Source organism: Micromonospora sp. NPDC023966, assembly GCF_040639095.1.
In the GTDB taxonomy this organism is placed as follows: domain Bacteria; phylum Actinomycetota; class Actinomycetes; order Mycobacteriales; family Micromonosporaceae; genus Micromonospora.
In genome coordinates, this window is sequence record NZ_JBEZZJ010000035.1 from 1 (window position 1) to 56,382 (window position 56,382).

The following is a 56,382-nucleotide window of genomic DNA, read 5'->3' on the forward strand; positions in this document are numbered from 1 at the left end:
TTCTCGGGGCTGCGCCCCGCCCCCGGCGGGGGGGGGGCCCCGGGCCGGGGGGGCGCCCCCCCCCCCCACCGGCGAGGAGTCAGGGGGTGGGGGTGCCGGTGTAGGCGGCGGTGACCCGCTTGCCGGCGGCGCGGGCCTCGTCCGCGGGGGTGCCGGCGGCGATGCTCGCCTCGGTCCAGCGGTCGCTGGCCTCCGTCATGAAGCGGCGGCCCTCGTCGGAGCCCACCCAGGCGGCGGCCTGGTCCGGGCTGACCCCGGCGCCGTCCGCCGCGAAGTGGGAGGCCAGGCCGAGCAGTGCCGAGTCCCAGCCGACGCCGACCGCGCCCGGGCCGTACTCGGCCCACCGCTCGTCTTCGACGTGCGCGACGTGCTCCAGCTCGAACCGGGTACGCCCGGCGCCGGCCTCGGTGAGCCGCACCTCGATCCAGCTCACCTCGCCGCCGAACTCCCAGGTCGCGGCGAAGCTGTGCGGCGGGTCGCAGCGTTCGACCGTGCCCCCGGCGTTGCCCTCCAGCTGGTAGCGCCCGCCGAGCTTCAGCTCGCCGGAGATCGGCAGGAACCAGCGGGGGATCCGCTCGGCGCTGGTGCAGGCGTCCCAGACGTCCTCCACCGGCGCGTCGTAGGTCTGGCTGACGGTCATCACCCGCGCCTCGCCGGCGGGGAGCGTACGGCTGCCCAGCCGGCGCTCGACGGCGCTGATCTGCCCGGTCACGTCGATCATCAGGTGGTCCTCTCCTCGGATTCGCCCTCGCGCAGCCGCCGTTCCCGCCGGCCCCGGGCCAGTTCGGTGGCGAGCGCCGCCAGCGGCGGCGTCCAGAACCGGCGGAAGCCCGCCAGCCACTCGTCCATCTCGCGCAGCGGTCCTGGGTCCACCGCGTAGAGGCGGCGGGTGCCCTGGGCGCGCACGGTCGCGAAGCCGTGCTCCCGCAGCACCTTGAGGTGCTGCGACACGGCCGGCTGGCTGATGCCGAACTCCCGTTGCACGGTCGCGCTGAGCGCGCCGGCCGGCTGCTCACCCTCGGCGAGCAGCTCCAGGATCCGGCGACGGACCGGGTCCCCGAGAACGTCGAAGGCGTGCACGCCATCTTTCTATCAGACCCGACTTATATAAGCGAGATCTGAAACAAAGAAGATCTTGGAGAGTTCCCGTTCGAGAGGAACGGAAACTCTCCAAGATCCGCAAAGTGTCCTCAGCCGCCGAGGCGGGCGGCGACGGTGCTGCGCAGTTCCGGCAGCCGGTCGTGCAGCAGGCCGGGGCACTGGGTGTTGTTGAAGTCCTTGTGCCCGTAGATCTCCGTCGGCGGGATGCCGTACTGCTGGCAGGTAAAGGAGCAGAAAACCACCAGGCTGTTCCAGAGCGCCGCCGGGGGCTGCACGTCGAGATAGATGCCGTCGTTCTCGATGCCGATGGCCTGGCTGTTCTGCCCGACGCAGTGCGCGCCCTGCACCATGGTCTGCCCGTGCAGCAGCCCGTACAGGCTGCCGTGCCGGCCCTCGGTGAGATAGCCGCCGCGGCTGTTGGTGAAGTGCTGCCCGGAGTCGAGCCAGCCGTTGGTGTCCATGTGCAGGTTCTGAATGTCCCGCGAGTTCCGATAGGCCTGCGCGAGGCTGTAGTCGGTGGTGTTCGGGAACGCGGTGTGGTGAATGATGATCTTGTTGGGCCGGCTCTGCACCACGCTCACCGCCGACGAGGGCGGGCGGGCGCCCCAGGTCGCGCAGTTGGCGATGGTCGGCTGGTCGATCCGGGTGGCGACGGCCCGGGCGTCGCGGCCGGCGCCGAACTGGGTCAGCGCCGTGGCACCGGCGGCGGCGCCGAGCAGGACCGCGCCGCGCAGCACGGCCCGCCGGGGAACGGGGACGGACATGAGGGCCTCCTCGTCAGGGACGGACGCCGCCGGTGGCGGGGCGGCTGGTCCGGGGTCGGCCGGAGGCCGACCCGCCACCGGCGCCGGTCAGCAGGGTCCGTTGCAGGCCAGCACCTTGAGCCGGTCCAGGGTGCCGTTCCAGACGTTCTGGTCACCCGGGAAGACGCCCGAGGAGGCCCACTGCCAGAAGGAGTACGTCGGCCAGCCGGCCGGCAGGGTGCCGACGCTGCTGGAGTAGCGCGCAATCCACAGCGGGTTGTTCGCGGCGAACTGCGACGTGTTGCCGGTGCAGGTAGTCCACCAGTCGGTGGTGGTGTAGATGGTGGCCCACCGGCCGGTGCGCGCGTAGTACTGGTTGACGAACGAGGCGATCCAGCTGCGCATCGAGGCCTGGCTCAACCCGTAGCAGGTGGCGCCGTACGGGTTGTACTCGATGTCGAGCGCGCCGGGCAGGGTCCTGCCGTCCTTGGACCAGCCGCCGCCGTGGTCGACGAAGTAGTTGGCCTGGGTGGCGCCGCTCGTGGTGTCCGGCCGGGCGAAGTGGTACGACCCGCGGATCATCCCGACGTTGTAGGAGCCGTTGTACTGCTGGGCGAAGTACGGGTTGGTGTAGTACGTGCCCTCGGTCGCCTTCACGTACGCGAACCGGGCGCCGTTGCTCCAGGCGGCGGACCAGTTCACGTTGCCCTGGTGGCTGGAGACGTCCATGCCGGGCAGGCCGGCCGGCGCGGCGCTGGCGGGTGTCGCGCCGACGATGGCCGAGGCGGCCAGGGTGACGGTGGCGAGCAGGGCCGTGGCGGCCGTACGCAGCGCCGATCGCAGGGGACGGTTCATCTTTCCTCCCTGGGGGTTGGGGGAGTTTGACGAAAGGAACTGTCAGTATTAGGTCACAGGGCGGAGAAACTTTTCAATAGATGTATCTAAGATTTTCTCTGCCCGGCGGGGCGCCGGGAACTTTTCCGGCCGGCGTGTCGACACCGGCGTCCGCCGTTCGTATGAAGGGTGGAGGGGCGGCACCGGGCCGCTCCGGCGGGTGAGGAGAAGCGCGTGAGGCAGTACCTGATCAGCCTGTACCAGCCGGCCGGCGCCGACCGGCCGGACCCGGAGTTCCTGGCCGGGGTGATGCGCGAGGTCGAGGCCATCGGCCGGGACCTCCGGGAGGCCGGCTGCTGGGTGTTCGGCAACGGCCTGCACGCCCCGGAGACCGCCACCGTGCTGCGCCCGAAGGGCGACGAGGTGCTCGTGACGGACGGCCCCTACGTCGAGGGCAAGGAGTATCTGGGCGGGTTCACCATCATCACCGCACCCGACCTCGACGCGGCGCTCGACTGGGGCCGCCGGTACGCCCTGGCCACCACCCTGCCGGTGGAGGTGCGCCCGTTCCAGGGCGACGGATGACCGCGCCCAGCGACGTCGAACGGGCCTTCCGCGCGGAGTACGGCCGGGCGGTCGCCGTGCTGGTCCGCGTGCTCGGCGACATCGACCTCGCCGAGGAGGCGGTCCAGGAGGCGTTCGCCGCCGCGGTCGACCGGTGGGCCGTCGACGGCCCGCCGCCCAGCCCGGCCGGCTGGATCATCACCACCGCCCGGAACCGGGCGATCGACCGGCTGCGCCGCGAGGCGTCCCGCGCCGACCGGCACGCCCAGGCCGCCCTGCTGTACGCCCCCGAGCCGCCCGCCGAGGAGGGGCCCGTGCGCGACGACCGGCTCCGCCTCATCTTCACCTGCTGCCATCCGGCGCTCGCCGCGCCGGCCCGGGTCGCGCTGACCCTGCGCCTGCTCGGCGGCCTGAGCACCGCCGAGATCGCCCGGGCCTTCCTGGTGCCCGAGCCGACCATGGCGCAGCGCCTGGTCCGGGCCAAGGCGAAGATCCGGGACGCGGGCATCCCGTACCGGGTGCCCCGGGACGCCGACCTGCCGGATCGGCTGCGCGCCGTGCTGGCCGTGGTCTACCTGATCTTCACCGCGGGACACACCGCACCCGCGGGGGAGCGGCTGGTCCGCGACGAGCTGTGTGCCGAGGCGGTGCGGCTGGGCCGGCTGCTGGCCGAGCTGATGCCGGACGAGCCGGAGGTGCTCGGGCTGCTCGCGCTCATGCTGCTCACCGACGCGCGGCGGAGCGCCCGGACCGGGCCGGACGGCGCGCTGGTGCCGCTGGGCGCCCAGGACCGCGGCCGGTGGGACCGGGAGCTGATCGCCGAGGGGCAGGCCCTTATGCGGCGCTGCCTGCGGCGGAACCGGCCCGGTCCGTACCAGATCCAGGCCGCGATCAACGCGGTGCACAGCGACGCGGCGACCGCCGCGGACACCGACTGGCGGCAGGTCCTCGCCCTCTACGACCAGCTCCTGGCGCACGCCCCCGGGCCGGTGGCGGCGCTGAACCGGGCCGTCGCGCTGGCCGAGGTGGCCGGCCCGGCCGCCGCGCTCGCCGAGGTGGACCGGCTGGACCTGGCCGGCTACCACGTCCTGCACGCGGTCCGCGCCGATCTGCTGCGCCGCCTCGACCGGCCCGCCGATGCGGTGGCCGCGTACGACGCGGCGATCGCGCACACCGACAACGCCGCCGAACGGGAGTTCCTCCGCCGCTCCCGCGACCTGATGGGGAGCGACACGTGAACGCACCGGAGATCCTGGTCGACGGGCTCGCCTTCGGCGAGTCGCCCCGCTGGCACGACGGCCGGCTCTGGCTGGCCGACTGGGGCGCCGGGGAGGTGCTGACCGTCGACGCCGCGGGACGGACCGAGGTGGTCGCCCGGGTCGACGGGCTGCCGATCTGCTTCGACTGGCTGCCGGACGGGCGGCTGCTGGTGGTCGCCGGCAGCGCCGGGCGGCTGCTGCGCCGGGAGCCCGACGGCGCGCTGCGCATCCACGCCGACCTGGCGGCGCTCGTCCCGCACCCGTGGAACGAGGTGGTCACCGACGCCCGGGGCAACACCTACGTCAACACCATCGGCTTCGACTTCCCCGCCGGGGACTACGGGCCGGGGGCGGTGGCCCTGGTGACGCCGGACGGCGGCGCCCGGCTGGTCGCCGACGAGCTGGCCTTCCCCAACGGCATGGTGCTCACCCCGGACGGGCGCACCCTGATCGTCGCCGAGTCGTACGCCGGCCGGCTCACCGCGTACGACGTGGCCGCCGACGGGGCGCTCGGCGGCCGGCGGGTCTGGGCGGCGGTGCCGGACTCCGCGCCGGACGGCATCTGCCTCGACGCGGACGGCGCCGTCTGGTACGGCGACGTGCCGAACCGGTGCGCCGTCCGGGTCGCCGAGGGCGGGCGGGTGTTCGACCGGGTCGACCTGGACCGGGGCTGCTTCGCCTGCGCGCTCGGCGGTCCGGACGGGCGCACCCTCCACCTCGTCACCACACAGTGGAGCCAGGCGGCGCTCTCCGGCGGGCCGCGCACCGGCCAGGTGCGGGCCCTGCGGGCACCTGCCCCGGCTGCCGGCTGAGCAGGGCGGACGCCGCGCGGCGGGGGCTACTCCGCGCGGGCGCCGGAATCGTGATCGCGTCGATATCGACGGGGCCCGCGGGAGGCATTGACGAAACCTCGGCGAAAAGTACACTCCCGGTGTAATAAGTTCCCCGCTTCGCCCGAGCCGCACCGCGCACCCCCGACGCCGCGTCCTCTCCCGAGGTGAAGATGAGCCCACCCCCCACCCCCGTGGACGGCATCGACCTGGCGCTGCACGGCGTCGGCGTCCGGTTTGGCGGGCTGGTCGCCCTCGACGACGTCTCGCTGCGGGTCCCGCCGGGCCGGATCGTCGGCGTGATCGGCCCCAACGGTGCCGGGAAGACCACCCTGTTCAACGTGGTCTGCGGCTTCGTCCCGCCGACCAGCGGATCGCTCACTTTGGACGGTCGGCCGTTCCGGCCCCGCCCGCACCGGCTGACCCGGCTCGGCATCGCCCGGACGCTCCAGGGCGTCGGCCTGTTCCCGGGGCTCACCGTGCTGGAGAACGTGGTGGCCGGCGCCAGCCACGCGGCCCGGGCCGGCTTCGCGGCCGCCCTGTTCGGCCTGCCGCGCAGCGACCGCGACGAGCGGCGGCTGCGCCGGGAGGCCCTCGACCTCCTCGCCGAGCTGGGTGTCGCGGCGCACGCCGGCGCGGCCCCGCTGACCCTGCCGTACGCGGTGCGCAAGCGGGTCGCCCTGGCCCGCGCCCTGATCGCCCGGCCCCGGCTGCTCCTGCTCGACGAGCCGGCCGGCGGGCTGAGCGCCGACGATGTCGACGAGCTGGGCGAGCTGGTCCGCACGCTGCCCGAGCGGGCCGGCGGGGCCTGCTCGGTGATGCTCGTCGAGCACCACATGGACCTGGTCATGTCCGTCTGCCAGGAGCTGGTGGTGCTCGACTTCGGCCGGGTCATCGCGGCCGGCACCCCGGACCAGGTCCGCGACGATCCGCTGGTCACCGAGGCCTACCTCGGCGCCGACGTGCCGGCCGAGGCGGCGGGGGCCGGATCGTGAGCGCGGTGCTGGAGGTCGAGGCGGTCAGCGCCGGCTACGGGCCGGTGCCGGTGCTGCGGGACGTGACGTTCGAGGTGCCCGCCGGGACCATCGCCGCCGTGCTCGGCGCCAACGGGGCCGGCAAGACCACGCTGCTGCGTACCCTGTCCGGCCTGCTCCGGCCCACCGGCGGCCGGATCCGCTTCGACGGCGACGACCTGCGCGGCGTCCGCGTCGAACGGCTGGTCCGGCGCGGCCTGGCGCACGTGCCCGAGGGGCGGGGCGTGGTGGCCGAGCTGACCGTGGAGGAGAACCTGCGCCTCGGCGGGCTCTGGCGGAGCGACCGGGCCGACGCCCGCCGGGCGCAGGACGAGGTGTACGACCTGTTCCCGGCCCTGGCCCGCCGCCGGCGGCACGCCGGGCACCAGCTCTCCGGCGGCGAGCGGCAGATGCTCGCCCTCGGCCGGGCGCTGATCGCCCGCCCCCGGCTGCTGCTGCTCGACGAGCCCTCGCTCGGCCTGGCCCCCAAGGTGACCGCGCAGATCATGGCGCTGCTGCGCCGGCTCTGCGACGAGCGGGGGCTGACCGTCCTGCTGGTCGAGCAGAACGTGCGCAGCGCCCTCTCGGTCGCCGACCAGGGCGTGGTGATGTCGCTGGGCCGGGTGGTGACCGCCGCGCCCGCGGGCCGGCTGCGCGACGACGACCAGCTCCGGCACGCGTACCTCGGGTTCTGACGGCCCGGCGAGCAGGAAGGATCCGCGATTGGACCGGTTCTTGTTCCTCACCTTCGGCGGGCTGTCCACGGGCGCGGTCTACGCCGCGTTCGCCCTGGCCCTGGTGCTCATCTGGCGGGCCGCCCGGCTGGTCAACTTCGCCCAGGGCGCGATGGCCGTGGCCACCGCGTACGTCGGCTACGCGGTGGCCTCCGCGACCGGCTCCTATTGGCTGGGCCTGGGCGCCGCCGTGCTGGCCGGCCTGCTGCTGGGCGCGCTGGTGGAACGGGTGCTGATGCGCTTCGTCGGGCACGCCAACCCGCTCAACGAGGTGATCGTCGCGCTGGGCCTGGTGCTGCTCATCCAGGCGGTGCTCGGCATGGTCTTCGGCAACGGCTACCGGCCGGCCGCGGCCCCGTTCGACACCGACGCGCTCACCCTCGGCGGGGTCGCCGCGCTCTCCCCGTACGACCTGTGGGTGCTCGGCGCGGTGCTGGTGGTCGTGGTGCTGCTGGCGCTGCTGTTCACCCGCACGCCGATCGGCCTGCGGATGCGGGCCGCCGCGTTCGCCCCCGAGGTGTCCCGGCTGCTCGGCGTCGACGTCAGCCGGATGCTCACCCTCGGCTGGGCGCTGGCCGCCGCGGTCGGCGCGCTCGCCGGGATGCTGGTCGTCCCCACCGGGCTGGGGCTGCACCCGCACGCCATGGACCTGGTCTTCGTGGTCGCGTTCACCGCCGCCGTGGTCGGCGGCCTGGACAGCCCGGCCGGTGCGGTGGTCGGCGGCCTGCTGGTCGGCCTGATCCTCTCGTACGTCACCGGCTACCTGGGCCCGGACACCACCCCGCTGGCCGTCCTGGTGCTGCTGCTGGCCGTCCTCCTGGTCCGCCCCGGCGGGCTCTTCTCCAGCGCGAGAGCGAGGCACGTGTGACCGCCACCCGCCCCTCCGCCCGGTCCGGGGTGGACCGGCCCGCCGGGCCGTCCGCGCTGCGGCGGCTGCTGCCCGGCGCGCCCGCCACCGCCGGCCCGCGCGGGTCCACCCTGCTGCGCCACCTGGCCGGCGCGGTGCTCGCCGGCACCCTGGTCGTGCTGCTCACCAATCAGCTCGCGCCGTACCAGAACCTCCAGGTGGCCCGGGTCTGCGCGTTCCTCTGCGTCACCGCCGGCTACACCGTGCTGGTCGGGCTCAACGGCCAGCTCTCCCTCGGGCACGGCGCGCTGATGGCCACCGGCGCCTACACCGTGGCCCTGATGCAGCAGGCGTTCGAGGAGCGGGGGGTGCAGGGGCGGTGGATCCTGCCGCTGTCGCTGCTGGCCGCCGTCGCGGTGACCGCGCTGGCCGGGCTGGTCATCGGGCTCGCGGCGGCCCGGCTGCGCGGGCCGTACCTGGCCGGCGTGACCCTGGCGGTGGCGACGCTGGTGCCGGCCATCAGCACGATCTTCACCGAGGTGTTCAACGGCGAGCAGGGGCTGCGCTTCCCGGCGGAGACCCCGCCGGCGTTCCTCGGCGCGTACTTCCAGCCGGAACGGTGGCTGGCCTGGATCGCGCTGCTCGCCGCGCTGCTGACCGTGCTGCTCCTGGCCAACCTGGTGCGCAGCCGGTTCGGCCGGTCGCTGCGCGCCGTGCGGGACGACGAGGTGGCCGCCCGGCTCGCCGGCATCCACGTCGCCCGCACCCAGGTGCTCGCCTTCGTGGTCAGCGCCGGCTGCGCCGGCCTCGGCGGCGGCGTGTACGCGGTGCTCACCGCGACCGTCGCGCCGGGCAAGTTCCCCCTCGAGCTGTCGCTGTTCCTGCTCATGGCGATCGTGATCGGCGGGCTGGGCAGCCTCGCCGGCGCGGTCTGGGGCGCGGTGCTGCTGGTCGCGCTCCAGGACCTGCCGAGCCTGCTCACCGAGACCTTCAGCCTGCCGTCCGGCCTGGCCCAGCGGCTGGAGGGCAACCTCGCGCTGGCCGTGTTCGGCCTGATCCTCATCGTCGTCATGCTCGTCGCCCCGGGCGGCCTGCACGGCGCCTTCCGTACCCTCGCCGCCCGGCTGCGGGCCCGCCGCCGCGCGCCGGAGCACTGAGCCACCCCGGTTCCACCCACCCGTTCGCACCGCCGCACCGGAATGGAGAACCATGCGTCCCACCACCCGCCGCATACTCGCGGCCGCCACCGGCCTCGCCCTGCTGGCCGCCGTGCCGGCCTGCGCCGACGACCAGAAGCAGGCCGCCGAGAACGTCCCCGGTGTCACCGACACCGAGATCGTCATCGGCACCCACCAGCCGCTCACCGGTCCCGCCGCGCCCGGCTACTCGAAGATCTCCGCCGCCACCAAGGCGTACTTCGAGCACGTCAACAGCAAGGGCGGGGTGAACGGCCGGAAGATCGTCTACAAGGTCATGGACGACGGCTACAACCCCGCCAACACCGAGAACGTGGTCCGCAAGCTGGTGCTCGACGACAAGGTCTTCGCGCTCCTCGGCGGGCTGGGCACCCCCACCCACACCAACGTGCTGGAGTTCGTCAAGACGCAGAAGGTGCCCGACCTCTTCGTCTCCTCGGGCAGCCGGAACTGGAACCAGCCCGACAAATACCCGACCACCTTCGGCTGGCAGCCCGACTACACCGTCGAGGGCAAGATCCTCGCCACCTGGGTCAAGCAGCAGTTCCCCGGCGCCAAGGTCTGCCACTTCGGGCAGAACGACGACTTCGGCCGCGACTCGCTGGCCGGGGTGGAGAAGATCCTCGGCCCGGTGGCGGCGAAGCAGACCTACACCACCACCAACCAGCAGGTCGGGCCGGCGATCGGGGCGCTCAAGGCGGCCGGCTGCCAGGTGGTCATCTCGGCGAGCATCCCGGGCTTCACGGCACTGGCCATGGGGCAGGCCGCCGGGCAGGGGTTCCGGGCGCAGTGGGTGGTGTCCAACGTGGGCGCCGACTACACCACGCTCTCCACCCAGCTCGGCGACAAGAAGGTGATCCTCGAGGGCATGGTCGCCGACAACTACCTGCCGATGGTGGGCGACACGGCCAACCCCTGGATCCAGGAGTTCACCAAGATCCACCAGCAGTACAACTCGGCCAACCCGATCGACGGCAACGCGATCTACGGCTACTCGATGGCCTACACCTTCGTGCAGGCGCTGCTCGCCGCCGGCAAGGACCCGACCCGGGAGAAGCTGGTCGAGGCCGTGCGCAAGGGCGGCTTCCGGGGGCCCGGGCTCACCCCGTTCCGCTACAGCGACGACGTGCACGCCGGCTACAGCGGGGTGCGGCTGAACAAGGTCCAGAACGGCGCCCAGGCGTACTTCGGCCCGACGTACACCACCGACGACGCCGACGCCGCGGTCACCGAGTTCACCGAGCCGCCGACCACGCCGCCGGCGAACGCCATCCCGACCACCTGACCACCGCCCGCGGGCCGGGCGGCCGTCACCGCAGTGACGGCCGCCCGGTGGCGCGCACGTAGAGTGCAGCATTCCGGCGCGACGCCACCGGGGCGGGCGGGTCGCGTCGGCCAGGAGCCACGCACAGGGGGCAGTCGCATGATCGAGGTGGACGCCGAGGTGCCGGCGCGGGTGGACGGCCGATCGGCGCGGGCCGAGCGGACCCGCGCGGCCATCGTCGAGGCGCACCTGGCGCTCATCGACGAGGGCGACCTGCGGCCCACCGGGGAGCGGATCGCCGAGCGCGCCGGGGTGTCCCTGCGCACCCTGTGGACCAACTTCAAGGACATGGAGACCCTGTTCGCGGCGACCGGGCAGCGGGTCGACGAGCGGCTGGACGCGCTCTGGCGGCCGATCCCGCCGGAGCTGCCGCTCACCCGGCGGATCGCGGAGTTCTGCGACCAGCGGGCCCGGATGCTGGAGGTGCTGGCGCCCTCGGCGCGCGCCTCGGCGCTGCGGGAACCGTTCTCGCCGCAGCTGCGGCGCAACCGCGAGGCGGCCATCGCCCGGGTCCGCCACGAGATCGAGCTGGTCTTCGAGCCGGAGCTGGCGCACGCGGGGGAGGGGCGCGAGCAGTTGCTGGACGCGCTGACCGTCGCCTGCACCTGGGCGGCCTGGGCGATGATGCGCGACGCCATGGACCTCGACGTGGCGGCGGCCCGGGCCACCCTGGCCCGCACCATCGGCGCGCTGCTCGTCGACGCCATCGCCGCCGGCCTGCGCTGAGCCCCCGGGTCGGCCTTCTCAGTCGTCGCGCAGCCGGCGCAGAATCCGGGTCAGCTCGGCCCGGTCCGCCGGATCCAGGGCGCCGAAGAAGCGTTCCGCCTCGGCCGCCCGGGCCACCCGGATGGCCTTGCCGACCCGGCCGCCCTCCTCCGTCGGCGCGACCAGGGTGGCCCGCCGGTCGACCGGGTCGGGCCGCCGCTCGACCAGCCCGCGTTCCTCCAGCCCGTCGACCACCTCGGTGGCGGAGCGAGGCGCGATGCCCAGGTGCTCGGCCAGCGCGCTGAGCCGGACCGCGCCGTGCCGCATGAGCACGGCGAGCGCCCGGGCCTGCCCCGGGTTGATCTCCCAGGGTTCGAGGGTGCGCTTGGACTGGTGGCGCAGCCGCCGGGCGACCGCCCAGAACGTCTCGGCCAGGGTCTCCTCGTCGCTGCCGGTCACCGGAATACGGTAGCAGCACATCTTGTTGTTCCCTCATGATGAGGTAACCTCAGCAATGTCCCCGACGAGAGAGAGCACCCCCTTGGACGGATTCCGTGACGGCCGCGGCGGCGGCCGAACCAGCGTGACCCCCGCCGAGAAGACGCAGGCCCGCCAGGTGTCCCTGCGCCGGATCGGCGGCCTCTTCACCGCCCACCGCGGCCCGCTCGCCGCCGTGGTGGCGATCATCATGGCGTCGTCCGTGATCGCGATGGCGTCGCCGTTCCTGCTGCGTACCGTGATCGACCGGGCCCTCCCGGAGCGCGACCTGACCCTGCTGGCCTGGCTGGTCGCGGGCATGGTCGCGGTGGCCGCGGTGACCGCCGTGCTCGGCGTGGCGCAGGCCTGGATCTCCACCCGCGTGGGGCAGGAGGTCATGCACCGGCTGCGCACCGACGTCTTCACCCACCTCCAGCGCCAGTCGATCGGCTTCTTCGTCCGCACCCGCACCGGTGAGGTCCAGTCGCGGATCACCAACGACATCGGCGGCATGCAGGCCGTGGTCACCTCCACGGCCACCTCGATCGCCGCCAACCTCACCACCGTGGTCGCCACCGTGATCGCCATGGTCGCGCTGAGCTGGCGGCTCACCCTCGTCTCGGTGGTCGTGCTGCCGCCCGCCATCTGGCTGACCCGGCGCGTGGCCCGGCTGCGCCGCGAGATCACCGCCCGCCGCCAGCGCGAACTGGCCGACCTCAACGTCACCATCGAGGAGGGCCTGTCGATCAGCGGGGTGCAGCTGGCCAAGACCCTCGGGGCGGCCGCGACCCTGGTCGACCGGTTCACCGCCTCCTCGGCCCGCCTGGTCGACCTGGAGCTCCGCTCGGAGCTGGCCGGCCGCTGGCGGATGGCCTCGATGACGGTGATCTTCGCGGCCATCCCGGCCGTCATCTACCTCGGAGCCGGCCTGCCCGGCACCGCCGGCACGCTCACCATCGGCACCCTGGTCGCCTTCACCGCCCTCCAGGGCAACCTGTTCCGGCCGCTCATGGCCCTGCTCAACGTCGGCGTCTCGCTGACCGCCTCGATGGCGCTGTTCGCCCGGATCTTCGAATACCTGGACCTGCCCGTCGAGGTGGCCGACCCGGCGCGGCCGGTGACCCTCGACCCCGCCCGGGTCCGCGGCCACCTGCGCTTCTCCGACGTCACCTTCAGCTACCCGGGCAGCGACACCGCCGCGGTGGCCGGCGTGAGCCTGGACGTCCCGGCCGGCACCAGCCTGGCCCTCGTGGGCGAGACCGGCTCCGGCAAGAGCACTCTCGCCGCGCTGATCAGCCGGCTCCACGACCCCGACGCCGGCCGGATCACCATCGACGGCGTCGACCTGCGCGACCTGCGCCTGGCCGACCTGGCCGCCGTCGTGGGCGTGGTCAGTCAGGAGACCTACCTGCTGCACGCCACCGTGCGGGACAACCTCCGGTACGCCCGCCCGGACGCCACCGACGCCGAGATCGAGGCCGCCGCCCGCGCCGCGCAGATCCACGACCTGATCGCCGCGCTCCCCGACGGGTACGACACCGTGGTCGGCTCCCGCGGCCACCGGTTCTCCGGCGGCGAGAAACAGCGCCTGGCCATCGCCCGCACGCTGCTACGCGACCCGCGGATCCTGGTGCTCGACGAGGCGACCAGCGCGCTGGACACCGAGACCGAGCGAGCGGTGCAGCGGGCCTTCGACGAGCTGGCCCGGGGCCGCACCGTGATCACCATCGCGCACCGCCTCTCCACCGTCCGCGACGCAGACCAGATCGCCGTGCTCGACCACGGCCGTATCGTCGAGTCCGGCACCCACGACACCCTGCTGGACCGTCGCGGCCGCTACGCCGCCCTGGCCGCCTGACCCACCGTCGAGAAACCTGATCTGCAAGACGTGATTTCCATGTCCACGATGGCTAGAGTGGCGCGATGCAGGACGGAGTGCAGGCCCAGGTGCCGGTGCTGTACGTCGCCGACGCCGACGCCGCAGGGCGGTTCTACGCGCACTTCGGCTACACGGAGCAGCGCTTCGGGAGCGACGGCGACTCCCGCTGGTCCTACCTCCGGTGCGGGGAGCTGACGCTGCTGCTGGCCGCGGTGAAGCCGCGCCTGGTCACCGTCGAACTGCCGCTGCTCCTCTACCTCTACGTCGGTGACCTCGCCGCGACGACCGACCGCCTCATCGCCGCCGGGTACGCCGTCGAGCGGGTCGGCCACCCCGAGCACGCCCCCGGTGGCGAGTGCCGGGTGACCGACCCCGACGGCAACACCGTGCTGTACGGGCAGCGCCGCGGCGTGCCCGCGCAGGCCCGGGCCGCCCGCACCGGCGCCGAGGCCCGGTTCTCCCTGATTCGCGAGGCCGCCGAGGCGGTCGGCCGACGCGGCGGCGCCCCCGCCCGCTGCCAGATCGGCAGCCCGCGGGGCGAGCCCTGTCCGGAACCGGCCGAGGTGAAGCTCGCCGACTCGTGGGGCGACACGGTCTGGGGCTGCCTGGCCCACACCGACGAGGCCCTGCTCAACGCCCGGGGCGCGTTCCTGGCCACCGACGACGCGATGGGGCTGGCCGCTTTCCTGGCCGCCCGTCACCCCCAGCCGGACGCCACCGCGCAGAGCTGAGCCGCCTGGCTGCGCTGCAGCAATATCCGATCGGCGCTGCTGTTTCCGGACTCCGGGCCCAGCCGCATCGGTGGCGGAGTTGGTCGCGGGCGAGGTCGGGACCAGATCCCTCAGCGGAGGACGACACACCACCGCTGAAGTCTTCGGTCGTACGGGAGCCCCGTCCGTGGCGCCCGGTGTAGGAAACCTTTGTTCAGGCATTCAAGCCTGTAGCTATTTACCTTGCCGGAGGTCGCCAACAGCATCGATCCACATCGCTGATCGTGAAAAGGGGGATCGATGTCCGTATCGTTCGCCGCCGCCCGGTGGCGCGTCCTCGCGCTGCTCACGGTTGCCGTCGTCGTCGGCGCGCTGGTCGGGGTGCAACCCGCGCAGGCCGCGCGGCCGGGCTTCCGGATGCCGTTCCTGTGCGGCCAGACGTGGCAAGGCAACAACTGGAACGGGCACAGCCCGGCCCACTCCATCGACTGGAACCACTACGACGCGAACGGCAACCCCGACGATTTCGGCCGTCGGGTAGTCGCCAGCGCCGGCGGCACCGTGCTGGAGTCGTACTACTCGACCACCACCGGATACGGCCACACCATCGTCATCGGGCACGGCGACGGCTGGCGCACCCGGTACGCTCACCTCAGCGAGCGCCTGGTCGCCGAGGGCGACACCGTGAACCAGGGCACCGTCATCGGCAAGGTCGGCGCCTCGTCGGCGAAGTACGACCTCAGCCCGCACCTGCACTACGAGCAGATCCACGACGGCAGCGTCGTCGTCTCGGTCGTCCAGGGCGTCACCTGGTCCGACTACCTCAAGCGCAACCAGACCAGCACCAACAACTGCTGACCCGCCGGCTCAGGCGTCGGGCGGCCCTGGGGCGTCCGCATCGCCCGGTGCCGGCGTGGTCTCGCCCGGCTGTGCCGGCGCCGGCCGCTGCCCGGGCGCGGGACGTGGCGGACGCGGGACGGGCGGCGGCGGGAAGGGTTCGAGCGGGGTGAACTGCTCAACCGGTGAGTCCGGCCGGGGGCCCCGCCGGCGCGGCTCGGGCGGACGCCGCCGCGCGCCGCCCGCACCGGTGTCCCGCGGGTGATCGGCACGAGGCGGATTCGCCGCGCCGCCCGCGCCGGTGTCCCGCGGGTGCTCGGCACGAGGCGGATCCGGCGGGCCGGATGCCGGCGCGGCGCCCGCGTCCTGCCCCGCCGCCGGGCGGCGTCCGGGCTGTTCCTCGGCGTACTCGGCGCGCCGGCGGTCGAGGTCACGCCGCCACTCCAAGGCGATGCGCTCGTCCCAGTACGGCTGGAGCAGCTTGCGGACCGCTTCGTCCAGGTGCACGGACACGTCCGGCTCGCAGGTGAACGTGTACCCGCCGCGGTCGTAGTCCCAGGGGAGGGCGTCGGCGCCGGTCATCGCCTCGTCCAGCGCGAGGGCGAACGCCCGGGGGTGATCCGGCGGGATCTCCGCGGCGCACCGGACCGCGATGCGCCGCAGCCGCTGCATCGCCTGGGGCTGGAGCTGGTCGACGTACCAGCCGAAGAGTTCCGGCCGCGCGTCGTCGGAGGACCAGGTGAAGCTGGCGCGGACGACGAAGTGGTAGACGTGTCCCTGCGCCGGCACCCGCAGGGTTGGCGCCACCCGCCGGTCGACGAGCGTCACGGGCGAGGAGTCCGCCTCCGACCAGCGCAGCTGGTGCAGCACGGGCCGGACCGCCGTCCACAACCACTTCGCCCCGCGCCGCATGGCCGCCCAGAGATTCCGCGAGTGGGCGAGCCACCACTCCCAGCGATCTCGCGCCGGCTCCGGGCGATCCGGGAACCGCCCGTTCGCCGGGGTTTCGCCGGCCGCCGGGCGGGTGTCGTCCGTCTCGCGGTCGTGGTCGCCGGGCGTCCCGGTCATCGCACCCCTCTCCGGTCGAGCAGCCGCGCGTCGTCCGGCCGTACGGGTGCGCGGCCGGTGCGGTCGGGTGAGGGGTAGACGGAGAGCCCGTCGGCGCTTCCGTCGTCCCACGCTAACAAGTCGCCACGGCGGTGGACGGCAGCCGCGCGGGCGGCGGGATCGGGGTCGAGGATCGCGCCTCCGACCTGGCGGCACCGGGGCGCGGGTCGAGTGGGCCTAGGATCTCCGTCATGCAGGAAGGCCGGTGGACGACGATCACTCCGTCGCAGTTCACGCACGAGCGGGAGGCGCTCGCACACGTCCAGGCGTTGCTGCCGGACAGCGAGCCCTACCGGGCGTGGTCGAACTTTACCTTCACCGCCCAGACCGGCCACCCCTACGAGGTCGACCTGCTGGTAGCGGGACCGGGCGGCCTCTACCTGATCGAGATCAAGAGCCTGACCGGTCGGCTGATCTCCAGCGGCTCCAACTGGATCCTGCACAACCCCGGCGGTACGCGGACCTTCGACAACCCGCTGCACCTCGCCGACGCCAAGGCCAAGAAGCTGAAGTCCCTGCTCCAGGTCGCCGCCAACCAGCGCAAGGGACCGCCGGTCAAGATCCCGTTCGTCCAGGCTGCCGTGTTCCTGTCCAAGCCGGGCCTGAGGATCGAGCTTTCCGACCACCACCTGCACGGCATCCACGGTCCCGAGCCGGCACCCGGGCATCAACCCGGCAAGCTGCCCACCATCACGTCACTGCTGACGCGGCCGCCGCAGGACGAGAAGCACCGGGTCACCAAGGAGTTGTCCTCGGCCCTGCCCAACCTGCTCGAGGCTGTCGGCATCGCGCGTAGCCGCAAGCAATACGAGGTCGGGTCATGGCAGCTGGAGCCCCGACCTTTCGACCTGGGCCCCACCTGGCAGGACCACCACGCCCGCCACCGCGACCTGGAACGGGAACGCCGCCGCATCCGCATCTACCTCGTGGAGCGGAACGCCGTGCAGGCCGAGCGGGCGAGCATCGAGCGGGCGGCCAAGCGGGAGATGACGGTCCTGCACGGCGTCAACCACCCGGGCATCGTGCGGGTCGATTCGATGGAGTCGCACGAGGCCGGGCCGGCGTTGATCTTCCGCCACGATCCCCGGTCGATGCGGCTGGACCACTACATCGCCCAGTACGGCGACAAGCTGGAACCGCTCAGCCGACTGGCGATGATCCGCCAGCTCGCGGAGGCGGTCGCGTACGCACACGGCCGCCGGCTGCACCACCGCGCTCTCTCCGCCCGCAGCGTCCTGGTCACCCCGGGGCCGAAGCGCCGTGGCGGCAGCGAAGAGGAGGCGTGGCTGGTCCCGCAACTGCAGCTCAGCGACTGGCAGACCGCCACCCGCGCCGCCGACTCGGCGGGACGTGCTGCTCGGCGCCGACCCGCCGGTCGCGCTGACCAGCCGTGCGGCCAACCGGCTGACCGGTCTGCGCGAGGAGTTCGCCTCGGTGGTTCATCCCGGCGGCACGTTGGTGGTCCGGGACGGTGACGGCGACGTGCGGTGGTGGACCTTTGCCGGCTTCCGCGCCAACGCCACGTTGATCTCCACCCTCAGCGAGTTGGCCGACCCGACCCAGCGCTACGACGACGCCTCAATCCGGCTGCGCCCTGACCTGGACCGCGAGATGGTGGGCAGAGCGGTGGCGGACGCCGCCGGCCGGATCTGCCAGCCGGACGTCAACGAGAAGGCACTGGAAGGACTGAAGTTCAGCGCCGCCCTGCCGCACCATCTGGCAGCTGCCACCTTGGCCACGCGACTGGCCGACGTGCCCGCGTCGCAGGCGGTGCTCGCCGAGCCGGTGCGCACGGCCTATCTGGCTTAGTGCAGCACGGGAGCGAGCGTCCAATGGGCCGACCCCACGACCTGAATCCGCGAGCGTGAGATGACGCTTCAGTTGGGCGGGGGAGTCTGGGACAAACCGGTCGCGAGGGCGACGACCAGCATCATCAGGATCGCTTCGCTGCCGAGCAGCAGCAGAACATCCCTCCCGCTCGCATCGACGCCCGGGCGGACCACCCGCCGCCGCTGAAGTGCGCCGAGGGCGATGAGCCCGGCCAGACCGGCCGACTTGAGCAGGACGAGCGCGCCGTAGCCGTTCGTCAGCAACTGATCGAACGAGTGGAGTTCCTGCAGAGCGGCGAGCATCCCGGAAACCGCCAGCACGACGACGCACGCCAGGGCAAGCGTGGAGTACCTCGGCAACACCGCCGCCCAGGCGGCACGATTCCGCAGCGCGAGCCAACCCAGAGCAAGCAACCCGCCCACCCACAATGACGCCGCGACGACGTGAGCGACGAGAGCGGCCTGAGCGACCAGCGGCGAGTCCGCCGTCAAGGTGTGACCCGTGAGCGGACCGGGGACTAGCGCGACGAGGGCGGACGGTAGGGCCAGTCGCGGCGACCATTTCGCCGTCACGGCCGCCACGCAAGCGAGCGCCGCCTCGGCGAGCAACGCGCGAACCTGCACCGAATCGAGCAGTCCTCGCAGGTCACCTGCCATCGCGCGGAAGCGAACGGCGAGGAGGAAGACGCTCAGCAGGCAGAGGGCGGCCCAGAGCAGCGCGCCCAGGACGTTGATGCGACGTGCCGGCGCCCGCACGGGCGTGGTCGGCGCATGCCGCGGGGAGATGCCATTGAGCAGCCCGAAGCCCACGGTTACCAGCGCGGTGATGGTGACGGGGTACGGCACCATGACCAGCGCCCAATCCACCACCGGACCGGCGCTGTCGAGACCGATCGGTGAGGGTTGGGGGGCCCCGCCACCGAGTAGCAGGGCCAGGGCGAGAGCGAACAGTCCCGCCGTCGCGCTCCCCGCGAGGAGACCGACGGGCGGACGGGCGGTCCTGGTGTCAGCCGAGGAAACCATTGCGCACCAAACGCTTGACGTCGAGCAGCGCGACACCGAGGGCGGCGACCAGACCGATCACGAGTACGACGGTGGCGAGAGGCGGGTGGCTCTGCTCGGCGTCTCGACCGGCCGCCGGTGTCACGACGTCGGTTGCGGGGATGACAGGGCTGGGGGACAGCGTGAACCGCACGGTACCGGCAAGGCGCTGTCCCTTACTCGACCTGGCCTGGTAGCTCATGGTGTACGTGCCGGCCGCTGGACCGACCGTTGCATCCAGGGGGCAGAGGAGAGTCGCGTCGACGATGGAGATGTCGTCTGTGCAGACCTCTACGCCATTGGGTCCGGTGACCCTGACCTCGGCGGGTTGCGCGATCACCTCGTTGAAGTTCAGCACTGCGACCTCGGGGAGCCGTCCCACTTCGCTGCCGTTGTCCGGCAAGGAGGACGCCAGGTTGGCGTTCGCCGCGTCTCCGCCGATCGGGGGCTCGTTCGTCCCGGTTCCGACACCGGGAGCGAGGGTGAACCTCACCGTTCCGGACAGGGGATGGCCGTCGGTGGAGGTCACCTGGTAGCTGATGGTGTACCTGCCAGCCGGCGCCTCCCCGGTCGTCGCGAGAGGGCGGGACAGGCTCGCCTTGCGCAGGCTGACCTTCCCGGTCGACCGGATCGACCCGTCGGGTCCGGTGACGGTGAGGGCGACGGGCTGCGCCACCGCCTCGCTGAAGGTCAGCTTCACGGCCTCGGGCAGGTGTTCCAGTTTGGCGTTCATGTGTGGTGACGATGAGACGAGCCTGGTGTGTGCCGCCGCCTCGCCCGCGCCGACGAGTTGTAGGGCGATGGCGCTCACGAGAATCGCCAACACGAGTGACCCAACCTGCCGTGATCGCTGGGCGGTCCTCATGGGTCGCATGCTAGGGGAGATCCTTGGGCGCCGGAAGACGTCAGCTCATGTCGAGTCCTCGATGTGCTGACGGCGTTTGCGCCGCTCAGCGGCCACGTGATTGCCGCTCACGGACGACGTTCGACCGTTCGAGGAAGAACTACTACCGCTTACCGACCGTTCCCTGCCGCTGAACGATGACGTCGTTGACCTTCGATTCCTGCACGACGAGTGTCAATTGTCACACGTTCCCGCAGACGGGAAGGGAGTCCCAGCCAATGGCCCACGATGTCCAGACCCCCGCCGGAGACGAACGACAGCAGCATTCGGAGGAAGCCGGCCCGGGAGGCAGGTCGGTCCACGTCAGTCGGCGAGCAGTCCTCGTCGGTGCCGGTGGGGTCGCTGCTTCTCTGGCCGTAGGCCCTGCACTCGCCCGCCAACTCGGCGTCGACGAGGCAGAAGCGGCCGCCACTGGCAGATCCGGCACGCTGACGCTCAGCGAAGGATCGATGATCCAGCTGACTGTGTCACCAGACGGCAACACCATCATGATGAACCTGCTCGGCATGCTCTGGACGCTGCCGGCCGAAGGCGGTGTCGCAACCAAGGTCACCGGCCTGGACACCGACCCGGCCTACCCGAGCTGGTCACCCGCCGGCGACAGCATCACCTTCCAGTCCTACATCGGTGGCACGTACCACATCTGGACCATGAAGCCCGACGGATCTCAGCTGCGCCAGCTGACGTCGGGAGGCTGGGACGACCGAGAACCCGTCTACTCGCCAGATGGCCGGCAGATCGCCTTCTCGTCCGACCGTGGTGGTGGCCAGTACAACATCTGGGTTCTCGACGTCGCCAGCGGCACCGTACGCCAACTGACCAACGCCGCCACCGGCGCCTCGAACTACTTCCCGACCTGGTCCCCGGACGGTTCGGAGATCGCGTACGTCGAGAGTGCGTCGGGGAGCCAGCTGATCAAAGCGATGGCCTCGTCGGGGCAGGGCGTCCCCCGCGTCCTCCAGGCGCACACCTCGGGCACGATCTACTGCCCGACCTGGTCACCGGACGGCGCATCCATTGCGTACGTCCTGCAAGGAGGGCCGCCGCCCAACGAGCACCACCCGGACAAGCCGTCACTGCCGAGTCTCCTGGTGAACGGCACACCGGTCACCGACAAGGAGGACGTGTTCACTTTCCGGCCGCAGTGGCTGGGGAACACCACGCTGCTGTACGCGGCGGACGGTAAGCTCCGCAAGCGCGACCTCACCAACAGAGGGCTGCACGAGGTCCCCTTCACCGCGGCGGTGAGCTTTAACCGTCCCGCCTACCAGAAGCGGCAGTACAACTTCGAGGACTCAACCCAGCAGGCGGTGAAGGGCATCGCCAACCCGGTCCTCTCGCCTGACGGAACCACCGTGGCGTTCGTCGCGCTGAACCAGTTGTGGACCATGCAGCTCGGCCGCAAGCCCGTCAAGGTGACCGACGACGTCTACTACAAGGCGACGCCGTTCTGGTCGCCCGACGGGAGGTACCTCGCCTACTCATCCGACAAGAACGGACCGGAAGCGATCTACATCCGGGACATGAGCACCGGTCAGGAGCGCAAGCTGACCCGTCCGTTCAGCGGCTCGCAGGTGCGCGGCGCGTGGTCGCCCGACGGCAGCAAGATCTCGTTCCTGTCGGCGACGACGGGTTCGGGAAACGCCTCCACCTACGTGGCCGAGGTCGCCACCGGTGAGATCCGGGAGGTCCTCACGCCACTGTTCGAGCCGGGGCGGCCGACGTGGGGTCCGGACAGCAAGGTGCTGGCGCTCGCCTCCTGGGAGGCGTACTCCAACCGGTATCGGGAGGGGCAGAACCTCATCCTGACGGTGGACGTCACCACCGGCGCCAAGCAGACCCACAACCCCTACCCGTGGAACTCCATCAGCAATCGCAAGGGCGACGACGGTCCGGCCTGGTCCCCCGACGGCAAGCTCATGGCGTACGTGCTCGACGGCGTGCTGTGGGTTCTGCCCGTCGACTCCCGTGGCCGCCCGACGGGCGAGCAGCGGCAGGTGACAGAGGAGAACGCGGACGCCGTGAGCTGGTCCGGGGACTCGCGCACGCTGCTGTACCTGTCGGACGGCAGGCTACGCAAGGTGCCGGTAGCCGGCGGCGAACCGACGACGGTCCCGGTGGACCTGACGTGGAAGCGGGACCTGCCCACGGGCGTCCAGGTCGTCCAGGCGGGGGCGCTCTGGGACGGCATGAGCCAAACCCTGCGCAGGAACGTCGACATCGTTGTCGAGGGCAACCGCATCGTCAGCGTCGATAAACGGCAGCCACGAGAGCGCTACGGGGCCGGGGCCACGTTCGTGGACGCGTCCGACCTCACCGTGATGCCCGGGCTCTTCGAAGCGCACGGGCACGAGCAGATGGACCAGCCGTACGTGGGGGGCCGGAAGGGCCGGTTCATGCTGGCGATGGGTATCACCAGCGTGATGGGCATGGGCGACCCGGCGTACGAGGCCCTGGAGCAGAGCGAGTCAGAGCTGTCCGGAGTGCGTCTCACGCCCCGCTACTTCTGGGCGGCCGAGAGCATCGACGGCGAGCGGGTCAACTACGACTTCATGCGGGTCACCGCGAACGAGAAGTCACTGCAACGCCAGGTAGAGCGCATCAAGGCACTGCGACCCAACATCCTCAAGACGTACGTGCGCTTGCGCAACGACTGGCAGGCGAAGGCGATCCAGGCCGGACACGAAATCGGAATTCCCTCCTTCTCCCACTACGTCTGGCCTGCCGCGGCCAACGGTCAGGACTCCTGCTCCCACTACGCGACCCAACGGCTGGGATACCAGCTTCCGGTGTCCGCGTCGAACAGGGCGTACGAGGACACGATCCAGCTGCACGCGAAGTCCGGAATGGCGGTCGAACTCACGCGGGGCACCGCCGCGATGGTCGGTACGTACCCGGGCTGGATGCAGGATCAGCGGACACGGAAGCTGCTCAATCCCTGGCAGTACACCGCCATGCAGAGCCAGTACGACACGGAGCTGACAACCACCGAGGAAGCGTCCATCAGCCAGTTCGTCCAGAACCACGCAAGGATCCTCCGCGCCGGAGGCACGGTCCTCGGCGGCACCGACGAGCCCCTCGGGCTCAACGTGTGGGGCCTGCAGCCCACGCTCGCCGGCTTCGTGCAGTGGGGCTTCACGCCGTACGAGGCACTGCTGACGGTGACGGCTCTGCCAGCCAAGGTATTGGGTCTGGAGTCGGACCTGGGAACCGTACAGAAGGGACGACTGGCGGACCTCAGCTTCGTTCAGGGCAACCCGTTGCAGGACGTCCACAGCGCCGCCAACGTTCAGATGGTCATGAAGAACGGCCGGCTCTACACCAGGGATGAGCTGATCGGGCCGTACTCGGAGGTCGACCTGAACGGCTGAGGCCACGCAGGCTGGCTGGATGCGTAGGTCGAAAGCGTCGGGCAGCAGGGACGGGCGAAGGGTGTTGATGATCCGTCGGCAACGGCGGCGATCAGCACCCTTCGGCCGTGTCGGACGTCCGGACGCCGGCGACATCCCGACCCCACACGCATCGACGCAATTCCACTTAGAGATGTTCGGATGGTGTCCGCCGCGCCGGCGAACTGGTCGGATGGCGGATACGGACACTGCCGTTCGACGACAGGAGGGACCGTGCGCACACCATCGCGTACGACGACGGGGGCCACCGCGCTGCTACTCGCGGCCGGAATGGTCCTGACCGCAGGAGCTGGCGGCCAGGCGGCACCCCGGAACGAGATTCCGACCCAGGCGCCGCCCGGCCACCTGCCGGGCGACAGCCACGACAGCAAGACCAAGGACAACCGGAAGGGACGGACCGCGCCGACCGACCGCCAGCAGGACCGGGCCGCGGCGCTCGGCGCCCGGGTCCGCTGGACCGACTTCGGTACGCCCGCCACGCTCACCTCGACGGGCCGGCCGCTCGCCACCGGCCTGCCGGCCGACCCGGCCGCCGCCGCGCGGGCGTACGTGGCCGCCAACCGGGAGCTGCTGGGGCTGACCGCCGACGGCGCCGCGGCGCTGGAGCAGTTGACCGTCGCCCCGATGGGCGACGGCGCCACCGTGCTGTTCCGTCAGCGCTTCGGCAACCTACCGGCCGCCGTGGACGGCATGCTCTCGGTCGGCGTCCGCGACGGCGTCGTGTGGCACGTCAGCTCGTCGCTGGCCCGTGACGCCGCCGCCCCGGCCCCGGCCACGCTCACCGCCGAGCAGGCGCAGCGGGCGGCCGCCGCCGACGCCGGCCTCACCGACCCGACGATCCTGCGGACCACGCTGGTCGCGGTGCCGACCGCCGACCGGGGCGCGCGGGCCGCGTACGAGGTGACCCTGGGGGCGGACCTCACCGGCGCCGAGCCGGCGGCCTACGCCACCTACGTGGACGCCCGGGACGCCACGGTGCTGGTCCGCGAGGACCTGGTCGACCACGACGCCGACAACCCGTCCTGGGAGGTCTTCCCGAACTCGCCGTCGGTCGACAAGTCCTCCACCGACACCCGGGTGCGCTGGTGCGCCCGGCCGGCGGACGGATGCGACGAGGTGGTGGGTGTGCCCGGGCATCCCGCGTGGGACGTGGACCCCGCCACCGGGGCGTCCACCACCACGACGAAGGGCAACAACGCGATCGCCGTGCAGAACTGGTTCAGCAACGACCCGTTCAGCGTGGGCACCGAGACGGCCACGCCGCGCCCCGACCGCAATTACGCGTACCCCTGGACCAACCAGTGGTTCGAGCAGAAGTGCAGCCCGGACACCTTCACCTCGCCGCAGGCCAACGACATCGACGCGGCCCGGGCGAACCTGTTCGGGATGCACAACCGGATGCACGACTGGTCCTACCGCCTGGGCTTCACCGAGGCGACCTGGAACATGCAGCGGGACAACCTCGGCGGTGGCGGGCTGGGCAACGATCCGGAGCAGGGCAACGCCCAGGCCGGCGGGGTCAGCGGCGGCCCGCCGAACTTCGCCGCTCGGGACAACGCCAACCAGATCACCCCGGGCGACGGGATCGCCCCGATCACCAACATGTACCTGTGGCAGCCGATCGCCGGCTCCTTCTACGCGCCCTGCGTGGACGGTGACTTCGACATGTCGGTCATCGCCCACGAGTACGGCCACGCGGTCAGCAACCGCATGATCGCCGGCCCGAACGCCGGGGTCAGCTCGCCGCAGGGGATGAGCGAGAGCTGGTCGGACCAGCTCGCCATGGAATACCTGTACGAACACGGGTACGCGGTGCCCGGCCGGCGCGGCTTCACCATCGGCGAGTACACCACCGGCGACCCGGACGCCGGCATCCGCAACTACAACATGAGCGACAGCCCGCTCAACTACAGCGCGATCGACTACGACTTCGTCGGTCTCCAGGTGCACGCCTCCGGCGAGGTGTGGACCGCCACCAACTACGACATCCGCGCGGCCATGATGCGCCGGTACGGGGCGGGCGACGCGGCCCTGCAGAAGTCCTGCGCCGAGGGGACGACGCCGGTGACCGCGTGCCCGGGCAACCGCCGCTGGATCCAGCTCGTTCTCGACTCGTTCCTGCTGATGGCGGTCAGCCAGGTCAGCATGGTCGACGCCCGGGACGCGATGCTGGCCGCCGACCGGATCCGCTTCGGCGGGGCCAACCAGGACCTGCTCTGGAACGCCTTCGCCGCCCGGGGCCTCGGTGAGACCGCCGCCAGCACCGGCAACGCCGACGTCAACCCGAGGCCGGGCTTCACCTCCCCATACGCGGACGAGGCGACGCTGACCTTCAAGCCGGTCGACGACGACGCGGTGGTGTCCGGGGCGCAGCTGTTCGTGGGCCGCTACCAGGCCCGGGCCGTGCCGGTGGCGGACACCGACGCGGCCACACCGCTCACCGACCAGGTGCGCCTGGTCCCCGGCACGTACGAGTTCGTCGTTCGCGCCCCGGGTCGCGGACACGTCCGGGTCGGCCCGGTGACCGTGAAGGCCGGCCAGGTCCGCGACCTGCCGGTCCAGGTACGCCCCAACCTCGCCTCGACCGCCGCCGGCGCGACGGTCAGCGGGGACGGGATCAACCTGGCCCGGATCGCCGACGACGACGAGGCCACCAACTGGGCCTCGCTCGGCACGCCGGTCGCCGGCCGACAGGTCACCGTCGACCTGGCCGGGGGAACGCAGCAGGTCCGCCGGGTGCAGGTCAGCGCGATGCTGCGCCCGCCGGTCGTGGGCGACGCGGACGCCGGCACGCAGAGCCGGTTCTCCGCGCTGCGCCAGTTCCGGGTCCTCGCCTGCACGGCCGGCGACGGGGTGAGCTGTGCCGACGCGGCGGACTTCCGGGCCGTCTACACCAGCCCGGCGGACGCCTTCCCGTCGGTGGCGCCCCGGCCGCGGGCCCCGGAGCTGATCGTCCGGTCCTTCGACATCCCGCGGACCACGGCCACCCACCTGCGGATCGAGGTGGTGACCAACCAGTGCACCAGTGCGCCGGACTACGCCGGTGAGCAGGACGCGGACCCGCGGGCGGAGACCGACTGCGCCACCGCCAGCCCGCAGGCGACCAACGTGCGGATCGCCGAGTTCCAGGCGTTCGCGCAGTAGGCGACGGGGTGCGGGCGGGCGGCGCCCGCCCGCACCCTTGCCATGCATCGTCAGGCATCACTACATTCATCGGCGGGCGCCGCCGTACGGCGGCTGAACGTCCCGCCCGAGCCGGGCAGTTCCGGTACGCGCCGTCGCGCGCGTCGGCACGCGAGGTCCCCGCAGCTTTCCGCACCGTCGGTCGTTGGACCGGCGGCCTGCCGAGAGGACCCCGATGTTGGCCCGGTAGTAGGGCCGCTCGAGGTCGGGGACTCCTACCGCAGTCTGCGGGAGGACACGCGCTTGAGGCCGTTGACCAGGCGGGTCACGGCCATTTTGGGTGGGTAGTGGACGAGCAAGGTGGACGTGGTTGTTCTCGCCGTTGAACTCGATCAGCTCGGCCTCGAAGTCGGCGCACACGTTCCGCATGACTTGTTCCATCCAGGACAGGTGTCGGTCACCGAATACCTTGTGCCGGACTTTGGTGACGAAGACCAGGTAGACGTGCATCGCGAAAACGCAGTGGCTGCCAGTGCGGATGTCTTCGAGTTCTGTCATAAACCATCGGTACGGTGGCGTCGTGCAGCTCCGGTACAACTACCGCGTGTACCCAACGCCCGGCCAGCAAATCGTGCTGGCAAAGGTATTCGGGTGCGCGCGGGTGGTGTTCAACGACGGGCTCAGGCTGCGCCAGCAGGCCCGCGAGCAGGGGCTGGCGTACGTCACGGACGTCGAGCTGTCCAAGCAGGTCATCACAGCGGCGAAGAAGACCGAGGCCCGCGCCTGGCTGGGCGAAGTTTCCAGTGTGGTGCTGCAGCAGGCCCTCGCGGACCTGAACACCGACTACCGCAACTTTTTCGCCTCGGTCACAGGCAAGCGCAAGGGCCACAAAGTGGCCCCGCCCCGGTTCCGGTCGCGCAAGGACAACCGGCAGGCCATCCGGTTCACCAAGAACAGCAGGTTCAAGGTGCTCGACAACGGCCGCCTGCGACTGCCGAAGATCGGCGATCTGCAAGTGCGCTGGTCCAGGGCGTTGCCCTCGGACCCGTCGTCCGTGGCGGTCATCAAGGACGCGGCCGGACGGTACTTCGCCTCGTTCGTCGTGCAGACCCCCGAGGACGAGACGCTGCCGCCGGTCGACTCCGAGGTCGGCATCGACCTGGGCCTGACGCACTTCGCGGTGCTGTCCGACGGCACGAAGATCGCGGCGCCGAAGTTCCTGCGTCGAGCGGCCCGCAAGCTCAAGCGGTTGCAGCAGGACTTGTCCCGCAAGCAGAAGGGCTCGGCCAACCGAAAGAAGGCCGTCGTGAAGGTGGCCCGCGCTCACGCGCGGGTGGCCGACACCCGGCGGGACTGGCAGCACAAGCTGTCCACGACGATTATCCGCGAGAACCAAGCGGTGTACGTCGAGGACCTTGCCGTTGCCGCTCTCGGCCGCACGAGGCTCGCCAAATCGGTACACGACGCCGGGTGGGCCAGCTTCACCGCAATGTTGGAGTACAAGGCCGACCGGTACGGGCGCACCTTCGCCCGGGTGGACCGATTCTTCCCGTCCACCCGGATGTGCTCCGACTGCGGACGCATCAACGACAAGATGACGCTCAACATCCGAGCGTGGGACTGCCCCTGCGGGGCGACCCACGACCGGGACGTGAACGCGGCCATCAACGTGCTCGCCGCCGGACGGGCGGAGAGTCGAAACGACCGTGGAGCGCACGTAAGACCGGCATCCGTGCCGGCAGCGCGCAGAGAAGCGGTAACCCACCCGGACGCTGCGCGTTCCACGCACAGCATGCAGGGAATCTCCGTCCTTCAGAGCGGAGAGGGCGTCAATGCAACCACGTCTTCGTCCGGGCCAACCGCGATCTGTCCGTGGTGGGGGCGGTCCGCTACGGCCGGCTCTGGGTGCGGCACACCACCGCCCTCCCGGCCGACCACGTCACGTTCCTAGCCATGACCGACGCCGCCGACGGCAACCGTGACCTGCGGATGGGTGGTCAGAACGGGGCGTTTCAGTGGAACCGGGCCTCCGACGACGCGACCCTGCCCGAGCAGAGCCCGGCCGGGGTGGCGCTGAGCGTGCCGCTGCCCACCGGCCGCTGGTCCTGCGTGGAGTTCATGGTGGACGGGAGCACTGGGCAGTTGCGCACCTGGCTCGACGGCGCGGCGGTCGCCGGGCTGACCGCCGACGGCGTGCCGACCCACGACGTCGACGGGCAGTGGTACGGCCGGACCTGGCGCCCGCAGCTCACCGACCTCAAGCTCGGCTGGGAGAGCTACGGCGGCGCGGCCGACACGCTCTGGTTCGACGACGTGGCGCTGGGCGCCACCCGGATCGGCTGCTGACCGGCCCGCGGCCGGGCGGTCCCTCGGGGCCGCCGGGCCGCGGTCGATCATCCAGCGTTCACCCGGTCTTCGGAGCACGGTCGCCGCGTGGGGTCTGTACGTCGGGAAGGATCACCGCCAGACTGGGCGCGATCGGACAACGACACCGATCGATATCGCCGCCCAGTTCAGGAGGACCCCTTGACCACGCTCGCGACCCCGCTCCGCTCCACCGGCACCCGCCTGCGCCGCGCCCTCGGCGCGTGCGCCCTGCTCACCGCCATGGTCGCCGCCGCGCTCGTCGGCCCGCCGGCGGTCTCCACCCGGCTCGCCGAGCCGGCCCAGGCCGCCGTCTACAGCTCCTGCACGATGATCCGCTGCGCGGACGCCCGCACGGCGCGCTCGGGCTGGTCGGCCAGGAGCTTCCCGACCAGCCGCGGCTGGTACTCCTGGAGCGGTGGCCTGTGCAACTTCGCCGGCGGCCGGTTCTACAACTACGAGGGGCAGCTTCCCACCAACGCCACCTACTACGAGTACGACGTCTACCCGCGCGCCTGCGGCGCCGCCCGGGACGCGTACCGGATCGTGGTCAACAAGAGCACCGGGGTGACCTGGTTCTCGCCCGACCACTACGCCAACTTCTACCGGCTCTGACAGGCGTCGGGGCGGGTCGGGCCGGCGGGCCCGCCCCGCGTCGACCGGGAAGGATGGACCCATGGGCGCAGCGTCCCCGCAGCCGCCGGCCTGGCTCGTGCTCGACGCCGGGTCGGAGCCCGAGCCGGCCGGGGTGTGGGTGGCCGCGACGGCCGCCCGGACCCGGGGCGGGCTGCACGAGGCGCTGGCCGCGGCCCTGCCCCTGCCCGACTGGTTCGGACGCAACTGGGACGCGCTTGCCGACGTGCTCGCCGACCGCCTCGACGCCGGCCCGCTGACCCTCGTCGTTCGGGACGCGGCGGACCTGCTCGCCGACGAGCCGCCGGCCCAGCTCGGCACCCTGCTCGACGTGCTCGGCGGGGTCGCCGCCGGCGGGCACCACTCGCTGCGCGTGCTGCTGCGCGACCATCCCGACCGGCTGCCCGCGCTGCGGACCCGGATCACCGCCGCCCTGGGCGGCCGGGTCGGCGCCCCACCCGCCGACGCCGACTGATCCGGTCAGTTCGGCTGGTCGAGGATGGCGCTGAACCGCTCCTCGGCCAGGTCGAGCTGGGCGAAGATGTGCCGCTTCACCGGAGCGGACAGCGGCGTGTCCGGCCGGGCGATGAGGTCGCGGAAGACCGGCACGAGTGGCCGGTACTTGGCCGCCGACCGGGCCACCTTCGGCCCGACCGTGTGGATCACACCGACCCCGTTGTCGGTGAAGTCCGACACCTTGATCACCCGGGCCCACGGCTCCCGGTCGAGGCTCGCCGCCACGTGCTCCCGGTACTGGACGTGCCGGTCGCGCCCCGGGTCGTACGCCGGGTTGGTGACCGCGCCGACCAGCCGGGCGACCCGCGGCCCGAACCGCTCGGCCAGCGCGGCCAGCGCCGCGGGCGTCGGATCGGCCGGAGCGTCCGGGCCGGCCAGCTCCGCCGGGTGGTCCTCCACCGCGTCGTGCAGCAGGCCCGCGACGATCACGTCCACGTCGCGCACCTGGTAGTGGTGCATCATCCGGATCGCCACCCGGAGCAGGTGGTTCAGGTACGGCTCGCGCACCCGCCGGTCGTCGCGGTGCAGTTCGGCGGCGAGGTCGAGGGCGGCGGTGAGCCGCTGCCGGGCGGGCTCGTCGAACGCCTCGATCTCCAGCCGGAAGCGCGCCAGCAGGCCCGGCTCGCCGTGGATCTCGGTGATCGCGTGCATCGGCATGGTCGCCAGGTAGGCCGGGAACTCCATGCGTCCCTTATAGCTGATCTTCGCCAGGAAGGGTCGCCCTGGTCGGCCTCCCGACCGCACCGGCTCAGCTTCCGGTCAGCCGCTTGACGAGGCGGACCGTGGTGCCCTCCGGGCTGCCGACGACGCTCGCCTCGTCCATCACCCCGGCCATGATCAGTTGTCCCCGGCCCCGGTCGGCGCCGTCCGCGCCGGCGTCCTTGCGCCAGCCGCCGCGGTCACGCACCTCGATCATGAGCCGGTCGTCGGACAGTTCGGCGCGGAGCGTGGTGACCCCCTCCGGGGCGAAGCGGTAGCCGTGCTCGATGGCGTTGGCGCACGCCTCGCCGGCGGCGATGAGCACCGTCTCGACGTCGTACTCGGTCACCCCGTGGGCGCGCAACCAGCGGCGCAGCCGCTCCCGGCCGGGGGCGAGCCGCCCCGGGTCGGCGGGCAGGTCGAGGGTGAAGACCGGGGCCGCGCCGGCCGGGTCGTCGCCCGGCACCAGCCCGGCGGCTGTCCCACCCTCCACGTCCGGTCCCCCGTCCCGCGCACCTGCCGGGCCTGGGCGCTCGCCGTCACCGTCCCGTCCTGTCCGTCATTGTCCCCGGTCGGGCCCGGCGGTATTCCTCGACCCGGGGGTTGATTCCGACCGGATGTCCGGGCCTGCCGGCGGTCCGCCCGGAGCACACGCGGTGCCGCGGGGTCGCGGGTCACAATCGGCGGGTGGACCGGGTGCTGGACCTGCTCGTGGCGTTGCCGCCCGCCCTCGTCCTGGCCCTGGTGTTCCTGCTGCCGGCGCTGGAGGCGTCGACCTTCCTCGGGCTGCTCGTGCCGGGCGAGATCGCGGTGCTGGTCGGCGGGGTGCTCGCCCACGAGGGGCGGCTGCCGCTCTGGGCCGTGGTGGTCGCGGCGGTCGCCGGCGCGGCCCTCGGCGACCAGGTCGGCTACCTGGTCGGCCGCCGGTACGGCCGGCGGCTGCTGGCCCGCGTGCCCCGCCGGTTCGTCCGTTCCGGGGAGCTGTCGCGGGCGCTGGAGCTGGTCCGCCGCCGGGGCGCGGTGGCGGTGGTGCTCGGCCGGTGGGCGGCGGCGCTGCGCGCCCTGGTCCCCGGCCTGGCCGGGATGAGCGGCATGCCACGCGGTGCGTTCACGGTGGCGAACCTGGCCGGCGGCGCGCTCTGGGCGGTGACCGTGGCGTTGCTCGGCTACCTGGCGGGGGCGTCGTTCCGGCTGCTGGAGCGGCGGCTCGGCTGGGGCGGCGAGGCGCTGCTCGCCCTGGTGGCGCTGGTGGTGGTCGTGCGACTAGTGCGGGCCCGGCGGGCCGCCCGCCGCGAACGGGCGGACACCGCCGAGCCGCGCTGATGCCCGGCGGCCGGTGGTGCGGCCGCGGGGGGAGCGGGTCAGTCGGCGACCAGCTCGTCGCCGCCGCCCCACTGCGTGCTGCGTTCCCGTTGCCGCCGGACCAGGTAGGTGCCGGGGGCGATGCCGGAGCCGCCGTGCTCGGGGTGGATGAGGTACGCCGGCCGGGCGCACCGCAGCACGCCGACGGCGAGGAACTGCGGGTCGGCGACGTCGGTGGTCCACTCGGCGTCGCCCGGCCCGGCGACCAGGGTGTGCGGGTTTCCGCCGGCCGCCCCGCGCAGCAGTTCGACGCCGCCGGGCGGCACCGGACGCCAGCGCGCCCGGGGCGACGGCTGCACGTCGTCGAGCACCTGCAGCGGGATGACGATCAGGTCGCCCTGGGCCTGGAGGCCGTCGACGACGGGGATGCGGACCTGCTGTTCGAGGTGGTCGAGCACGGTCAGCCCGGTGCGGCCGGTCAGCTCGGCAAGGGTCATGGTCATGGTCATGGTCATGGTGATCACCTTCAGGTTCGGCGGAGGAGTCGGGCGTACTGGTCGCCGGTCAGGCCGTAGGACCAGCCGGCGGCGGCGACCGGGTCGTCGAGGTGGGCGGGCACGGTGAGGCCGTACCGGCGGCGCCGGCCGTCGCGCTCGACGGACCCGTTGACCGCCAGCAGCACCCGGGCCGGCCGCCCCCACACCTGGCGGGGCAGGTCGTAGAGCTGGAGCCGGCAGCCCGGGTTGCCCGGGTCGGGCGCCTCAGCGAGCAGCCGTAGCCGGGCCTGGGCCAGGTACGCGTCCCAGCCGAGGTGCTCGATCGCGCAGCGGCGCACCTCGACGTTGCGTTCCCGAGCGATCCGTTCGACCGTCGGCCCGTGGACCACCCACTCCGGCACGGCGGTGCCGTGCCAGGCGTGACCGCCGGTCCCGTCGGCGTATCCGGCGGCCGGGCCGTGTCCGTTGTGGCTGCGCCGCTCGCCGTGGTAGGCGCCGGGGACCGGCTCGGTGTGCGCCACCGTGGTCCGTTCGGTGACCACGCAGACGCCCTCCCTCGGCCACCACCAGCCGCAGGAGCGGGCCACCTCGGCCCAGAGGTCGAGCTGGCGGTCGTCGGCCGGGTGGTAGCGGCCCGGCCAGAGGCGTCGGCGGACGTCGTAGTGCGCCAGCCAGGGCGCGTCGTGCTGCCCGTGCCAGCGCAGGCCGGGCGGCTCCGGAACCGCCGCGACCAGCCCGCTCAGCACCACCGCCCGGACCCCGTCGCGCACCGTCCGGTACAGCGAGTCGCGGACCCCGACGTCGAGCACGTCCGACAGCCGAGCCCCGGCGTCGAGCGCCTCGGTCGGCGGCCGGGTCGCGACGAGCGGATTCCGCCCCACCCACCAGGGCGCGTCGCCGGGGCTGCCGATCCGATCGTCGAGCCGGCGGCGCAGGGCGTGCACCTCGTCGGCGAGCTGCTGCGCCAGGTGCCACGGGCAGCCCGGGTCGGGCGGGCCGCCGTAGCGGATCGGGGGTTCGTCCAGCAGGTCGACGGCCTGCCGGGGACTGGCCGCCCAGTGAAAGCGGGGGCGGGGCCGGCCGAGCCGGGCGTAGAGGCTGGTGATGGCCCGTTCCGCGCGGTCCCGATCGGCGGGTGCGGTGCTCAGCGCGGTCCAGAGCCAGTCGTCGCGGAGCTCCGCCGCCCGGTACCAGTGGTCGAGCTGATCGGTCAGATTCCGGTTGATTCCGGCGCGGCGTCGGGCCCGCTGCCGGTTGCGCGCGCTCATCGCGCGAGGGCGGTCACGCCCTTTCTCTCGATCATGAAAGCGATGGTGACAGGATCCGCCCGGACCGGCAACGCGATTATCGGCCGGGACCGGCGCCCCCGAGGAGGGATGCCGGCGGTCTGCGGCGCGCCCGAGTTGACGTAGAGGTTGTTCCGCTCGACCAGGTTGCCGGCCGGCGAGGAGCCCTCGCCCACGTGCGTCGGGTCGGTCATGTTCTCGAACGAGTTCCCCTCGACCAGCACACCGGCCCCGCAGGTCGTGGCGATGCCGTAGCTGTACGACGGGTTGGCCGTGTTCACGTAGTTGTTGAACACGTGCACCGGGTTGCCGAAGCGGACCCGCGGGTTGCGCTGGAAGCAGTTGCTGAACGCGTTGTGGTGGTAGGTCACCTTCAGCTTGCCGGTGTCCTCGCCGGAGTTGCTGTCGCTGTGCTCGACCAGCGAGCACTTCACGTGGTCGTGCAGCCGGTTCCAGGAGACGGTGACGAAGTTCGACCCGTGGGTCACGTCGAGCAGTCCGTCGTGGTAGTCGGTGCCGCTGGTGGTGTCGCTGGACAGGTCGTTGTGGTCGATCCAGACGTTGGTGGAGTTGTCCAGGTGGATGGCGTCGCCGTTGCCGACGCCGGCGCGTACCTTGGCGATCTTCAAGTTGCGGACGACGATGTTGTGGGCGTCGCGCAGGTTGAGGCCGCAGCCGGTCAGCCCGGAGCCGGCGCCGACCCCGATGAGGGTCTTGTTCGAGCCGACCCGGATCTCGGTCGAGCAGGTGAAGTTCCCGTTCACCCGGACGGTGGTCGCCACGTCACCCTCGACCGCGTCGGCCAGCGCCGTCGGGCCGCTCACGGTCACCGTGCCGCCGCCGGCCCCGCCGGTGGTGCCGCCGTTCTGGGTGGCCCAGCCGACCAGCCCCGTGGTGGGCGGCGGGTCGGTGGGCGGCGGCGTGGTCGGCGAGGTGGTCGGCGACGCCGTGGGGGAGGAGGTGGCCGGCGGCGTGCCATGCAGGACGTCGACGGCGCGAACCTCTGGGGCGGGCGCACCTACGTCCGGGGCACCGGCTACACCTGGCAGGACGACCACGGCGTCATCGCTCACACCGGCTGGCGGGACCGGACCGCCGACCGGCTCGACCACGACCTGGAGTGGCGGGACCGGGTCGGCCGGCCGCTGCTGCGCGAGCGCCGCCGGCTCACCGCCACCCCGGCCGGCCCCGACGCCTGGTGGCTCGACGTCGACGCCACCCTCACCGCCGCCACCGGGCGCGACGTGCACCTGGGCAGCCCGGCCACCAACGGCCGTCCCGGCGGCGCCGGCTACGGCGGCTTCTTCTGGCGGGCCGCGGCCGGCGGGGAACCCGACGTGTTCACCGGGGACGCCGCGGGGGAGGAGGCGGTCAACGGCTCGGCCGCGCGATGGCTGGCGCTCACCGGCGCCGGGCCGGGCGGCGCGGCGTACACCCTGGTCTTCACCGGGCTCGAGCCCGGCGACCGGTGGTTCGTGCGGACCGCCATGTATCCGGGCGTCTGCGTGGCGTACGCCTTCGACCGGCCGGCCGTGGTCGCCGCCGGACGGCCCCGGCGCAACCGGCACCGGGTGCTGGTCGCCGACGGCCGGCTGGACCGCGCGGCGGTGGCCGCCCGGCTCGACCACCGGGCCACCGGCCGGGGCTGAGGCCGGTCAGGCCGGGGCGGGGCCGAGGCTGTCCCGGCGGACCAGTTCGGCCGGAAGGGTCTCCACCCGGTCCCGGTCCCCGGCCGGGTCCAGCGCCAGGGTCATGGCCCGCGCGCCGAGTTCGGCCAGCGGCAGCCGGACCGTGGTCAGCGCCGGGGTCACGTCGGCGGCGATCGGCATGTCGTCGAAGCCGACCACGGAGACCTCCGCCGGCACCCGCACCCCGCGGGCACGGAGCAGGTTCAGCGCGCCGACGGCCATCGAGTCGTTCAGCGCCACGATCGCGGTCAGCCGCGGCGTGGCGTCCAGCAGCTCCGCCGCGGCCCGGGAGCCGCCGTCACGGGTGAAGTCCGCGTATCGGATCCGCGCCTCCGGCAACGGCTCGGCCAGCCCGGCGGCGAGCCCGGCGAGCCGGTCGCTGGTGGTGGTGAGGGCGCGGGGACCGGCGAGCACGCCCACCGCCCGGTGACCGAGCCGGCGCAGCTCCGCGCCGAGCAGGCGGGCGCCCTCCTCGTTGGCCGGCAGCACGGCGTCGCCCCGGTGCCGGTGCCGGCCGATCAGCGCCACCCGGCCGCCGGTGGCCGCGTACGCGGCGAGCCGCTCGTCGAGCAGGGCGTTGACCGTGGGGTCGCGGTAGCCGGAGCCGGCCAGCACGATCGCGGCGACCTGCTGGGCGCGGAGCAGGTCGACGTACTCCACCTCGCGCTCGGGGTCGCGGTAGCTGTTGCAGATGATGACCAGCCGGCCCCGCTCGGTGGCGACCCGTTGCAGCCCCCGGGTCACCTCGGCGAAGTACGGGTCGGAGACGTCGTGCACCAGCACGCCGACCACGCTGCGCTGCGGCCGGGCCAGCAGCTGGGCGTGCGCGTTCGGCACGTACCGCAGCTCGGCGACGGCCTTCAGCACCCGCTCGCGCAGCTCGTCCGCGACCGGCTTGCTGCTGCCGTTGATGACCCGCGACGCGGTCGCGGGGGAGACGCCCGCCCGACGGGCGACGTCGGCCAGCGTCGCCATCGCACCCCCTCGCACACCCGGTGGCCGAGAGGCTACCGCAGCACCGCCGGGAAAGGCCCTTCCCTGGTCGGCGGAGGCGGCGGTCATCCGGAGCGGGCGGTGGGGCGGGAGGTGGTCGCGGTGGTGCGGACGGCCTTGACGATGGCCGGGACGGAGCCGATCAGCAGGACCAGCGCCCAGATCAGCGCCACCACGGAAGCTGGTCGACCGCGAAGGCCGGCTGCTGCTGCAACTCCGCGAGGCGCAGGCGCCGCGCCACCCCAACGTCTGGGGCCTGCCCGGCGGGCACTGGGAACCCGGCGAGACCGTCGACGAGACGGCGCTGCGTGAGCTGTGGGAGGAGACCGGGTTGCGCCCGGCGGCGCCGCTGCGGCTCTTCGCCGTCCAGGAGGTCCCCGAGATCGACCGGGTCAAGCACTACTTCTTCGGCGGCACCGGCGCCCGGCAGGAGGACGTGGTGCTGGGCGAGGGCGCCGCGATCGTCTTCACCACCCCCGAGGCGCTGCGCGACGGCTGGCCGTACACCCCGCGCACCGCGGAGGTGCTCGACCGCTTCCTGGCCTCCCCGGAGTACGCCGAACTCGTCGCCGGCTGTGTGGCTCAGCCGGGCGGCGGCTGCCAGTCGGCGTACCGGGCCATGCCGCGCAGCGCCGCCCGGGCCGGGGTCAGCCGGAGCACGCCGTCGCGCAGGGCCACCGCCGCCGGGTGGCGCAGCTGCTGGCCGTACCGGGCGGTGCGGGCGGAGGCCCGGGCGACGGCCTGGCTGCGGGGTCGCCGCTGGCGGTCGTACCCGGCCAGCGCCCCGGCCAGGTCGGCGGACCCGCCGGCGCAGACGGCGCCGAGCACCACGGCATCCTCGATGGCCTGCCCTGCGCCCTGCCCCAGGTGCGGCGTCATCGCGTGCGCCGCGTCGCCGAGCAGAGCCACCCGGCCCCGCACGTACGACGGCAGCGGGGTGACCAGGTGCAGCAGGTCGGTGCGGAGCACCGCCTCCGGCGGGGTGGCCGCCAGCAGCGCGGGTATCGGGTCGTGCCAGCCGCCGAAGCGGGCCCGGACGGCCGCCAGCTCGTCCGGCTCGCGCCCGCCCGGCGGGGCCGTCTCCGCCGCGTACCAGTAGAGCCCGCCGTCGCCGAGCGGGACGGTGCCGAACTCGCGGCCCGGCCCCCAGGTGACCGCCGTCGCCACCGGTGTGGGCCAGCGGATCGCCGCCCGCCAGGCCGTCGAGCCGGAGTACGCCGGCGCCGGCAGGTCCGGCCAGAGCCGCCGGCGCAGCACGCTGTGCAGCCCGTCGGCCCCGACCACCAGGTCCGCCCGCAGCGTGGTCGGCGCGCCGTCCCGGCGGTACGTCACCGCGGGGAGGTCCGCGTCGACGTCGACCACGTCGGCCCCGGTGACCAGCGCCGAGGCCGGCAGGGCGGCGCGGAGCAGCCGGTGCAGCGCGGTCCGGTGGATGCCGAGCGCGGTGGTGCCGAGCGCCCGTTCCAGCTCGGCCCCGTCGATCCGGGACAGCCACCGGCCGTCCCGGGTCCGCAGCCCGCCCGGCGTGTCCGGCACGCCGTGCCGGCGGATCGCGTCGCCGACGCCGAGCGCGTCGAGCCCGCGCAGCGCGTTCGCCATCAGGGTCAGGCCGGTGCCCAGCTCGCGTGGCTCGGCGGCGCGTTCCAGCACGGTGACCCGCCAGCGCCGGCGGTGCAGGGCCAGCGCCGCCGCGAGCCCGCCGATGCCCGCGCCGACCACGATCGCGTGCGGCTCGCCCATGCCGACCACCCTTCTACGCCTGTAGAAAGCCATACTACATCCGTAGAACGGAGACGAGGAGGGGCGACAGTGAGCGGACGGGCGGACCGGTTGGCCCGGCTGGCCGACGCGGCCGTGGAGCTGCTGGCCGAGGGCGGCATGCGGGCGCTGACCCACCGTGCCGTCGACGCGCGGGCCGCGATGCCGCCCGGCACCACCTCGGCGTACCTGCGGACCCGGCAGGCGCTGACCGAGGCCGTGGTCCAGCGCCTAGCCGACCTCGACCGGGCCGACCTGGCGGCCCACGAGCTGCCCACCGAGCCGCCCCGCGCCGCCCCGGCGCTCGGGCCGGGCGATCTCGACCAGCTCGCCACCGGGGTGGCCGAGGTGCTCGACGGCTGGCTGACCACCGGACGCACCCGGGCCCTCGCCCGGTACGCCTGCCTGCTGGAGGCGGTGCACCGGCCCGAGCTGCGCCGGATCCTGGACCACGGCACCGTGCTCCGCGTCCAGGCCCGGGACCTGCTGGCCCGCGCCGGGGCGCCGGATCCGCGCCGGCAGGGCGACCAGTTCGTCGCGTTCGTCGACGGGCTGCTCTTCGACCGCCTGGTCGGCGCCGGGTCGCTCAGCGCGCCGCCGCCCGGCACCCCGGCCAGCCGGGACGACCTCCAGGCCGCGGTGCGTACGCTGCTGCGGGCGTTCACCAGGGCCTGATCTGCGTGACCGCCGCCACCGGTTCGGGGTGGCGCCCACCGCTGCCGGCCGGCGCGCCGGGCCGGAGGATGGGGTGGGCAGGGCGACGGGAGGCGGGCGATGGCGGGGTTGGACAGGGTCCGGCAACTCCGGTCCGGCGTGTCTGACGCCACGCCGCGACCCGGAGCAGCCGTCCGGGAGGCGGCCGGGCGGCTGCGGCGGGGCTGGCTGCCGGTGGTCGAGGCGACCCTGGCGGCCACCGTCGCGTGGATCCTGGCCACCCGGCTGGTCGGCCACCCGCAGCCGTTCTTCGCCCCGGCCGCCGCGCTGATCGTGCTCGGCCAGGCCCGCGGCCAGCGAATGCGCCGGGCGGTCGAGGTGGTGCTCGGCGTGGCGGCCGGCGTGCTCGTCGCCGACCTGGTGGTGCAGGCGCTCGGCCCGCGGACCACCTGGACGGTGCTCACCGTCATCCTGCTCACCGTCGCCCTGGCCGTGGCGATCGGCGCCAGCTCGGTCACCGTGGTGCAGGCCGCCGTCTCCGCGCTCTACCTGGTGGTGGTCTCCCCGCCGACCGAGTCGCTGGTGCCGTTCCGGTTCGTCGACGCGTTGATCGGCGGCGCGGTGGCCGTGGTGGCCAGCCAGCTCGTCGACGCCCGCCGGCCGCTCGCCCCGCTGGTCAGCGAGTTCCGGCACACCTTCGAGGAGCTGGCCGGCGTGCTCGGTGCGGTCGCCGAGGCGCTCGACCGGGGCGACGACGCGGCGGCGCTGGCCGCGCTGGAGCGGGCCCGGCACGCCGACGCCGGGGTGGAGCGCCTGCGCGGTGCGGTGCAGGCCGCCGGCGAGGCACTTCGGCTCAACGTGCGCCGCCGCCGGCACCTGGGCCGGCTGCGCTCGGTGGAGGGCTCGATCCGGCAGATCGACTACGCGGTCCGCAACGTCCGGGTGCTGGCCCGCGCCGCGGTCACCCTGACCCGCGGCCCGGCGCCGGTCCCGGCCGAGCTGGGCGGCGCCGTACGGACCCTGGCCGAGGCGGTGCGCTCGGCCGGCGACGCGCTCGCCGCCGACCTGACCGGGCAGGACGCCGTCGCCGACGCGCACGCCGAGCGGGCCGAGGTCGCCGCGCTGGCGGCGGTCCGGGTGGCCGGACGGCTCTTCACCCCGGGCCAGACCCTGCCGCTCGCCATGATCATCGGTCAGGTCCGGGCCACCGCGATCGACCTGCTGCGCGGAGTCCGCGGCGACGACGACGCGACCGTGCTCGCCCGGGTCGACGCGGCGGTCACCGGGCCGGGGCGCTGACCCGGCTCACCCCACCAGCCAGTCCACCGCCCGTCGCCGGATCTCCGCCGGCACCTCGTGTCCGCCGGCGAACTCGGCGTACTCGGCGGTATAGCCGAGGGTGTGCAGGCGGGGCACCAGCCGCCGGCTGCACACGTCGACCGGCAGCACCCGGTCGTCGGTGCCGTGCGAGACGAACAACCGGGGCCGGCCGTGGGTGACCAGCGGCGCGGCGAAGCCCGGGGAGAAGGCCAGCACCGAGTCGACCAGGTCGCCGTTGGTCAGGCCCAGGGAGAGGGCGTACGAGGCCCCGTCGGAGAAGCCGCCGACCGTCACCCCGGACACCGGGTACGCGCGGAGGGTCGCGGCCAGCAGCGCGTCGATCCGGGCCACGTCCGGGCCGTACCCCTCCGCGATCAGGTCCCAGGTGCTCGCCGAGGCCTGCGGGGCGAGCAGCAGCAGCCGGTGCGCGTCGGCCAGCGGCAGCAGCAGGTCGAGGCCCTGCCGGGCTGAGCCCCCCGCCCCGTGCAGCAGCAGCACCAGCCGGTACGGTCCGGCGCCGCCGGTGGGCACGTGGCGCAGCGCGGGCGGCCCGCCCGCCGGGTCGGGAAGTTCGGCCGGCCCGGTCGGGCCGGGTGCGGCCACGGCCATGGGACGGGCGGTCAGCCGGCCGTGCCGGTACCCCTCCTCGGGCTGCCGGTGCGGCGGCGCTGGTTCGGTCACCTCGCCCCCCTGTCGTCGGTCGGGTCGGGCGGCGGATACCCGGCTCCCGGCGCCTCAACCGCCCGGCTGCCGCTCAGGCGCTCTCCCGCGCCACCAGCCGGGACGGGAACGCGGTCACCGGGAGCACCGGCCGGCCGTCGAGCACGGCGGTCGCCGCCGCGGTGGCGATCCGGGCCACCGGGTGGGTGGCGGTGGTCAGTGCCGGGCTGCTCACCGCCGCGTACGGGATGTCGTCGAAGCCGCCCACCGCCACGTCGTGCGGTACCCGGATCCCGCGCCCGCGCAGCGCGGCGATCACGCCCAGCGCGGTGGCGTCGCTGGCCGCGTAGATGGCGTCGATGTCCGGCCAGCGGCTCAGCACCTCCAGCGCCGCCCGGCCGCCCCGCGCCGCGGTGAAGTCGCCGTTGACCAGTCGCGCCGGCAGCCCCGCGGCCCGCATCAGCCCCTGGTACGCGGTCACCGACCGCTCCGCGCAGCTCAGCCAGCGCGGACCGGTGACCATGGCGATCCGGCGGCGGCCGCCCGCGTACAGGTGGCGCAGCACCGCGCCGGCGCCGGCGGCGTTGTCCACGTCGAAGGAGGGGACGGCCGGCGAGCCCGTGCCGATCGAGACGACCCGCCCGCGCAGCCCGGCGGGGACCGCGTCGAGCGCCCGCGACGTGGTGTTGACCAGCAGCACCCCGCAGACGCTCCGGTCGTCGCCGAGCCGGCGCAGCCCGGCCGGGGCGTCCAGCGGCAGCCACTCCAGGGCCACCCCCACCCCGTGCGGGGCGCACACCCGGGCCACCGCGCTCACCAGCCGGTCCACGTACGGGTCGTCCAGCACGGTGGCGTCGGTGCCGGAGACCGCCACGACGAGGCGTACCCCGGCGCCCCGGACCAGCGCGCGGGCCGTGGTGTTCGGCACGTAGCCGAGCCGGTCGGCGGCGGCGCCGACCCGCTCCCGGGCGTCCACCGAGGCGAACCCGTAGCCGCCCAGCACCCGGGAGGCGGTGGCCCGGGAGACCCCGGCCGCCCGGGCCACGTCGTCGAGGGTCACCGCGCGGCTGGTCGGCGTGTTCATGTCTCGTCCTCCCCTGGGGGCCGTTCTGTCGGCATCATGCCCGCTCGGGGCCCGCCGGGGTAAGGGCTGGGAAAGCTTGTCGTGATAACGCTCTCAGGTGTGCGATGGTCGTCGGACGACCACGGGGGAAAGGACCAGAACACCGTGAGCAGCACCATCAACGCGCCGGCCGAGGCGGGGTCCGTCGCGCCGCGGGCGGTCCTGGCCGCCCGCAACGGCGTGGCGGTCGTCTTCGCCCTCAACGGGCTGGCGGTGGCCACCTGGTTCTCCCGGGTGCCCGCGATCCGCGAGACGCTCGGACTGAGCGCGGGGCGGCTCGGCCTGCTGCTGCTGGCCATGTCGGCCGGCGCGCTGGTGGCCATGTCCACCGCCGGACTGGTCACCCTGCGGCTCGGCCCGGCCCGCACCGTGGTGGCCTCGACCGTGCTGGTCGCGCTCGGCCTGACGGTCGCCGGCCTCTCCGCCAGCCTGGCCGGCTCGCTCTTCGGCGTCGTGGTCGGGCTCTTCGCCGTGGGGTACGGCTCCGGCACCTGTGACGTGGGGATGAACGTCGAGGGCGCGGCGGTGGAGAAGCGGCTCGGCCGGACCATCATGCCCCGGTTCCACGCCGCCTGGAGTCTCGGTTCGGTCGCCGGGGCCGGGCTGGGCGCCGGAGCGGCCCGGCTGGGCGTACCGGTCGGCTGGCACCTGCCCGTGATCGCGGTGGTGGTCCTGGGCGGCACGCTGCTCGGCGCCCGCGCCTTCCTGCCCGCCCCGGCCGAGACGGCCGGCTCGACCGACCCGGCCACCCACCGGCGCGCGCTGCTGGCCACCTGGCGGGAGCCGCGCACCCTGCTCGTCGGCCTGTTCGTGCTGGTGATGGCGTTCACCGAGGGCAGCGCGAACGACTGGCTGGCGGTGGCGTTCGTCGACGGGTACGGCGTGAGCGAGGCGGCCGGCGCCGCCGTCTTCGGGGTCTTCGTGGTCGGCATGACCCTCGGCCGGACCGCCGGCACCGTGGCGATCGACCGGTGGGGCCGGGTGCCGGTGCTGTTCGGCACCATCGGGCTGGCCGTCACCGGGTCCACCTGCGCCGTGCTGGCCGGCTCCGGGCCGCTCGCCGTGGCCGGCGTGGCGCTCTGGGGCGTCGGGGCGTCGCTCGGCTTCCCGGTCGGGATGAGCGCCGCCGCCGACGACGAGGACCGGGCGCCGACCCGGGTCAGCGTGGTCGCCATGATCGGCTACACCGCCTTCCTCGGCGGCCCGCCGCTGCTCGGCTTCCTCGGTGACCGGCTGGGCATCCTGCCCGCCCTCGGCGTGGTCCCCCTGCTCCTGCTGCCCACCCTGGCCCTGGTCCCGGTGCTACGCCCCCGGGCCCGCTGACCACCGGCACGGCACGGCGGGCGGCCGGGGCCGTCAGCGGACTCCCACCCGGCTCGCAGCCGGTTGCCAGGTACGGGTGCTGCACTGGGTGGGACGCCGAGGAGAGGAGGCGGGCATGGGCTGGTTCAGCCGGAAGGCCGCCGACCCCACGACCCCGACGAAGCTCGACCGGGAGGCGACCCGGGACGACCTGGCCGCGCTGGAGGCCTTCGTGACCAGCCGGCGCGGGGTGGAGTTCTACCTGGAGCCGGAGACCACCGCCACCGACACCACCGTCGTGGCCATCGCCCACGACGGGGAGTGGATCCGCCGCCGCACCGGCTCGCCCCGGGCCGCCGCGAAGATCGCCCAGAAGCACGCGGTCCCGCTCTACGAGGCCGCCCGCACCGGCTACCCGGAGCGGATGCGGGCCTGGAACCGGGCCCACCCGGAGCGCCGCGCCCGCTGACCCGGCCGGCTCCGGCCGGCGGGGCCGTCAGCGCTGCCCGCGGAAGGCGGTGGCCAACTCGTCGTCGTACGTGGCGATCGGCTGACCGTCGGCCGCATAGGCGACGAGCCGACCGTGCGTCATGGTCGCGGAGCGGAAGGAGAACGTCCGTGACCCGGGGTACGCGGCGAGCAGGGGAATGACCCGTGGCATCCCGCCGGGCGCGGAGTAGTACTCCAGCCGGGCCACCTGCCCGGAGACGACCCCGTTGACCCGCACCTTCGTCCGCTCGACGGCCGTGCCGAAGGTGACCGGCTCGTCCCCGCCGTACGCGGCGCACTCGGCCACGCCACGGCAGACGAAGAAGTACCGGGGGTTCGCCACGTCGCTCAAGGTGTACGCCTTGAAGGTCGGATCGGCACCGGCCGGCAGCGGCTGCACGGCGAAGAACGCCAGCGTGGCGGCGGCAGCCACGCCCACCCGCAGCCAGGCCCGGCCGGCGGTGGTCCCTCGCCGCGGTCGCGTCGCCGCGACCGCCACGCCGCCGAACCCGGCCAGGCAGAGCGCGCCCGCGCCGAGCGTGCGGGCGTTCTCGAAGAGGAACTGCATCCCTGGCCGGGTCGACACCGGGCCGAGCACGGCGCCCAGGGACACCACCATCGCCACGAGCAGGACGGCTCCGGCCACCTTGCGGGCCACTCCGGTGGTGCCGATCAGCAGCATCGCGGCCAGCACCGGCCAGATCTGGTGGTGCGTCCAGGAGACCGGAGACGCGGCCACGGTGGCGCAGCCGACGAGCACGGCGGCGTGACCCGGACGGCCGTGCACCGTGAGCTGCCGCGCCCGCAGCAGCGCCGCCACGCAGACGACGCCTGCCAGTGCGGCCCAGACCACTGGGAGGGACGCCGGGTCCACACCGATCCGGAGCAGCATCCCGTGCAGCGACTGGTTGCCCAGCGAGGCGAGGTCGCCGATCCGGGAGGTCTGCGCCACCGTGCCGGTCCAGTAGGTCCAGCTCTCGGCGGGCACCACGGCCGCGGCGATCGCCGCGCAGGCCAGGAAGGCGGCCACCGCCCGTGCGGCGTCGCGGTACCGGCCGCTGGCGAGGAAGTACGCCACGAAGAGCAACGGGGTCAGCTTGATCGCCGCGGCGACCCCGACCAGCACCCCGCGCCACCGGGCCGGCACGACTCCCATGCCGTCCAGGAGCGCCAGCAGCACGATGAAGACGCTCACCTGCCCGAAGCGCAGGTTGCTCTGGACCGGCGCGGAGAGCATCAGCACCGCGGCCACCGCGGCCACCGCCAGCGGCCGCCTGGCCGGCTCGGACGCCAGCACGCCACCGATCGGCACGGCGATGGCGACCACCGCCGCGACCGTCAGGAGCAGCCACACCGCCCCGACCACGGCCTCCGGGACCAGGGTGACCGGCGCGAGCACGAGGGCCGCGAAGGGCGGGTACGTGAAGGGACCCCCGTTCTCCGCGACGTACCCGTACAGCGGGCGTCCGGCCCGTAGGTCGGTCAGCGCCCCGTAATAGATGTGCAGGTCGGAGAGGTGATCGGGGCGCCGCAGCACCAGCAGGGTGGAGACCGTGGCGGTCAGCGCGAACGCCGCCCACAGCAGCATCACCCGTCGGTCCCGCATCGACCGAGGATAGGTCAGCCGGCCAGGGCCGCGTGGGCCTCGGCCGGCGTCAGCGGGTCGCTGTGGCTGGAGACGTACCACTCGTAGCCGGGTTCCAGCAGGCCGCGGGCCATGGCCAGGTCGGGGCCGTCGTCCGGCCCCCGCAGGTGCAGCGGCGGCGGGTACCAGCAGTCGCCGAGCAGCATGACGCCCGAGTCGGCCACCAGCACCACCGACGAGTCCGGGGCGTGCCGACCGCCGACGTGCCGGACCCGGACCCCGGTGGGCAGCGTCACCTCGTCGGTGAAGGTGCGGGTCGGTGGCAGGATCGCGAAGCCGTCCCAGGAGTCGACCGTCCGGGCCCGGGCCTGGAAGCTGGGGCCGAGCCGGGGGTTCGCCCGGACCTGCTCGTCCAGGTAGTCGTGGCTCCACGGCCGGGCCGCCTCGGCGCGCAGCAGGCCGACCGCGCTCTCGTGCCCGACGATCTCGACGCCGGGCCAGGCGCAGGCGCCCCAGACGTGGTCCCAGTGGTGGTGGGTGTAGACGAGCCAGCGCGGCTCCGGCAGGCCGGCCGCGGTCAGCGCGGCCCGGATCTCCCGGGCGTGGGCGGGGCTCTGCCCCGCGTCGACGATCACACTTCCGCGGTCGTCGGCGACCACGGCCACGGTCGGGCGGACCGCCTGCGGGTCGGGATCGCCGGGGAACAACCAGACCCGACCGGCGAGATGTCGCAGCGCCACCGGCAATTCCTCCCCCTCCGTGGCACCTCGTCCACAGGTGATCGCGATGCTATCGGCCGGGCACCGCTCCGGGCTGCCCGGCTGCCGCGACGCGATCTCCGGGCGCAGACCGGCGTACGCCGGGAATGCTCGTCGCGGGCCGCCGGAATACCGCCACTCCCATCGGCTCGCGCCATTGCGATCGGGCTGGAGAATGGCGCCGGCCAATCGACTGATGCGGATGCCGTCGGCCGGGTGGGGAGGCGGGGGACCCGGCATTGACCCACGCCGGGCGGCTGTGGCAGCATTCGCGGCCTGACGGCAGTGAAGGAAGCCGGTGCGATTCCGGCGCGGTCCCGCCACTGTCACCGGGGAGCGATCCCCCCTCGTGAGTCACGGCCGTGCGTGCGCGGTTGGAAGGCCGGGGGTGAGCGTCGATCCGGGAGCCAGGATACTTCGGCCGTCGGAGAGCCCCAGGGCGTGGACACCCGAGGAGGAACCGATGCACGGCCTTTCCGCCATCGACGACGATCGTCGTATCCGGCCGGCGCGCACCGACGCGCCGCTGACCGCTCACCGCGCCGCCCCGCAGGCCATCGCGCCGCGCGCCGGGCGGGCTCGCGCCGTCCGGCGCTGATCGCCCCGCCGGGTTCCGCACCCGGCCGGGCGCCCCTGCCGGCCCTGCGTCGGTGAGCCGTCCGCCGGATCCGCGTACCCGCCGAGTCCGCACCCGCCCCCGCCCGCCGCCGGCCCCGCCGCGCCGCCGGGCGTCACGCTCCGGAGCCGTCCGTGCGCATCCTGCTGCTCTCCACCGCCGACACCGACCTGCTCGCCGCCCGCGCCAGCGGCGCCGACTACCGGCTGGCCAACCCCGCCCGGGTCGCCGCCGACGCCGTGCCCGCGCTCCTCGACGGCGTCGACCTGGCCGTCGTACGCCTGCTCGGCGGCCGGCAGGCGTGGCCGGACGGCCTCGCCGCGGTGCTCGGCTCCGGCGTGCCGACCGTCGTGCTCGGCGGCGAGGCGGTGCCCGACGCGGAGCTGATGGCCGCGTCCACGGTGGCCGCCGGGGTGGCCGCCGAGGCGCTCGGCTACCTGGTCGAGGGCGGCCCGGAGAACCTCGCCGAGCTGGCCCGGTTCCTCTCCGACACGGTGCTGCTCACCGGCGAGGGCTTCGCCCCGCCCGCGCCCACCCCGCCGTACGGGATCCTCGGCCCCGACCCGGCGCCCGACGGCCGGCCCGTGGTCGGCATCGTCTTCTACCGGGCGCACGCCCTGGCCGGGAACACCGCCTTCGTCGAGACCCTGGCCGACGCGGTCACCGCGGCCGGCGGACAGCCGCTGCCGGTGTTCTGCGGCTCCCTGCGCGGGCTCGCCCCGGGCGCCGGCCCGCTCGAGGAGTTCGCGCGGTGCGACGCCCTGGTGGTGACCGTGCTCGCGGCCGGCGGGGCGGTCGCCGCGGACGCCTCCGGCGGCGGCGACGAGGACGCTTGGGACGTCGGCGCGCTCGCCGCCCTGGACGTGCCGATCGTCCAGGCGCTCTGCCTGACCGGCGACCGCGACCGGTGGGCGGCCAGCGCCGCCGGACTGTCCCCGTTGGACGCCGCCATGCAGGTGGCCATCCCCGAGTTCGACGGCCGCATCGTCACCGTGCCGTTCTCGTTCAAGCGGATCGACGCCGACGGGCTGTCGGTCTACCAGCCCGACCCGGAGCGCGCCGCCCGGGTCGCCGGCATCGCCGTCCGGCAGGCCCGGCTGCGGCACGTCCCGAACGCCGACAAGCGCCTGGCCGTCGTGCTCAGCTCGTACCCGACCAAGCACTCCCGGGTCGGCAACGCGGTCGGGCTGGACACCCCCGCCTCGGCGGTCCGGCTGCTCGCCGCCCTCGCCGAGGCCGGCTACCACCTGGGCGACCAGCCGGTGCCGGACGACGGGGACGCGCTGATCCACGCCCTGATCGCCGCGGGCGGGCACGACGTCGAGTGGCTCACCCCCGAACAGCTCGCCGCCGCCGAGGCGCGGGTGCCGGGGGAGACCTACCGGCGCTGGTTCGACGCGGTCCCCGCTCCGCTGCGGGAGCGGATGCGGGAGCACTGGGGCGAGCCGCCCGGCCACCTCTACACCGACGGCGGCGACATCGTCCTGGCCGGGCTGCGCTTCGGCAACGTGGCGCTGCTCATCCAGCCGCCCCGCGGCTTCGGCGAGAACCCCGTCGCCATCTACCACGACCCGGACCTGCCGCCCAGCCACCACTACCTGGCCGCGTACCGCTGGCTGGCCGCGCCGGTCGCCGACGGCGGCTTCGGCGCGGACGCCGTGGTCCACCTCGGCAAGCACGGCACCCTGGAATGGCTGCCCGGCAAGGGCCTCGGGCTGGCCGCCGACTGCGCCCCCGACGCGGTCCTCGGCGACCTGCCGCTGGTCTACCCGTTCATCGTCAACGACCCCGGCGAGGGCACTCAGGCCAAGCGCCGGGCGCACGCCGTGGTGGTCGACCACCTGGTGCCGCCGATGGCCCGTGCCGAGACGTACGGCGACCTGGCCAAGCTCGAACAGCTCCTCGACGAGTACGCCACCGTGCAGGCCCTCGACCCGGCCAAGGCGCCCACCGTCCAGCGGCAGATCTGGGAGCTGGTCCGCGCCGCCGAGCTGCACCACGACCTGCACCAGGCGGAGATGCCCGCCGGCGACGACTTCGACGACTTCGTGCTGCACCTCGACGGCTACCTCTGCGAGGTCAAGGACGTGCAGATCCGCGACGGCCTGCACGTGCTCGCCGAGGCGCCCGCCGGGGAGGCCCGGGTCAACCTGGTGCTCGCCGTGCTGCGCGCCCCGCAGGTCTGGGGCGGCGTCCGGGCGCTGCCCGGGCTGCGCCAGGCCCTCGCCGCCCACGCCGGCCTCGACGAGGCGGCGCTGCTCGCCGCGCCCGGCGCGCGGATCGCCGTGCCGGCGGCGCTCACCGAGGCGGTCGACGGGCCGGCCGCCACCGCCGCCGACGCCGTCGACCTGATCGAGGCCCTGGCCCGCCGGCTGGTGCTCGGCATGGAGACCCTCGGCTGGGACGAGACCAAGGCCGGCGCGGTGGTCGAGGAGGTGGTCGGCGGGCCGGCGCCCGACGCCACCGAGGTGCTCCGCTTCGCCGCCCGCGAGGTGGTGCCCCGGCTGGACCGGACCACCGACGAGATCGACCGGGTGCTCGGCGCGCTCGACGGCCGGTTCGTCCCGCCCGGCCCGTCCGGCTCGCCCACCCGCGGGCTGGTCAACGTGCTCCCCACCGGGCGCAACTTCTACTCGGTCGACCCGAAGGCCATCCCCAGCCGCAACGCCTGGGACGTCGGGGTGGCCCTCGCCGACTCGCTGCTGGCCCGGCACCTCGCCGACACCGGGGCGTACCCGCGCTCGGTCGGGCTCACCGTCTGGGGCACCAGCGCCATGCGGACCCAGGGTGACGACATCGCCGAGGTGCTGGCGCTGCTCGGCGTCCGTCCGGTGTGGGACGACCGGTCCCGCCGGGTCACCGGCGTCGAAGTGGTGCCCCTCGCCGAGCTGGGCCGCCCCCGGGTCGACGTCACGGTGCGCATCTCCGGCTTCTTCCGGGACGCCTTCCCGCACGTCGTCGCCCTGATCGACGACGCCGTCCGGCAGGTCGCCGCGCTCGACGAGCCGGCCGCGGAGAACTACGTGAAGGCGCACGTCGACGCCGACGTCGCCGAGCACGGCGACCCGCGCCGGGCCACCGCCCGCATCTTCGGCTCCAAACCCGGCGCGTACGGGGCCGGGCTGCTGCCGCTCATCGACGCCCGGAACTGGCGCACCGACGCCGACCTGGCCGAGGTGTACGCGGTCTGGGGCGGCTACGCGTACGGGCCGGGGCTGGACGGGCGGGAGGCGCGGGCCGACATGGAACGCTCCTTCGCCCGGATCGCCGTCGCCGTGAAAAACCAGGACACCCGCGAGCACGACATCGTCGACTCCGACGACTACTTCCAGTACCACGGCGGGATGGTGGCCATGGTCCGCCACCTCACCGGCGGCTCCCCGGCCGCGTACGTGGGGGACTCGGCCATGCCGCACGACGTGCGGACCCGCACCCTCGGCGAGGAGACCCGCCGGGTGTTCCGGGCCCGGGTGGTCAACCCACGCTGGATCGCCGCCATGCGCCGGCACGGCTACAAGGGCGCCTTCGAGCTGGCCGCCACCGTGGACTACCTGTTCGGCTACGACGCCACCGCCGGCGTCGTCGACGACTGGATGTACGAGCGGCTCGCCGAGGCGTACCTGTTCGACCCGGAGACCCGGGAGTTCCTGGACCGGTCCAACCCGTGGGCGCTGCGCGGCATCGCCGAGCGGCTGCTGGAGGCCGCCGACCGGGGGCTGTGGGCCGCGCCCGAGCCGGCCACCCTCGACCGGCTGCACGAGACGTACCTGGCCAGCGAGGGCGACCTGGAGGACCGGCAATGAGTGCGTACCCGTTCAGCGCGGTGCTCGGGATGGACGAGATGCGCCTCGCCCTGCTGCTCAACGCGGTCAGCCCGGCCATCGGCGGGGTGCTGGTCCGGGGCGAGAAGGGCACCGCCAAGTCCACCGCCGTGCGCGCCCTCGCCGGGCTGCTGCCTCCGGTCGACCGGGTCGCCGCCTGCCGCTTCGCCTGCGACCCGGCAGTACCCGACCCGGGCTGCCCGGACGGGCCGCACCCGGCCGGGTCGGCGGCCGAGCGCCGCCCGGCCCGCCTGGTCGAGCTGCCGGTGGGCGCCGCCGAGGACCGGGTGGTCGGCTCGCTCGACCTGGAGAAGGCCCTGGCCGAGGGGGTACGCGCCTACGAGCCCGGCCTGCTCGCCGCCGCCCACCGCGGCGTGCTCTACGTCGACGAGGTCAACCTGCTCCACGACCATTTGGTCGACCTGCTGCTGGACGCCGCCGCGATGGGCCGCTGCCACGTCGAGCGGGAGGGCGTCTCGGTCAGCCACGCCGCCCGGTTCCTGCTGGTCGGCACCATGAACCCGGAGGAGGGGGAGCTGCGCCCGCAGCTGCTCGACCGGTTCGGCCTCACCGTCGAGGTGGCCGCCAGCCGCGACCCCGCCGTACGCGCCGAGGTGGTCCGCCGCCGGCTCGCCGCCGACGCCGACCCGGCCGGCTTCGCCGCCGGCTGGGTGGAGGCGGACGCCGAGGTGGCCCGCCGGGTGGCCGCCGCCCGGCACCGGCTGCCCCGGGTGGCGCTGCCCGCCGCGGCGCTGCGGCAGATCGCCGAGGTCTGCGCGGCGTTCGACGTGGACGGCATGCGCGCCGACATCGTCACGGCCCGCACCGCCGTGGCGCACGCCGCCTGGCAGGGCCGGGACCGGGTGGCCGCCGACGACGTCCGGGTCGCCGCCCGGCTGGCCCTGCCGCACCGCCGCCGCCGGGACCCGTTCGACACGCCGGGGCTGGACGAGCAGCGCCTGGACGAGGCGCTGCGCCGGGCCCGCGAGCAGCACCCCGACGACGACCCCGACGACGACGGCCCGGACGGCGGACCCGGCAGCGGGCCCGGCCCGGACGGCGATCCCCGGGACCCGGCCGGCGGGCCGGGCGGCACCGGGTCGGACCCCGACGGTCAAGGCCGGCCGGACCCCGCGAAGGGCGGCGCCGGCGGTAGGGACCGCTCCGGGGGGTCCGACGACGGGCGCCCCGGGCCGCCGGACGGCGGGCGGGGCGGCGCGGGCCGCGACGGCCGCTGGCCGGCCAACGGCCGCGCCGACGCGACGGACCACGACGACCGGCCCGGCGACGGGACGGGCCACGACGACCGGTTCCGCGACCACCCCCACGGCCGTGACGCCGCCTCGGACAAGTCCGGCCACCCGGGCGAGGACCGGTCCGACGGCGGGAACGGGGACGGCCACGACGTCGAGCGGCCCGGCGGCGAGAACGGGGACGGTCCGCACCGGCCAGGCGATCGCGGTCGCGCCCGCCGGCCCGGAGCCGCCGGACGGCCGGGGGACCCCGACAGCGCCGAGGGACGGCCGGGGACCGTGGCCGTACCCGACCGGGGGCTGCGCGCCCGGCTGCTCAGCGCGCCCGGCGTGGGCGAGGGGGTGCCCGGCCGGCGCTCCCGGGCCCGCACCGGGCGCGGCCGCACCACCGGCGCCCGGGTGCCGGCCGGCCGGACCGGCGGGCTGCACCTGCCGGCCACGGTCCGGGCGGCCGCCCCGCACCAGGCCGCCCGGGGCCGGGCCGGTGGGCCGCTGCGGCTGCGCCCGTCCGACGTGCGCGAGGCGGTCCGCGAGGGACGCGAGGGCAACCTCGTCCTGTTCGTGGTGGACGCCAGCGGGTCGATGGGCGCCCACCAGCGGATGTCCGCCGTCAAGGGCGCCGTGCTGGCCCTGCTCACCGACGCCTACCAGCGCCGCGACAAGGTGGCCGTGGTCGCCTTCCGGGGCGCCGGCGCGCAGACCCTGCTGCCGGCCACCTCCTCGGTGCTGGCCGCCTCGGTCCGGCTGGCCGAGCTGCCCACCGGCGGGCGTACCCCGCTCGCCGAGGGGCTGCTCGCCGCCGCCGGCCTGCTCCGGGTGGAGCGGCTGCGCGACCCGAAACGCCGCCCCCTCGTGCTGGTGGTCACCGACGGCCGGGCCACCGCCGGCCCCCGCCCCCTCGACCGGGCCGCCCGCGCCGCCGCCGTGCTCGCCGCCACCGGCGCGCCGTGCGTCGTCGTCGACTGCGAGACCGGCCCGGTCCGCCTGCACCTGGCCCGCCGCCTCGCCGCCCAACTGCACGCCCCGCACCACCACCTCGCCGACGTGGCCACTGACCCGCTCGTCGGCCTGACCACGAGGAGCGCCGACTGATGCCGCAGGGGAAGCCGACCCACGTGCCCGCCGACGGGCTGACCACCCGGCAGCGGCGGCACCGGCCGCTGCTGATCGTGCACACCGGACAGATGAAGGGGAAGTCGACGGCCGCGTTCGGGCTGGCGCTGCGGGCCTGGACCGCCGGGCTGCCCATCGGCGTCTTCCAGTTCGTCAAGAGCGCCAAGTGGCGGGTGGGGGAGGAGAACGCCTTCCGGGCCCTCGGCGAGGTGCACGAGCGGACCGGGCAGGGCGCCCCGGTGACCTGGCACAAGATGGGCGAGGGCTGGTCGTGGATCCAGCGCGGCGGCGCGGCCGACCACGCCGAGGACGCCCGCGAGGGCTGGCGACAGATCCAACGCGACCTGGCCGCCGAGCGCTACGGGCTCTACGTGCTCGACGAGTTCACGTACCCGATGAAGTGGGGCTGGGTCGACGTCGACGACGTGGTCGCCACGCTGCGCGACCGGCCCGGCTTACAGCACGTGGTGGTCACCGGCCGGGACGCCGACCCGCGGCTGGTCGAGGCGGCCGACCTGGTCGCCGAGCTGACCAAGGTCAAGCACCCGATGGACGCCGGCCAGAAGGGCCAGAAGGGCATCGAATGGTGACCCCCTGGGCGCTACCCCGGCTGGTGGTGGCCGCCCCGGCCAGCGGGCACGGCAAGACCACCGTGGCCACCGGGCTGCTCGCCGCGCTGCGCCGCCGCGGCCTGGCGGTCAGCCCGCACAAGGTCGGCCCGGACTACATCGACCCCGGCTACCACGCGCTGGCCGCCGGCCGTCCCGGCCGCAACCTCGACCCGTGGCTGGTCGGCCCCGAGCGGATCGCCCCGCTGCTGCGCCACGGCGCGAGCGTGCCCAGCCCGGCCGACGTGGCCGTGGTCGAGGGGGTGATGGGGCTGCACGACGGCGCGGTCGGGCACGGCGGGTACGCCTCCACGGCGCACGTCGCCCGGCTGATCGAGGCGCCGGTGCTGCTGGTGCTCGACACCACCGCGCAGGGCCGCTCCGCCGCCGCGCTGGTGCTCGGCCTGCGCGCCTTCGACCCGGCGGTGCGCATCGGCGGGGTGGTCCTCAACCGGGTCGGCTCGCCCCGGCACGAGACGCTGCTCCGCGACGCGCTCGCCGAGGTGGACGTGCCCGTGCTCGGCGCGGTGACCCGGGCCGCCGAGGTGGCCGCGCCGTCCCGCCACCTCGGGCTGGTGCCGGTCGCCGAACGCGCGCCCGAGTCGGTCGCCGTGGTGGCCGCGCTCGCCGACCTGGTCGAGTTCACCGTGGACCTCGACGCCGTGCTGGCGCTGGCCCGCACTGCGCCGCCGCTCACCGTGCCCGCCTGGGACCCGGCCGCCGCGGTCGGCGGTCCCGCCGGCACCGCCCGCCCGGTCGTCGCCGTGGCCGGCGGGGCGGCCTTCACCTTCTCGTACGCGGAGACCGCCGAGCTGCTCACCGCGGCCGGCGCGGAGGTGGTGACCCTCGATCCGCTGCGCGACGAGGCCCTGCCGCCCGGAACCCGGGCCGTGGTGATCGGCGGGGGCTTCCCCGAGCTGCACGCCGACGCCCTGGCCGGCAACACCGCGCTCCGCTCCGAACTGGCCGGCTTCGACGGCCCGGTGGTCGCCGAGTGCGCGGGGCTGCTCTACCTCGGCCGTGCCCTCGACGGGGTGCCGATGTGCGGGCGGCTCCACCACACCGCCCGGATGACCGGCCGGCTCACCCTCGGCTACCGCGACGCGGTGGCCGCCGCCGACTCCCCGGCGCACCGCGCCGGCGACCCGGTACGCGGACACGAGTTCCATCGCACCGTCACCGACCCCGGGCACGGCGACCGCCCCGCCTGGCACTGGGACGGCGCCCCGCACGGCTTCGTGGCCGGCCGGGTGCACGCGTCCTTCCTGCACACCCACTGGGCGGGGCACCCGGCGGCGGCCCGCCGGCTGGTCGAGGCGGCGAGCCGGTGACCCCGCCCGCCGCCGTGCTGACCGGGATCGGGGTCGGACCCGGCGACCCGGAACTGCTGACGCTCAAGGCCGCGCGGCTGCTGGGCGCGGCGGACCTGGTGTTCGTACCCGTGCTGGACCGGCACGCCGCGGACCCGGACGCGCCCGCCGGCCGGGCCGAGACGACCGTGCGGGCGCACGTGCCCGCGGACCGGCTGCGCCGGCTGCCGTTCGCCCTGGACGACCGGGGCGGGGTGACCGCCCGCCGGGAGCGGGCCTGGGAGGCCGCGGCGGCGGCCGTGGTGGCCGCCGTCGACTCCGGCGCCCGGTCGGTCGCCTTCGCCACCATCGGCGACCCCAACGTCTACTCCACCTTCGGCTACCTGGCCGACGGCGTCCGGGCCCGGCGGCCCGCGGTCGAAGTGCGCACCGTCCCCGGCATCACCGCCATGCAGGAGCTGGCCGCCCGGGCCGGCGTGCCGCTGTGCGAGGGCCGTGAACCGCTCACCCTGCTGCCGGCCACCGCCGGGCTCACGCCGGTCGCCGACGCGCTCGCCGGCCCCGGCACCGTCGTCGTCTACAAGGGCTGGCGCCGCCACCCCGACCTGGTCGACGAGCTGCGCCGGCAGGGCCGGCTGGCCGACGCCGTGCTGGGCCGGGCGCTCGGCCTGCCCGGCGAGCGGATCGGGCCGGTGGACGGCGCCGCCGCCGACCTGCCGTACCTGTCGACGCTGCTGGTCCCGGCCCGCCGGGACGGTCGGGGAGGACAACTGTGACCACCACCGGCAAGGTCTGGTTCGTCGGGGCCGGCCCCGGCGCGGCCGACCTGCTCACCCTGCGCGCCGCCCGGGTCATCGCCGGGGCCGACGTGGTGATCTGGGCGGCCAGCCTGGTGCACGCCGACGTGCTCGCCCACGCCCGCCCGGACGCCGAGATCGTCGACTCCTCCCAGCTGCCCATCGAGGGGGTCCGGCCGCTCTACGAGCGGGCCGCCGCCGGCGGGCTGACCGTGGCCCGGATCCACTCCGGCGACCCGGCCCTGTGGGGCGCCGTGCAGGAGCAGCTCGACCTGTGCCGCGCCCTCGGCCTGGCCGTGGAGGTGGTGCCCGGGGTGTCCTCGTTCACCGCGGTCGCCGCGCTGGTCGGCCGGGAGCTGACCATTCCCGAGGTCGCCCAGTCGGTGATTCTCACCCGCCTGGAGGGCGGCAAGACGCCCATGCCGCCCGGCGAGCGGGTCCGCGAGTTCGCCCGGCACGGCACCACCATGGCGCTGTTCCTCTCCGCCGCCCGCTCCGGGCAGGCGCAGGCGGAGCTGCTGGCCGGCGGCTACCCGCCGGAGACCCCGGTGGTGGTCGCGTACCAGGCGACCTGGCCGGACGAGCTGGTCGTCCACTGTGCGCTGGGCGAGCTGGAGGCCACCGTCAAGGCGCATAAGCTCTGGAAGCACACCCTGTTCCTCGTCGGGCCGGCGCTCGCCGCGGCCGGCACCCGCTCGCACCTCTACCACCCCGGGCACTTCCACACCTACCGTCGGGCCGAGCCGGGCGCCCGCGCCGCGCTGCGCCGC

At 74.2% G+C, this 56,382-nt stretch carries 53 protein-coding genes, 1 pseudogene and 1 riboswitch (1 of these 55 only partly in view); of the genes and pseudogenes, 34 read left to right on the top strand and 20 right to left on the bottom strand.

Translation table 11 applies throughout. The features are described from left to right. Window positions 1-79: 79 nt before the first annotated feature. From AB0F68_RS29130 to AB0F68_RS29145, 4 genes are all read right to left on the bottom strand, one after another. Window positions 80-721: an SRPBCC family protein gene (locus tag AB0F68_RS29130; protein WP_357343984.1), complete on the bottom strand. Its 642-nt coding sequence runs from the start codon at window positions 719-721 to the stop codon at window positions 80-82. Beyond that, complete coding sequence (locus AB0F68_RS29135) at window positions 721-1,080, bottom strand: metalloregulator ArsR/SmtB family transcription factor (RefSeq protein ID WP_357343986.1); 360 nt, start codon at window positions 1,078-1,080, stop codon at window positions 721-723. The genes AB0F68_RS29130 and AB0F68_RS29135 overlap by 1 nt, the downstream gene beginning before the upstream one ends. A gap of 110 nt (window positions 1,081-1,190) precedes the next feature. After that, the gene (locus AB0F68_RS29140) at window positions 1,191-1,865 is read right to left on the bottom strand and encodes a peptidoglycan recognition family protein (protein ID WP_357343989.1); all 675 of its coding nucleotides are present in this window, start codon (window positions 1,863-1,865) and stop codon (window positions 1,191-1,193) included. Window positions 1,866-1,952: 87 nt separating this feature from the next. Further along, complete coding sequence (locus tag AB0F68_RS29145; protein WP_357343991.1) at window positions 1,953-2,699, bottom strand: lysozyme; 747 nt, start codon at window positions 2,697-2,699, stop codon at window positions 1,953-1,955. 213 nt (window positions 2,700-2,912) lie between these two features. On the opposite strand from AB0F68_RS29145, the gene AB0F68_RS29150 reads away from it, so the two are divergent. The 9 genes from AB0F68_RS29150 (at window position 2,913) to AB0F68_RS29190 (ending at window position 11,171) form a co-directional block, all read left to right on the top strand. Then, window positions 2,913-3,263 carry a YciI family protein gene (locus tag AB0F68_RS29150; RefSeq protein ID WP_357343993.1) on the top strand — a complete coding sequence of 117 codons (351 nt, stop codon included), beginning with the start codon at window positions 2,913-2,915 and terminating at the stop codon, window positions 3,261-3,263. Beyond that, window positions 3,260-4,480 (top strand): sigma-70 family RNA polymerase sigma factor, encoded by a 1,221-nt coding sequence (locus AB0F68_RS29155; protein WP_357343995.1) that lies wholly within the window; start codon window positions 3,260-3,262, stop codon window positions 4,478-4,480. Before AB0F68_RS29150 ends, AB0F68_RS29155 begins: the two co-directional genes overlap by 4 nt. Continuing rightward, window positions 4,477-5,313 (top strand): SMP-30/gluconolactonase/LRE family protein, encoded by an 837-nt coding sequence (locus tag AB0F68_RS29160; protein WP_357343997.1) that lies wholly within the window; start codon window positions 4,477-4,479, stop codon window positions 5,311-5,313. Before AB0F68_RS29155 ends, AB0F68_RS29160 begins: the two co-directional genes overlap by 4 nt. A gap of 191 nt (window positions 5,314-5,504) precedes the next feature. Beyond that, window positions 5,505-6,326: an ABC transporter ATP-binding protein gene (locus tag AB0F68_RS29165; RefSeq protein ID WP_357343999.1), complete on the top strand. Its 822-nt coding sequence runs from the start codon at window positions 5,505-5,507 to the stop codon at window positions 6,324-6,326. Next, window positions 6,323-7,039 (top strand): ABC transporter ATP-binding protein, encoded by a 717-nt coding sequence (locus tag AB0F68_RS29170; protein WP_357344001.1) that lies wholly within the window; start codon window positions 6,323-6,325, stop codon window positions 7,037-7,039. The genes AB0F68_RS29165 and AB0F68_RS29170 overlap by 4 nt, the downstream gene beginning before the upstream one ends. Before the next feature lie 28 nt (window positions 7,040-7,067). Further along, on the top strand, window positions 7,068-7,946 hold the full coding sequence (locus AB0F68_RS29175) for a branched-chain amino acid ABC transporter permease (protein ID WP_357344003.1): 879 nt from the start codon (window positions 7,068-7,070) through the stop codon (window positions 7,944-7,946). Continuing rightward, the gene (locus tag AB0F68_RS29180; protein ID WP_357344005.1) at window positions 7,943-9,082 is read left to right on the top strand and encodes a branched-chain amino acid ABC transporter permease; all 1,140 of its coding nucleotides are present in this window, start codon (window positions 7,943-7,945) and stop codon (window positions 9,080-9,082) included. The genes AB0F68_RS29175 and AB0F68_RS29180 overlap by 4 nt, the downstream gene beginning before the upstream one ends. 52 nt (window positions 9,083-9,134) lie before the next feature. Next, window positions 9,135-10,406 (top strand): ABC transporter substrate-binding protein, encoded by a 1,272-nt coding sequence (locus AB0F68_RS29185; RefSeq protein WP_357344007.1) that lies wholly within the window; start codon window positions 9,135-9,137, stop codon window positions 10,404-10,406. A 138-nt stretch (window positions 10,407-10,544) separates the two neighbouring features. Then, a complete protein-coding gene (locus AB0F68_RS29190) occupies window positions 10,545-11,171 on the top strand; it encodes a TetR/AcrR family transcriptional regulator (protein WP_357344009.1) in 627 nt (208 codons plus the stop codon). Between the two features lie 18 nt (window positions 11,172-11,189). On the opposite strand, the gene AB0F68_RS29195 is transcribed toward AB0F68_RS29190, so the two are convergent. Further along, on the bottom strand, window positions 11,190-11,609 hold the full coding sequence (locus tag AB0F68_RS29195) for a MarR family transcriptional regulator (RefSeq protein ID WP_357344011.1): 420 nt from the start codon (window positions 11,607-11,609) through the stop codon (window positions 11,190-11,192). A gap of 55 nt (window positions 11,610-11,664) precedes the next feature. On the opposite strand from AB0F68_RS29195, the gene AB0F68_RS29200 reads away from it, so the two are divergent. The 3 genes from AB0F68_RS29200 (at window position 11,665) to AB0F68_RS29210 (ending at window position 15,074) form a co-directional block, all read left to right on the top strand. Then, window positions 11,665-13,485 (top strand): ABC transporter ATP-binding protein, encoded by a 1,821-nt coding sequence (locus tag AB0F68_RS29200; RefSeq protein ID WP_357344013.1) that lies wholly within the window; start codon window positions 11,665-11,667, stop codon window positions 13,483-13,485. A gap of 65 nt (window positions 13,486-13,550) precedes the next feature. After that, on the top strand, window positions 13,551-14,237 hold the full coding sequence (locus AB0F68_RS29205) for a VOC family protein (protein ID WP_357344015.1): 687 nt from the start codon (window positions 13,551-13,553) through the stop codon (window positions 14,235-14,237). 279 nt (window positions 14,238-14,516) lie between these two features. Beyond that, a complete protein-coding gene (locus AB0F68_RS29210; RefSeq protein ID WP_357344017.1) occupies window positions 14,517-15,074 on the top strand; it encodes a M23 family metallopeptidase in 558 nt (185 codons plus the stop codon). Window positions 15,075-15,083: 9 nt separating this feature from the next. Here the strand turns inward: AB0F68_RS29210 and AB0F68_RS29215 are convergent, their stop codons facing one another. After that, on the bottom strand, window positions 15,084-16,121 hold the full coding sequence (locus AB0F68_RS29215) for a hypothetical protein (protein WP_357344019.1): 1,038 nt from the start codon (window positions 16,119-16,121) through the stop codon (window positions 15,084-15,086). A gap of 230 nt (window positions 16,122-16,351) precedes the next feature. Between AB0F68_RS29215 and AB0F68_RS29220 the strand changes: the two genes are divergently transcribed. Next, window positions 16,352-17,635, top strand: coding sequence for an NERD domain-containing protein (locus tag AB0F68_RS29220; RefSeq protein WP_357344021.1), 1,284 nt, complete (start codon window positions 16,352-16,354; stop codon window positions 17,633-17,635). Continuing rightward, on the top strand, window positions 17,595-17,969 hold the full coding sequence (locus AB0F68_RS29225; protein ID WP_357344023.1) for a hypothetical protein: 375 nt from the start codon (window positions 17,595-17,597) through the stop codon (window positions 17,967-17,969). The genes AB0F68_RS29220 and AB0F68_RS29225 overlap by 41 nt, the downstream gene beginning before the upstream one ends. A 68-nt stretch (window positions 17,970-18,037) precedes the next feature. On the opposite strand, the gene AB0F68_RS29230 is transcribed toward AB0F68_RS29225, so the two are convergent. Then, window positions 18,038-18,856, bottom strand: a complete 819-nt coding sequence (locus tag AB0F68_RS29230; RefSeq protein WP_357344025.1) for a CopD family protein — start codon at window positions 18,854-18,856, stop codon at window positions 18,038-18,040. A gap of 139 nt (window positions 18,857-18,995) precedes the next feature. Then, window positions 18,996-19,895, bottom strand: coding sequence for a copper resistance protein CopC (locus AB0F68_RS29235; RefSeq protein ID WP_357344027.1), 900 nt, complete (start codon window positions 19,893-19,895; stop codon window positions 18,996-18,998). Window positions 19,896-20,152: 257 nt separating this feature from the next. Here AB0F68_RS29235 and AB0F68_RS29240 point away from each other — a divergent pair, with 257 nt between their 5' ends. Beyond that, a complete protein-coding gene (locus tag AB0F68_RS29240) occupies window positions 20,153-23,305 on the top strand; it encodes an amidohydrolase family protein (protein ID WP_357344028.1) in 3,153 nt (1,050 codons plus the stop codon). A 252-nt stretch (window positions 23,306-23,557) separates the two neighbouring features. After that, window positions 23,558-26,488, top strand: a complete 2,931-nt coding sequence (locus AB0F68_RS29245) for a M36 family metallopeptidase (protein WP_357344030.1) — start codon at window positions 23,558-23,560, stop codon at window positions 26,486-26,488. A 66-nt stretch (window positions 26,489-26,554) separates the two neighbouring features. On the opposite strand, the gene AB0F68_RS29250 is transcribed toward AB0F68_RS29245, so the two are convergent. Then, the gene (locus tag AB0F68_RS29250; protein ID WP_357344032.1) at window positions 26,555-27,025 is read right to left on the bottom strand and encodes a transposase; all 471 of its coding nucleotides are present in this window, start codon (window positions 27,023-27,025) and stop codon (window positions 26,555-26,557) included. Between the two features lie 22 nt (window positions 27,026-27,047). Between AB0F68_RS29250 and AB0F68_RS29255 the strand changes: the two genes are divergently transcribed. The 4 genes from AB0F68_RS29255 to AB0F68_RS29270 all read left to right on the top strand — a co-directional run bounded on the left by AB0F68_RS29255 (window position 27,048) and on the right by AB0F68_RS29270 (window position 29,939). Then, window positions 27,048-28,418 (top strand): transposase, encoded by a 1,371-nt coding sequence (locus tag AB0F68_RS29255; protein WP_357344034.1) that lies wholly within the window; start codon window positions 27,048-27,050, stop codon window positions 28,416-28,418. Next, a complete protein-coding gene (locus tag AB0F68_RS29260) occupies window positions 28,343-28,813 on the top strand; it encodes a LamG-like jellyroll fold domain-containing protein (protein ID WP_357344101.1) in 471 nt (156 codons plus the stop codon). Before AB0F68_RS29255 ends, AB0F68_RS29260 begins: the two co-directional genes overlap by 76 nt. A 180-nt stretch (window positions 28,814-28,993) precedes the next feature. Further along, the gene (locus tag AB0F68_RS29265) at window positions 28,994-29,446 is read left to right on the top strand and encodes a ribonuclease domain-containing protein (protein ID WP_357344035.1); all 453 of its coding nucleotides are present in this window, start codon (window positions 28,994-28,996) and stop codon (window positions 29,444-29,446) included. Window positions 29,447-29,507: 61 nt separating this feature from the next. Next, window positions 29,508-29,939: a barstar family protein gene (locus tag AB0F68_RS29270; RefSeq protein WP_357344037.1), complete on the top strand. Its 432-nt coding sequence runs from the start codon at window positions 29,508-29,510 to the stop codon at window positions 29,937-29,939. A gap of 5 nt (window positions 29,940-29,944) precedes the next feature. Here the strand turns inward: AB0F68_RS29270 and AB0F68_RS29275 are convergent, their stop codons facing one another. Both AB0F68_RS29275 and AB0F68_RS29280 read right to left on the bottom strand, forming a co-directional pair. Then, complete coding sequence (locus AB0F68_RS29275; RefSeq protein ID WP_357344039.1) at window positions 29,945-30,664, bottom strand: HD domain-containing protein; 720 nt, start codon at window positions 30,662-30,664, stop codon at window positions 29,945-29,947. A 64-nt stretch (window positions 30,665-30,728) separates the two neighbouring features. Then, entirely contained in the window at window positions 30,729-31,172 is a 444-nt protein-coding gene (locus AB0F68_RS29280; RefSeq protein WP_357344041.1) for an ATP-binding protein, read from the bottom strand. 194 nt (window positions 31,173-31,366) lie between these two features. Here AB0F68_RS29280 and AB0F68_RS29285 point away from each other — a divergent pair, with 194 nt between their 5' ends. After that, complete coding sequence (locus AB0F68_RS29285; protein WP_357344042.1) at window positions 31,367-32,002, top strand: DedA family protein; 636 nt, start codon at window positions 31,367-31,369, stop codon at window positions 32,000-32,002. A 38-nt stretch (window positions 32,003-32,040) separates the two neighbouring features. On the opposite strand, the gene AB0F68_RS29290 is transcribed toward AB0F68_RS29285, so the two are convergent. Genes AB0F68_RS29290 through AB0F68_RS29300 form a run of 3 tightly spaced genes read right to left on the bottom strand, consistent with a single transcriptional unit; the run spans window position 32,041 to window position 34,588 of the window. Next, on the bottom strand, window positions 32,041-32,496 hold the full coding sequence (locus AB0F68_RS29290) for a hypothetical protein (RefSeq protein ID WP_357344044.1): 456 nt from the start codon (window positions 32,494-32,496) through the stop codon (window positions 32,041-32,043). A gap of 11 nt (window positions 32,497-32,507) precedes the next feature. Then, complete coding sequence (locus tag AB0F68_RS29295; RefSeq protein ID WP_357344046.1) at window positions 32,508-33,746, bottom strand: DUF6745 domain-containing protein; 1,239 nt, start codon at window positions 33,744-33,746, stop codon at window positions 32,508-32,510. Beyond that, the gene (locus tag AB0F68_RS29300) at window positions 33,743-34,588 is read right to left on the bottom strand and encodes a polysaccharide lyase family 1 protein (protein WP_357344048.1); all 846 of its coding nucleotides are present in this window, start codon (window positions 34,586-34,588) and stop codon (window positions 33,743-33,745) included. Before AB0F68_RS29300 ends, AB0F68_RS29295 begins: the two co-directional genes overlap by 4 nt. Before the next feature lie 153 nt (window positions 34,589-34,741). On the opposite strand from AB0F68_RS29300, the gene AB0F68_RS29305 reads away from it, so the two are divergent. Continuing rightward, complete coding sequence (locus AB0F68_RS29305) at window positions 34,742-35,413, top strand: DUF6807 family protein (RefSeq protein ID WP_357344051.1); 672 nt, start codon at window positions 34,742-34,744, stop codon at window positions 35,411-35,413. A 6-nt stretch (window positions 35,414-35,419) separates the two neighbouring features. Here the strand turns inward: AB0F68_RS29305 and AB0F68_RS29310 are convergent, their stop codons facing one another. Beyond that, on the bottom strand, window positions 35,420-36,427 hold the full coding sequence (locus AB0F68_RS29310; RefSeq protein ID WP_357344053.1) for a LacI family DNA-binding transcriptional regulator: 1,008 nt from the start codon (window positions 36,425-36,427) through the stop codon (window positions 35,420-35,422). 199 nt (window positions 36,428-36,626) lie between these two features. On the opposite strand from AB0F68_RS29310, the pseudogene AB0F68_RS29315 reads away from it, so the two are divergent. Further along, window positions 36,627-36,929 (top strand): annotated as a pseudogene (locus tag AB0F68_RS29315) (NUDIX domain-containing protein); the annotation flags it as partial. A gap of 98 nt (window positions 36,930-37,027) precedes the next feature. Here the strand turns inward: AB0F68_RS29315 and AB0F68_RS29320 are convergent. Beyond that, window positions 37,028-38,185: an FAD-dependent oxidoreductase gene (locus AB0F68_RS29320; protein ID WP_357344055.1), complete on the bottom strand. Its 1,158-nt coding sequence runs from the start codon at window positions 38,183-38,185 to the stop codon at window positions 37,028-37,030. A 69-nt stretch (window positions 38,186-38,254) separates the two neighbouring features. On the opposite strand from AB0F68_RS29320, the gene AB0F68_RS29325 reads away from it, so the two are divergent. Both AB0F68_RS29325 and AB0F68_RS29330 read left to right on the top strand, forming a co-directional pair. Next, window positions 38,255-38,878, top strand: a complete 624-nt coding sequence (locus AB0F68_RS29325; RefSeq protein ID WP_357344057.1) for a TetR/AcrR family transcriptional regulator — start codon at window positions 38,255-38,257, stop codon at window positions 38,876-38,878. A gap of 138 nt (window positions 38,879-39,016) precedes the next feature. Continuing rightward, complete coding sequence (locus tag AB0F68_RS29330) at window positions 39,017-40,156, top strand: FUSC family protein (RefSeq protein WP_357344059.1); 1,140 nt, start codon at window positions 39,017-39,019, stop codon at window positions 40,154-40,156. Window positions 40,157-40,162: 6 nt separating this feature from the next. Here AB0F68_RS29330 and AB0F68_RS29335 read toward each other — a convergent pair whose 3' ends face one another. Together AB0F68_RS29335 and AB0F68_RS29340 are read right to left on the bottom strand one after the other, a co-directional pair. Continuing rightward, the gene (locus AB0F68_RS29335) at window positions 40,163-40,858 is read right to left on the bottom strand and encodes a phospholipase (protein WP_357344061.1); all 696 of its coding nucleotides are present in this window, start codon (window positions 40,856-40,858) and stop codon (window positions 40,163-40,165) included. Window positions 40,859-40,931: 73 nt separating this feature from the next. Beyond that, window positions 40,932-41,921: a LacI family DNA-binding transcriptional regulator gene (locus AB0F68_RS29340; protein ID WP_357344063.1), complete on the bottom strand. Its 990-nt coding sequence runs from the start codon at window positions 41,919-41,921 to the stop codon at window positions 40,932-40,934. A gap of 144 nt (window positions 41,922-42,065) precedes the next feature. On the opposite strand from AB0F68_RS29340, the gene AB0F68_RS29345 reads away from it, so the two are divergent. Then, window positions 42,066-43,283: an MFS transporter gene (locus AB0F68_RS29345; RefSeq protein ID WP_357344065.1), complete on the top strand. Its 1,218-nt coding sequence runs from the start codon at window positions 42,066-42,068 to the stop codon at window positions 43,281-43,283. Window positions 43,284-43,398: 115 nt separating this feature from the next. Continuing rightward, a complete protein-coding gene (locus tag AB0F68_RS29350; RefSeq protein WP_357344067.1) occupies window positions 43,399-43,731 on the top strand; it encodes a hypothetical protein in 333 nt (110 codons plus the stop codon). A gap of 27 nt (window positions 43,732-43,758) precedes the next feature. Here AB0F68_RS29350 and AB0F68_RS29355 read toward each other — a convergent pair whose 3' ends face one another. Together AB0F68_RS29355 and AB0F68_RS29360 are read right to left on the bottom strand one after the other, a co-directional pair. Further along, the gene (locus AB0F68_RS29355) at window positions 43,759-45,357 is read right to left on the bottom strand and encodes a glycosyltransferase 87 family protein (RefSeq protein ID WP_357344068.1); all 1,599 of its coding nucleotides are present in this window, start codon (window positions 45,355-45,357) and stop codon (window positions 43,759-43,761) included. A gap of 14 nt (window positions 45,358-45,371) precedes the next feature. After that, window positions 45,372-46,076 carry an MBL fold metallo-hydrolase gene (locus AB0F68_RS29360; protein WP_357344070.1) on the bottom strand — a complete coding sequence of 235 codons (705 nt, stop codon included), beginning with the start codon at window positions 46,074-46,076 and terminating at the stop codon, window positions 45,372-45,374. A gap of 306 nt (window positions 46,077-46,382) precedes the next feature. Next, a riboswitch (cobalamin riboswitch) is annotated at window positions 46,383-46,512 on the top strand. Between the two features lie 45 nt (window positions 46,513-46,557). Between AB0F68_RS29360 and AB0F68_RS29365 the strand changes: the two genes are divergently transcribed. The 7 genes from AB0F68_RS29365 to cobM all read left to right on the top strand — a co-directional run. Next, a complete protein-coding gene (locus tag AB0F68_RS29365) occupies window positions 46,558-46,692 on the top strand; it encodes a hypothetical protein (protein ID WP_357344072.1) in 135 nt (44 codons plus the stop codon). A 152-nt stretch (window positions 46,693-46,844) separates the two neighbouring features. Then, entirely contained in the window at window positions 46,845-50,513 is a 3,669-nt protein-coding gene (gene cobN, locus AB0F68_RS29370; RefSeq protein WP_357344074.1) for a cobaltochelatase subunit CobN, read from the top strand. Then, a complete protein-coding gene (locus AB0F68_RS29375) occupies window positions 50,510-52,876 on the top strand; it encodes a VWA domain-containing protein (RefSeq protein ID WP_357344076.1) in 2,367 nt (788 codons plus the stop codon). The genes cobN and AB0F68_RS29375 overlap by 4 nt, the downstream gene beginning before the upstream one ends. Next, entirely contained in the window at window positions 52,876-53,487 is a 612-nt protein-coding gene (gene cobO, locus AB0F68_RS29380) for a cob(I)yrinic acid a,c-diamide adenosyltransferase (protein WP_357344078.1), read from the top strand. The genes AB0F68_RS29375 and cobO overlap by 1 nt, the downstream gene beginning before the upstream one ends. Continuing rightward, complete coding sequence (locus tag AB0F68_RS29385; protein WP_357344080.1) at window positions 53,481-54,836, top strand: cobyrinate a,c-diamide synthase; 1,356 nt, start codon at window positions 53,481-53,483, stop codon at window positions 54,834-54,836. The genes cobO and AB0F68_RS29385 overlap by 7 nt, the downstream gene beginning before the upstream one ends. Then, the gene (gene cobI, locus AB0F68_RS29390) at window positions 54,833-55,591 is read left to right on the top strand and encodes a precorrin-2 C(20)-methyltransferase (protein WP_357344082.1); all 759 of its coding nucleotides are present in this window, start codon (window positions 54,833-54,835) and stop codon (window positions 55,589-55,591) included. Before AB0F68_RS29385 ends, cobI begins: the two co-directional genes overlap by 4 nt. Next, window positions 55,588-56,382: the 5' portion of a precorrin-4 C(11)-methyltransferase gene (gene cobM, locus AB0F68_RS29395; RefSeq protein WP_357344084.1), read on the top strand. Its footprint extends 54 nt past the window's final position; the window shows 795 of its 849 coding nt (coding positions 1-795); it begins with the start codon at window positions 55,588-55,590; its stop codon lies off the right edge, out of view. The genes cobI and cobM overlap by 4 nt, the downstream gene beginning before the upstream one ends.

Bases quoted from the DNA above. Each gene is read 5' to 3' on its own strand.
- AB0F68_RS29130 (WP_357343984.1), bottom strand. From the start codon at position 721: ATGATCGACGTGACCGGGCAGATCAGCGCCGTCGAGCGCCGGCTGGGC.
- AB0F68_RS29140 (WP_357343989.1), bottom strand. From the start codon at position 1,865: ATGTCCGTCCCCGTTCCCCGGCGGGCCGTGCTGCGCGGCGCGGTCCTG.
- AB0F68_RS29145 (WP_357343991.1), bottom strand. From the start codon at position 2,699: ATGAACCGTCCCCTGCGATCGGCGCTGCGTACGGCCGCCACGGCCCTG.
- AB0F68_RS29155 (WP_357343995.1), top strand. From the start codon at position 3,260: ATGACCGCGCCCAGCGACGTCGAACGGGCCTTCCGCGCGGAGTACGGC.
- AB0F68_RS29165 (WP_357343999.1), top strand. From the start codon at position 5,505: ATGAGCCCACCCCCCACCCCCGTGGACGGCATCGACCTGGCGCTGCAC.
- AB0F68_RS29185 (WP_357344007.1), top strand. From the start codon at position 9,135: ATGCGTCCCACCACCCGCCGCATACTCGCGGCCGCCACCGGCCTCGCC.
- AB0F68_RS29190 (WP_357344009.1), top strand. From the start codon at position 10,545: ATGATCGAGGTGGACGCCGAGGTGCCGGCGCGGGTGGACGGCCGATCG.
- AB0F68_RS29200 (WP_357344013.1), top strand. From the start codon at position 11,665: ATGTCCCCGACGAGAGAGAGCACCCCCTTGGACGGATTCCGTGACGGC.
- AB0F68_RS29205 (WP_357344015.1), top strand. From the start codon at position 13,551: ATGCAGGACGGAGTGCAGGCCCAGGTGCCGGTGCTGTACGTCGCCGAC.
- AB0F68_RS29210 (WP_357344017.1), top strand. From the start codon at position 14,517: ATGTCCGTATCGTTCGCCGCCGCCCGGTGGCGCGTCCTCGCGCTGCTC.
- AB0F68_RS29215 (WP_357344019.1), bottom strand. From the start codon at position 16,121: ATGACCGGGACGCCCGGCGACCACGACCGCGAGACGGACGACACCCGC.
- AB0F68_RS29220 (WP_357344021.1), top strand. From the start codon at position 16,352: ATGCAGGAAGGCCGGTGGACGACGATCACTCCGTCGCAGTTCACGCAC.
- AB0F68_RS29235 (WP_357344027.1), bottom strand. From the start codon at position 19,895: ATGAGGACCGCCCAGCGATCACGGCAGGTTGGGTCACTCGTGTTGGCG.
- AB0F68_RS29240 (WP_357344028.1), top strand. From the start codon at position 20,153: ATGGCCCACGATGTCCAGACCCCCGCCGGAGACGAACGACAGCAGCAT.
- AB0F68_RS29250 (WP_357344032.1), bottom strand. From the start codon at position 27,025: ATGACAGAACTCGAAGACATCCGCACTGGCAGCCACTGCGTTTTCGCG.
- AB0F68_RS29270 (WP_357344037.1), top strand. From the start codon at position 29,508: ATGGGCGCAGCGTCCCCGCAGCCGCCGGCCTGGCTCGTGCTCGACGCC.
- AB0F68_RS29275 (WP_357344039.1), bottom strand. From the start codon at position 30,664: ATGGAGTTCCCGGCCTACCTGGCGACCATGCCGATGCACGCGATCACC.
- AB0F68_RS29290 (WP_357344044.1), bottom strand. From the start codon at position 32,496: ATGACCATGACCATGACCATGACCCTTGCCGAGCTGACCGGCCGCACC.
- AB0F68_RS29295 (WP_357344046.1), bottom strand. From the start codon at position 33,746: ATGAGCGCGCGCAACCGGCAGCGGGCCCGACGCCGCGCCGGAATCAAC.
- AB0F68_RS29305 (WP_357344051.1), top strand. From the start codon at position 34,742: ATGCAGGACGTCGACGGCGCGAACCTCTGGGGCGGGCGCACCTACGTC.
- AB0F68_RS29310 (WP_357344053.1), bottom strand. From the start codon at position 36,427: ATGGCGACGCTGGCCGACGTCGCCCGTCGGGCGGGCGTCTCCCCCGCG.
- AB0F68_RS29320 (WP_357344055.1), bottom strand. From the start codon at position 38,185: ATGGGCGAGCCGCACGCGATCGTGGTCGGCGCGGGCATCGGCGGGCTC.
- AB0F68_RS29340 (WP_357344063.1), bottom strand. From the start codon at position 41,921: ATGAACACGCCGACCAGCCGCGCGGTGACCCTCGACGACGTGGCCCGG.
- AB0F68_RS29350 (WP_357344067.1), top strand. From the start codon at position 43,399: ATGGGCTGGTTCAGCCGGAAGGCCGCCGACCCCACGACCCCGACGAAG.
- AB0F68_RS29355 (WP_357344068.1), bottom strand. From the start codon at position 45,357: ATGCGGGACCGACGGGTGATGCTGCTGTGGGCGGCGTTCGCGCTGACC.
- AB0F68_RS29365 (WP_357344072.1), top strand. From the start codon at position 46,558: ATGCACGGCCTTTCCGCCATCGACGACGATCGTCGTATCCGGCCGGCG.
- AB0F68_RS29375 (WP_357344076.1), top strand. From the start codon at position 50,510: ATGAGTGCGTACCCGTTCAGCGCGGTGCTCGGGATGGACGAGATGCGC.
- cobO (WP_357344078.1), top strand. From the start codon at position 52,876: ATGCCGCAGGGGAAGCCGACCCACGTGCCCGCCGACGGGCTGACCACC.
- AB0F68_RS29385 (WP_357344080.1), top strand. From the start codon at position 53,481: ATGGTGACCCCCTGGGCGCTACCCCGGCTGGTGGTGGCCGCCCCGGCC.